General features: G+C 72.3%; 34 protein-coding genes. 17 read left to right on the top strand and 17 right to left on the bottom strand.

Features of this window, described 5'->3' with window-relative positions; translation table 11 throughout:
* Positions 1-97 precede the first annotated feature (97 nt).
* The 4 genes from recF to dnaA all read right to left on the bottom strand — a co-directional run bounded on the left by recF (position 98) and on the right by dnaA (position 6181).
* Positions 98-1231 (bottom strand): DNA replication/repair protein RecF, encoded by a 1134-nt coding sequence (recF, locus tag AWW66_RS16210; RefSeq protein ID WP_067366611.1) that lies wholly within the window; start codon positions 1229-1231, stop codon positions 98-100.
* Positions 1232-1247: 16 nt separating this feature from the next.
* Positions 1248-2120, bottom strand: coding sequence for a phosphogluconate dehydrogenase (NAD(+)-dependent, decarboxylating) (gene gnd / locus AWW66_RS16205; protein ID WP_067366608.1), 873 nt, complete (start codon positions 2118-2120; stop codon positions 1248-1250).
* Positions 2121-2166: 46 nt separating this feature from the next.
* Entirely contained in the window at positions 2167-3300 is a 1134-nt protein-coding gene (gene dnaN, locus AWW66_RS16200; protein WP_067366605.1) for a DNA polymerase III subunit beta, read from the bottom strand.
* 1006 nt (positions 3301-4306) lie between these two features.
* A complete protein-coding gene (gene dnaA, locus AWW66_RS16195; protein ID WP_067366597.1) occupies positions 4307-6181 on the bottom strand; it encodes a chromosomal replication initiator protein DnaA in 1875 nt (624 codons plus the stop codon).
* A 729-nt stretch (positions 6182-6910) separates the two neighbouring features.
* On the opposite strand from dnaA, the gene rpmH reads away from it, so the two are divergent.
* From rpmH to AWW66_RS16155, 9 genes are all read left to right on the top strand, one after another.
* On the top strand, positions 6911-7048 hold the full coding sequence (gene rpmH / locus AWW66_RS16190) for a 50S ribosomal protein L34 (protein WP_067300964.1): 138 nt from the start codon (positions 6911-6913) through the stop codon (positions 7046-7048).
* 30 nt (positions 7049-7078) lie between these two features.
* A complete protein-coding gene (gene rnpA, locus AWW66_RS16185) occupies positions 7079-7477 on the top strand; it encodes a ribonuclease P protein component (protein ID WP_067366593.1) in 399 nt (132 codons plus the stop codon).
* A gap of 44 nt (positions 7478-7521) precedes the next feature.
* Positions 7522-7761, top strand: a complete 240-nt coding sequence (gene yidD, locus AWW66_RS32745) for a membrane protein insertion efficiency factor YidD (RefSeq protein ID WP_083978535.1) — start codon at positions 7522-7524, stop codon at positions 7759-7761.
* 3 nt (positions 7762-7764) lie between these two features.
* Entirely contained in the window at positions 7765-8754 is a 990-nt protein-coding gene (yidC, locus tag AWW66_RS16180; protein ID WP_067366591.1) for a membrane protein insertase YidC, read from the top strand.
* A gap of 209 nt (positions 8755-8963) precedes the next feature.
* Complete coding sequence (locus tag AWW66_RS16175) at positions 8964-9557, top strand: Jag family protein (protein WP_067366588.1); 594 nt, start codon at positions 8964-8966, stop codon at positions 9555-9557.
* A gap of 229 nt (positions 9558-9786) precedes the next feature.
* Positions 9787-10536, top strand: coding sequence for a 16S rRNA (guanine(527)-N(7))-methyltransferase RsmG (rsmG, locus tag AWW66_RS16170; protein WP_067366585.1), 750 nt, complete (start codon positions 9787-9789; stop codon positions 10534-10536).
* Between the two features lie 477 nt (positions 10537-11013).
* The gene (locus AWW66_RS16165) at positions 11014-12006 is read left to right on the top strand and encodes a ParA family protein (protein WP_396890481.1); all 993 of its coding nucleotides are present in this window, start codon (positions 11014-11016) and stop codon (positions 12004-12006) included.
* A 41-nt stretch (positions 12007-12047) separates the two neighbouring features.
* Positions 12048-13121, top strand: a complete 1074-nt coding sequence (locus tag AWW66_RS16160) for a ParB/RepB/Spo0J family partition protein (RefSeq protein WP_067366579.1) — start codon at positions 12048-12050, stop codon at positions 13119-13121.
* A gap of 1097 nt (positions 13122-14218) precedes the next feature.
* Positions 14219-14875, top strand: a complete 657-nt coding sequence (locus AWW66_RS16155; protein WP_396890452.1) for a hypothetical protein — start codon at positions 14219-14221, stop codon at positions 14873-14875.
* Positions 14876-14962: 87 nt separating this feature from the next.
* Here AWW66_RS16155 and AWW66_RS16150 read toward each other — a convergent pair whose 3' ends face one another.
* The gene (locus tag AWW66_RS16150) at positions 14963-15982 is read right to left on the bottom strand and encodes a D-alanine--D-alanine ligase family protein (RefSeq protein WP_067366576.1); all 1020 of its coding nucleotides are present in this window, start codon (positions 15980-15982) and stop codon (positions 14963-14965) included.
* Between the two features lie 7 nt (positions 15983-15989).
* A complete protein-coding gene (locus AWW66_RS16145; protein ID WP_067366573.1) occupies positions 15990-17303 on the bottom strand; it encodes an aminotransferase-like domain-containing protein in 1314 nt (437 codons plus the stop codon).
* A gap of 390 nt (positions 17304-17693) precedes the next feature.
* Here AWW66_RS16145 and AWW66_RS16140 point away from each other — a divergent pair, with 390 nt between their 5' ends.
* Positions 17694-18359, top strand: a complete 666-nt coding sequence (locus AWW66_RS16140) for a GNAT family N-acetyltransferase (RefSeq protein ID WP_067366570.1) — start codon at positions 17694-17696, stop codon at positions 18357-18359.
* Between the two features lie 41 nt (positions 18360-18400).
* Here AWW66_RS16140 and AWW66_RS16135 read toward each other — a convergent pair whose 3' ends face one another.
* The 7 genes from AWW66_RS16135 to murJ form a co-directional block, all read right to left on the bottom strand.
* Complete coding sequence (locus tag AWW66_RS16135) at positions 18401-19570, bottom strand: N-acetylmuramoyl-L-alanine amidase (protein ID WP_067366566.1); 1170 nt, start codon at positions 19568-19570, stop codon at positions 18401-18403.
* 296 nt (positions 19571-19866) lie between these two features.
* Positions 19867-20190 (bottom strand): thioredoxin, encoded by a 324-nt coding sequence (gene trxA / locus AWW66_RS16130; RefSeq protein ID WP_067366564.1) that lies wholly within the window; start codon positions 20188-20190, stop codon positions 19867-19869.
* Positions 20191-20222: 32 nt separating this feature from the next.
* A complete protein-coding gene (trxB, locus tag AWW66_RS16125) occupies positions 20223-21173 on the bottom strand; it encodes a thioredoxin-disulfide reductase (protein WP_067366561.1) in 951 nt (316 codons plus the stop codon).
* Between the two features lie 192 nt (positions 21174-21365).
* Positions 21366-22370 carry a hypothetical protein gene (locus AWW66_RS16120; RefSeq protein WP_067366558.1) on the bottom strand — a complete coding sequence of 335 codons (1005 nt, stop codon included), beginning with the start codon at positions 22368-22370 and terminating at the stop codon, positions 21366-21368.
* Positions 22367-23161: an RNA polymerase sigma factor SigM gene (gene sigM, locus AWW66_RS16115; protein ID WP_083978534.1), complete on the bottom strand. Its 795-nt coding sequence runs from the start codon at positions 23159-23161 to the stop codon at positions 22367-22369. The genes AWW66_RS16120 and sigM overlap by 4 nt, the downstream gene beginning before the upstream one ends.
* A gap of 34 nt (positions 23162-23195) precedes the next feature.
* Positions 23196-24812 carry a protein kinase family protein gene (locus AWW66_RS16110; RefSeq protein ID WP_067366555.1) on the bottom strand — a complete coding sequence of 539 codons (1617 nt, stop codon included), beginning with the start codon at positions 24810-24812 and terminating at the stop codon, positions 23196-23198.
* A 448-nt stretch (positions 24813-25260) separates the two neighbouring features.
* The gene (murJ, locus tag AWW66_RS16105; RefSeq protein WP_067366552.1) at positions 25261-27003 is read right to left on the bottom strand and encodes a murein biosynthesis integral membrane protein MurJ; all 1743 of its coding nucleotides are present in this window, start codon (positions 27001-27003) and stop codon (positions 25261-25263) included.
* 126 nt (positions 27004-27129) lie between these two features.
* On the opposite strand from murJ, the gene AWW66_RS16100 reads away from it, so the two are divergent.
* The 6 genes from AWW66_RS16100 (at position 27130) to AWW66_RS16075 (ending at position 36731) form a co-directional block, all read left to right on the top strand.
* Positions 27130-28590 carry a CCA tRNA nucleotidyltransferase gene (locus AWW66_RS16100; protein WP_067366549.1) on the top strand — a complete coding sequence of 487 codons (1461 nt, stop codon included), beginning with the start codon at positions 27130-27132 and terminating at the stop codon, positions 28588-28590.
* Between the two features lie 263 nt (positions 28591-28853).
* A complete protein-coding gene (locus AWW66_RS16095) occupies positions 28854-30896 on the top strand; it encodes a S8 family serine peptidase (protein ID WP_067366546.1) in 2043 nt (680 codons plus the stop codon).
* Between the two features lie 524 nt (positions 30897-31420).
* Positions 31421-32176: a hypothetical protein gene (locus tag AWW66_RS16090; protein ID WP_067366543.1), complete on the top strand. Its 756-nt coding sequence runs from the start codon at positions 31421-31423 to the stop codon at positions 32174-32176.
* Positions 32169-34295, top strand: a complete 2127-nt coding sequence (locus AWW66_RS16085) for a hypothetical protein (protein ID WP_157527503.1) — start codon at positions 32169-32171, stop codon at positions 34293-34295. The genes AWW66_RS16090 and AWW66_RS16085 overlap by 8 nt, the downstream gene beginning before the upstream one ends.
* A gap of 35 nt (positions 34296-34330) precedes the next feature.
* Positions 34331-35305: a hypothetical protein gene (locus tag AWW66_RS16080; protein ID WP_157527501.1), complete on the top strand. Its 975-nt coding sequence runs from the start codon at positions 34331-34333 to the stop codon at positions 35303-35305.
* On the top strand, positions 35298-36731 hold the full coding sequence (locus AWW66_RS16075) for a DUF4407 domain-containing protein (protein WP_169807119.1): 1434 nt from the start codon (positions 35298-35300) through the stop codon (positions 36729-36731). The genes AWW66_RS16080 and AWW66_RS16075 overlap by 8 nt, the downstream gene beginning before the upstream one ends.
* A 60-nt stretch (positions 36732-36791) precedes the next feature.
* Here the strand turns inward: AWW66_RS16075 and AWW66_RS16070 are convergent, their stop codons facing one another.
* From AWW66_RS16070 to AWW66_RS16055, 4 genes are all read right to left on the bottom strand, one after another.
* Positions 36792-38312, bottom strand: a complete 1521-nt coding sequence (locus tag AWW66_RS16070) for a flotillin family protein (RefSeq protein ID WP_067366532.1) — start codon at positions 38310-38312, stop codon at positions 36792-36794.
* A 21-nt stretch (positions 38313-38333) separates the two neighbouring features.
* Complete coding sequence (locus AWW66_RS16065; protein ID WP_211271959.1) at positions 38334-38855, bottom strand: hypothetical protein; 522 nt, start codon at positions 38853-38855, stop codon at positions 38334-38336.
* Between the two features lie 76 nt (positions 38856-38931).
* The gene (locus tag AWW66_RS16060) at positions 38932-40035 is read right to left on the bottom strand and encodes a WD40 repeat domain-containing protein (RefSeq protein ID WP_067366526.1); all 1104 of its coding nucleotides are present in this window, start codon (positions 40033-40035) and stop codon (positions 38932-38934) included.
* Positions 40032-40553: a SigE family RNA polymerase sigma factor gene (locus AWW66_RS16055; protein WP_067366523.1), complete on the bottom strand. Its 522-nt coding sequence runs from the start codon at positions 40551-40553 to the stop codon at positions 40032-40034. Before AWW66_RS16055 ends, AWW66_RS16060 begins: the two co-directional genes overlap by 4 nt.
* Positions 40554-40651: 98 nt before the next feature.
* Here AWW66_RS16055 and AWW66_RS16050 point away from each other — a divergent pair, with 98 nt between their 5' ends.
* The gene (locus tag AWW66_RS16050; RefSeq protein ID WP_067366520.1) at positions 40652-41131 is read left to right on the top strand and encodes a methylated-DNA--[protein]-cysteine S-methyltransferase; all 480 of its coding nucleotides are present in this window, start codon (positions 40652-40654) and stop codon (positions 41129-41131) included.
* Positions 41132-41412: the final 281 nt, after the last annotated feature.

Below are 41412 nucleotides of genomic sequence, written 5' to 3'. Positions count from 1 at the left end.
GTCCGCGCGACCGCCGGGCGGGACGGGGGTACCGGAAGCGTCGCGGCGGGGCCTCCCCCGCCCGCCGGGCGTCCCGGTGGCGGGTGTGCGGGGCAGGTCATCCGACACGGCGTACCGTCCCCTCGCCGACCTCGTACCGGGTGCCGCGCAGGGCCGCCGGCACGTCCTCGGGTACCGCGCAGGTCACGATCAGTTGGCTGGCGCCGCCGACCAGTTCGGCCAGGCGTTCCCGGCGGCCGGCGTCGAGTTCGGCGAAGACGTCGTCGAGCGCCAGCACCGGCTCGATGCCGTCGGCGCGCAGCAGGTCGTACCCGGCCAGCCGCAGCGCCAGCGCGTACGACCAGGACTCGCCGTGGCTGGCGTACCCCTTGGCGGGCAGCGGGCCGAGGGTGAGCGACAGGTCGTCGCGGTGCGGGCCGACCAGGGTGGTGCCCCGCTCGACCTCGGCGCTGCGGGACTCGGCGAGCGCGGCGGTGAGCGCCTCGGCCAGGGCGGCCCGGTCGGCGGTGGGGTCGGCCAGCTCCACCGAGGGCCGGTACGCGATCCCGGCCGCCCCGCGACCGGCCGCCACCGCGTCGTACGCCTTGGTGACGTGCGGGGCGAGCGCGGCGACCAGTTCCAGCCGGCCGGCGAGCAGTTCCGCGCCGTGCCGGGCCAGGTGGGTGTCCCAGACGGCCAGCGTGGAGAGGTCACCGCCCCGGGTGCCGCCGGTCTTGCGGGCCAGGTACGCGGTGCGCAGCAGGGCGTTGCGCTGCTTGACCACCCGGTCGTAGTCGGCCCGCACCCCGGCGTACCGGGGCTGGCGCAGCACCAGCAGGTCGTCGAGGTACCGGCGGCGTTCGGCCGGGTCACCCCGGACGAGTTCCAGGTCCTCCGGGGCGAAGAGCACCAGGCGCAGCGCACCGAGCACGTCGCGCGCCCGGCGGGCCGGCGAGCGGCCCAGTCGCGCCCGGTTCGCCTTGCCGGGGACGATCTCCAACTCGACCAGGAGCTCCCGGCCGTCGTGCAGCACCGCGCAGCGGATCACCGCTGCGGTGGCGCCCATCCGGACCAGCGGAGCGTCGGTGGCGACCCGGTGCGAGTCCAGGGTCGCCACGTAGCCGAGCGCCTCGACGAGGTTGGTCTTGCCGACGCCGTTCGCGCCGACCAGGACGTTCGGGCCCGGCTCCAGGTCCACGCCGACCCGCTCGTACGAGCGGAAGTCGACGAGTTCGAGCCGGCGGACGTGCACGGGTGGGCTATGCCGCTCAGGGCTTACGGACGGCGTGCCCGCCGAACTGCTGACGCAGCGCGGAGACGGCCTTCATCGCCGGGGAGTCGTCCTGCCGGGAGGCGAACCGGGCGAAGAGGGACGCGGTGATGACGTTCAGCGGCACGCCGAGCCGGACCGCCTCGTCGACGGTCCACCGGCCCTCGCCGGTGTCCTCGGTCCAGCCGCTCAGCTCGGCCAGCTCCGGGTCCTCGTCGAGGGCCCGGTCCAGCAGGTCCAGCAGCCAGGACTGCACCACCGTGCCCTCGCGCCAGGACTTGATCACGCCGGGCACGTTGGTCACCAGTTCGGCGGCGGAGAGCAGCTCGAACCCCTCGGCGTAGGCGTGCATCAGGCCGTACTCGATGCCGTTGTGCACCATTTTCGCGTAGTGCCCGGCGCCGACCGGGCCGGCGTGCACGAAGCCGTACTCGCCGGCCGGCTTGAGCGCCTCGAAGACCGGCATCAGCCGCTCGACGTGCTCGTCGGCACCGCCGACCATCAGGCCGTACCCGTTCTGCCGGCCCCAGACGCCGCCGGAGACCCCGACGTCGACGTAGCCGATGCCCCGCCCGGCGAGGCGCTCGGCCCGGGGGGCGTCGTCGCTGAACCGGGAGTTGCCGCCGTCGATCACGATGTCGCCCGCGGCGAGCACGGCGGCGAGGTCGTCGATGGTGGCGTCGGTGACCTTGGCAGGGACCATGACCCACACCGCCCGCGGGGCCTGGAGCTTGTCAGCCAGCTCGGCCAGGCTCGCGACGTCGCTCAGCGCGGGATCGCGGTCGTAGCCGACGACCTCGTGCCCGGCGGCCCGCAGCCGCTCGCGCATGTTGCCGCCCATCCGGCCGAGTCCTACCAGGCCGAGCTGCATGGGTTCCTACCTCCGGTGGGTCGAGGTCGAGGGGTACGGCGCGCGATCAGCGGGACACGCGGATCGGCATGATGAGGTAGCGGTACCCGGGAACGACCTCGCCATCCTCGCCTGCGGGGGAGATCACCGCCGGCTTGAAGGCGTCGACGAACTGGAAGACGGCGGTCTGGGCGCCCAGGTTGGACAGGCCGTCGATGAGGTACTGCGGGTTGAAGCCGATGGTGAGGTCGTCACCGGTGAAGGTGGCGTCCATCGCCTCGCTGGCCCGCGCCTCCTCGGTGCCGCCGGCCTCGACCACCAGCCCGTCGGCGCTGAAGCTGAGCAGCACCGGGGTGGTCCGCTCGGCGACCAGCGCGACCCGCTTGACGACCTCGATCAGCGTGCTGACCGAGAGCCGGGCCTCGGCGTTGTGGCTGGCCGGGAAGAGCGAACGCACCGGCGGGTAGTTGGCGCCGTCGAGCAGTCGGCTGGTGGTGCGCCGGGTGCCACCGGCGAACCCGATCATGCCCTCGCCGGCCGCACCCTGGGAAAGCGCCATGGTCACCTGGCCACCGAGCGGGCCGAGGGCCTTCGCGGTGTCGTTCAGCGTCCGGGCCGGGACCAGGGCGTTGATGCTGACCTCGGCGTCGTCCGGGTTCCACTCCATCTCGCGCAGGGCGAGCCGGTACCGGTCGGTGGCGAGCATGGCCAGGGTGCTGCCGGAGAGCTCGATCCGGACGCCGGTCATCATCGGCAGGGTCTCGTCCCGGCCGGCGGCCACGGCGACCTGGGCGACGGCGGCGGCGAACGCGGCGGCGTCCACGGTGCCGGCGCTCTCCGGCATGTCCGGCAGGCTCGGGTAGTCCTCCACCGGCATGGTGGGCAGGGTGAACCGGGCACTGCCGCAGACCAGCTCCAGGTGCGCGCCGACGGCGGCGATGTCCACCGGCTTGGCCGGCAGCGCCTTGGTGATCTCGGCGAGCAGCCGCCCGGAGACGAGCGCGGCGCCGTCGGAGTCACCCTGCACCTCGACGGTGACCTGGCTGGAGACCTCGTAGTCGAACCCGGAGACCTGCAGGTTGCCGTCGGTGACCCGCAGCAGCACACCGGCGAGCACGGGTACGGACGGCCGGTTGGGCAGGCTCTTCGCGGTCCACGCCACAGCCTCGGCGAGCGCGTCGCGCTCCACTCGGAACTTCATCAATGCCTCCGCGTCGACGTCGACGACAACTCTCTCATGCCGACCGCTGCCTACCGACCCGCCTGACCGTGCGGGTACCCATCGCACCTTAGGGCGCGGGGGCATCGGCTGTGCGCCCGACCCCGGGCTTCCTGCTGATGCGGTCCGACGGTCCACGGCCCGTTCGGGCTGCGATCCACAGGAAGCTCAACGGTGATGATTGGTTTTTGTTGTCTTAGAAGATCTAACTCATCGTCTTCATCGCACCTGTGCAAACTGGGGATAACCCGCGTTTGGGCAGCTCAGCACCGTTATCCACCGGTGGTTTTGCTGTGGAGAACCCGGGGTACAACTCGCGTTCGTGTCCACAGGCCTCGCAGGATGGCTGGTTTTCCACCGTCGTCCACTGGTTATCCACCGGTAATCCACCGACTTTCTCCCCAGTGCTGTGGATGACGGCGGACGATCCACACCCCGTTTTCCCCAGAACCTTCAACAGCTCATGCACAGGCGGGTGCGGACCGGTGGACAACGGGAGCCGTCGTCCCCAGCCGTCCACAGCTCGTCCCCAGGGTTTCTCCACAGGCTGTGGGTAACCGAGGTGGGACGGAGCGTGGTTTTCCACCGACCGTGGACAACCGGCTGTGGACAACCTGTGGACGCTGTGGACAAGCACTCGACGATCGTGGGGCCTGAACCTGGTGGAGACACAAGCCTGGGGACAACGGAAGCCGTCTCCGGAGTGGCCGAGAACTCGGCGGAGCGACCGTGCGGGCGGGTCCCGACCGGGAAAATCCGACGCGGGCCGGGCGGTGGAGACCTCGACGTGGGCCGGGGCAGCCGACCCGGGCCGGTGCAGTCGACGTGGGCCGGAGAGCCAGGCGCGAGGCTCGGGCTCAGACGACGTGAGCCCGGCCTTGGGCGGCCGGGCTCAGACGTGTCACGACTCGGTGGTGGTCGCAGGAAAACCCAGCGGGCCGGAAAGGGCTCAGCGCGCCGCCCCGGCGAGGTCGGGCCGGGGTACGGCTCAGGTGGTCTGCTTGATCCGGTTGGTCAGCTCGGCGATCTGGTTGTAGAGCGACCGGCGTTCGGCCATCTGCTGCCGGATCTTGCGGTCGGCGTGCATGACCGTGGTGTGGTCCCGGCCGCCGAACGCCTGCCCGATCCGGGGCAGTGACAGGTCCGTCAGCTCCCGGCACAGGTACATGGCCACCTGGCGGGCGTTGACCAGCACCCGGGAGCGGGAGTGGCCGCGTAGGTCCTCCAGGCTGACCCCGAAGTAGTCGGCGGTGGCGACCATGATCTGGTCGGCGGTGATCTCCGGGCCGGCGCCGTCCGGGATGAAGTCCCGCAGCACCTCCTCGGCCAGCGCCAGCTCGACGGTGGAGCGGGTCAGGCTGGCGAACGCGGTGACCCGGATCAGCGCCCCCTCCAGTTCCCGGATCGAGTTCGACACCCGGGAGGCGATGAACTCCAGCACGTCCGGCGGGGCGTAGAGGCGTTCCTGCGCCGCCTTCTTCTGCAGGATCGCGATCCGGGTCTCCAGGTCCGGCGGCTGGATGTCGGCGAGCAGCCCCCACTCGAACCGGGTCCGCAGCCGGTCCTCCAGGGTGGCGAGCTGCTTCGGCGACCGGTCGGAGGTGATCACGATCTGCTTGTTGGCGTTGTGCAGCGTGTTGAAGGTGTGGAAGAACTCCTCCTGGGTCCGCTCGCGGTTCTCCAGGAACTGGATGTCGTCGATCAGCAGGATGTCGACGTCGCGGTAGCGGCGCTGGAAGGCGCTGGTCTTGTCGTCCCGCAGCGAGTTGATGAAGTCGTTGGTGAACTCCTCGGTCGAGACGTACCGGACCGAGCGGGCGTTGCCCAGCGTGGTGGCGTAGTGCCCGATGGCGTGCAACAGGTGGGTCTTGCCCAGCCCCGAGCTGCCGTAGATGAACAGCGGGTTGTACGCCTTGGCCGGCGACTCGGCGACCGCGACGGACGCGGCGTGCGCGAACCGGTTGGACGAGCCGATGACGAACGTCTCGAACATGTACTTCGGGTTGAGCCGGTTCCCGCCGGTGTCGGCGCCGCCGGGGAGCCGCCGGTCGTCCCGTACGCCCGGGCGGTGATCTGCGCCACTACGCCCCGGTCCGTTGTCCGTGGCCCCGCCCAGTCCCCGCAGGTGGTCGGCCCGGCCGGCGGTGGCGTCCTGCCGGTACCGGGGCTCGAAGCCCCGCATGTCGTCGGCCGGGTCGAGGCCGCCGCGCTCCCCGAACCCGGGCCGGTCCGGGCCGGCCCGGTCGAGCCGGAGCTGCTCGCCGAAGGCCGTACCGAACAGCGGCTCCTGACCGTCCCGGCTGGCCGGGATCGAGCCGGACCGGTGACCGTCCGGGGTCGGGCCCGGGTGGGTGCCGTCCGGCGGCTGCCCGGCGTCGGGGCGGAGTCGGTGCTCGTCGGCGTTCCGACGCTGGCCGGGATCGTCGGGCTGGTCGGCCCGGGTGCCGTGGTCGGCGCGGTCGTGGTGCCCGGGGCTCGGGAACAGCGGGGTCTCCGCCAGCGGTCGCCGGGCGTCGGGGCCGAGCCGCCCGTCGGGTACGGCGTCGAAGTCCCCGGTGTCGGCGCTGCGGTAGACGGTGCCGGCCGGACGCGTGGCGGGCTCCTCGGCGATCCGGACGGTGACCGCCACCTGGATCTGTCGGCCGAGCCGGCGGCTCAGCGCCTCGGTGATGGCCGGCCGGAGCCGGGACTCGATGACGTCCCGGGTGAAGGCGTCCGGGACGGAGAGCAGGACGGTGTCCTCGACGATCGCGCGGAGCCGGGTGAGTCGCAGGTAGGCGCGCTGCTGGGCGGAAATGATCTCGTCGGCGAGTTCGTCGGTCGTCGCCGTCCACACCGCGGCAAGGTCGGTCGTTCCGGCCACCGTCGTGCCACCCCCTCGCCTCTGCTACCGACCACCGCCGCCACCCGGGTCGACCGCCGTCGGCTCGGGACCACCCTGAGCTGGCGGAACGTCAACCGACCGACCGTCGTCCACAAGTTATCCACACCCTGTGTACCGACTGATTGTGGCCGTCCGCCGGATGCGGGTCGAACCTGACCCCCCACATCCGCCACGGCTGCTGAAGCGGACCCACCGTGCCGAACGATCCACTACCTTGTCCGGTCTTGCCCTCCGGCGACAAGCCGGACGCATCCTCTCCGCCGGCTCCCGTCGTCCGGCGCGGCACCGGACCCCGAAGACACTGACCGCAAACGGGCACGCTAACAGCGTGGTCCACAGGCCTACAACCGACCCGGCCCCGGCATCGTTGTCGGTATGAGTGAAAACCGCCGCATCGGTCGTGGTCAGCGCCGGGATCGTGGAGTCGATCTTGTTTGACGGTCGTTGCCTGCCTGCGTAGGCTGGAGCGGCTGCTCTGTCGCCCTCTGCTAGGGTGATGGGTGCTTGCTGTCCGCGGTCGCAGCCTCGCACCGCTGGGGGTCGTCGACCGCAGCCCTGCGCCGCCGGGTCGTCGGTCACGGCCCGCCCAGCCCGGGGTCCGTGATGTCGGGCAGCATTGATCGGAGGCCACCCGCCGTGGTGGCCTGGACCACCACACGACCCCGTGGCCCTCGTGCCCCGGGGCGCACGGAAGACGGAGAGCCTGACGTGAGCAAGCGCACCTACCAGCCGAACAACCGCCGGCGCGCGAAGACCCACGGCTTCCGGCTGCGCATGCGCACCCGGGCCGGCCGCGCCATCCTCTCGACCCGCCGCGCCAAGGGCCGCACCCGCCTGTCGGCCTGAGGCTGACCGGTCCGGGGGACGTGGGCAGTCGTGCTGTCGGCCGCGCAACGACTGCGGCGCAGCACAGACTTCGCCGCAGCGGTCCGCGCTGGCCGTAGGGCCGGCCGGGGAGCCGTCGTCGTCCACCTGGCCACGCCGGTGATCACCACGTCGAAGCCGGCGCGGGAGATCGGTACCGAGGACTCCTCGACACCGACCCGCGCCGGCTTCGTGGTGTCCAAGGCCGTCGGTCCGGCGGTGGTCCGCAACCGGGTCCGCCGTCGGCTGCGGCACCTGGTCCGCGAGCGCCTCGCCGGGCTGCCCCCCGGCAGCACCCTCGTCGTCCGCGCGCTGCCACCGGCGGCCGAGGCGTCGTACCACCGGCTCGGCGCGGACCTCGACGCCGCGATCGACGCCGCGCGGACGGCCCGGGGCCGGCGGTCGCGGTGACCGGCGGGTCGGCTACTCCCCGGTACCCCTCGGCGGGTGCCAGGGTGCTGAGCGGCCCGATCGTCGCGTACCGTCGGTGGATAAGCCCGGCGTTGCCGGCCCGCTGTCGGTTCTACCCGTCGTGCAGCGCGTACGCCCTTGAGGCGATCGCCCGGCACGGCGCGATCCGGGGAGCCTGGCTGACGGTCCGGCGACTCCTTCGCTGCCACCCATTTCACCCAGGTGGGCACGACCCGGTTCCGGAGCCGGGCGCCCGCCGCCGTGCCGATGTGACTGGAGCCTGAGAATTGAGTCTCGACTGGATCTACTACGCGATCTCGTGGATCCTGCTGGCCTGGCACTCGGCCTGGGACGCCATCGGGGTGCCGGTCGGCGAGGTCATCGGCACGAACTGGGCCTGGATCCTGGCCATCGTCTTCCTGGTGGTCACCGTCCGGGTGATCCTCTTCCCGGTCTTCGTCAAGCAGATCAAGTCGCAGCGTGCCATGCAGGCGCTTCAGCCGCAGGTCAAGGCGCTGCAGGAGAAGCACAAGGGTGACCGGGAGACGCTCCAGAAGGAGATGATGGAGCTCTACCGGAAGGAGAAGGCCAATCCGTTGATGGGCTGCCTTCCGATGTTCCTCCAGATCCCGGTGTTCCTCGGCCTCTTCCACGTGCTCCGCCGGCTCAACCCGGACAAGAGCGAGGCCGGCAAGACGCTCTACGGCTGGACGGTGGGGCAGTTCGACAGCGCCTCCCACGCGACGCTCTTCACCGCCCCGATCGCCGGCAAGTTCGGCTCGACCGCCGAGGAGCTCGCGAACCTCAACGCGAACGGCACCACGGTCAAGGTCATCGCCGGTGTGCTGGTGCTGATCATGATGCTGACCACCTACCTGACCAGCCGTCAGATGATCCTCAAGACCGGCTGGGCCGAGGACCCGCAGCAGAAGATGATCCAGCGGCTGATGCTCTACGGCATCCCGGCCTCGCTGCTGGTCTCCGGCGCGATCTTCCCGATCGGTGTGATCATCTACTGGGTCACGAACAACCTCGTCACGCTGGGCCAGCAGCAGTGGGTGCTGCGCAAGTTCCCGCCGCCGCCCACCGCCGGCGGCGCGACGAAGTCGACCTCGGCCGGCAAGCCGGCGCAGCCGGCCAAGACCGGTGGCCTGTTCAACCGGAGCAAGCCGGTCGAGGCGCCGGTCAAGCCGGCCGCGCCGAAGGTCGCCGGCCCGAAGCCGGGCGCCAAGCCGACCACCGCGAAGAAGAACCGCCCCGCCAAGCGGCGCGGTTGACCCCCACCGGCCGTCGCCCCCTCGGGCGGCGGCCGGTTCCGACCCGTGCAGCCGCCGCAAGGCCGGCGCCGGTCGGAAGGCACCGCGCGGAGCGCGGCCACGGGCGGGATCGCCCGGAAGACGTGCCCGTGGGCATCGGCGACCTCCTGCCGAACCCCGGGAGATCAACGGACCCGACGGTCCGGCCGAGCGAGTACGGAGATGAGACCGTGACCGACACCAGCATCCCCCACGCCGAGCAGTCCCCGGAGACCGAGTCCGGGCCGATCGTGGCGAAGGGTGCCGACGGACCCGACGAGACCGAGGTCGAGGCGGGGCCGCGGGAGAAGAAGGCCCCGGCGGAGAGCGAGCTGTTCCGGCAGAGCGAGATCGCCGCCGACTACGTCGAGGGACTGCTCGACATCCTCGACTACGACGGCGACATCGACGAGTTGGTCTCGGGCGGCCGACCGGTGGTCGAGGTGGTCGGCGGCCGGTTGCAGAACCTGGTCGGGCAGCGTGGCGCCACCCTGGAGGCACTGCAGGAGCTGACCCGCCTGGCGGTCTTCCGGCAGACGGGTACGCCCAGCCGGCTGCTGCTCGACGTGGGTGGCTACCGGGCGAACCGCCGCAAGGAACTCGCCGCGGTGGCGAAGAACGCCGTGGAGAAGGTCAAGGAGTACGGCGAGCCGATCCGCCTGGAGCCGATGTCCGCGTTCGAGCGTAAGTGCGTGCACGACGTGGTGAACGCGGCGGCCGGTGTGGAGAGCGAGTCCGAGGGCGTCGAGCCGAATCGGCGCATCGTCGTCCGGCCGGCGGACTGACCGGGTGGTCCGCGACGATCGGACGGTCGACACCGTCTCCGGCCCGGGTGGCACGCCGCCCGGGCCGTTCCGTGTCACCCCTGCCGTCCCACCCGGAGCCCCCGACGCCGCCGCACCCGGTGCCGGCGCTGAACCATCTGGTGTCGAGCCCTCTGGCCCTGAGTCTCCTGGCCCTGAGTCGCCGGGTGGTGAGCCGGCGGGTGGGGCACCGGTCCAGCCGGGCGGCGCGGTGCCGGGGCGGCACCCGTCGACGGCGGACGCGGTGCTGCCGCCGTCGCTGGCCGGATCCGCCGCGACGCTCTTCGCCGACCGGCTCGACCTGGCCGCCGCGTACGCGGAGCTGCTCGTCACCGACGGCGTGGTGCGGGGGCTGATCGGCCCCCGGGAGGCACCCCGGATCTGGGACCGGCACCTGCTCAACTGCGCCGTCGTGGCGGAGCGGATCCCGGCGGAGGCGGTCGTGCTCGACGTCGGCTCCGGAGCCGGGCTGCCCGGTCTGGTCCTGGCGATCGCCCGTCCCGACCTCACGGTGACCCTGATCGAGCCGCTGGCGCGTCGTACCGCCTTCCTCATCGAGGCCGTACAGCACCTGGGGTTGGCCCGGCAGGTACGGGTGTTCCGGGGACGGGCGGAGGAGGCGGCAGCCGGTGCTGCCGGTACCGAGCCGCTGCGCGGCGACGTCGTCACCGCGCGGGCGGTGGCACCCTTGGACCGGCTCTCCGCGTGGTGTCTGCCGCTGGTCGGTCAGGGCGGCCGGCTGGTCGCGATGAAGGGCGCCTCGGCGGCGGAGGAGATCGCCGAGCACGCCGAGGCGGTGCAACGGCTCGGCGGTGGCGTACCCGAACTGCACCGGTGCGGGGTCGGGCTGATCGATCCACCGACGACGGTGGTGGAGATCGTCCAGGAGCGGGCACGGGCGGTGCGCCCCGCCCGGCGGGCTCGGACCGGTCGGGGCGGTGGCCGGGCGGCGCGACGCTGACCCGGGTACCGCCCTTTCCGAGCGGGTCGGGCGGTCGTTGAACCAGTGCGACGGGTCTGTCCAGCCAAACCGGCATGGACCCGCCGCGCCCGTCCGCCGTAGGCTGACCGCGCGTCGATAGTGTGGAGCGGACGGTGTCGGATGCCTCGGATCCCGGCCGCTCCCGCCGGGCCTGTGCTCCGTGATGTGTACGCGCGAGGCCAATTGACGGGATGCGGACCGACCATCCGAAGCGGGTAGGGATGACAGGTGCATGACGACGGCAGGTACGACGATCCACAGGTGACCGGTTTCGGGGGACGTCGCTCTGCGGGCGGCGACGTTTCACGTGAAACTGACCACCCGGACTGGTCCGGAGGCAGTTCCTACCCGTCGCCCGTGGTCGGCCAGGCGCCTGCGGTGCGAGGTGCGGCGGCAGCGGCACCCGGCGTGGGGCCCCGTGGCGACGCGGGGCGCGCGGCTCCGCACGCCGACGGCGTGTCGCCGCCCCCGGGCGGCGGGGGCGCAGGAACGACCGACCCGACAGCGACACCCGCCGGAGAGTACGGGGCGACGGAAGTCGCCGAGACCGCGTACGTTTCACGTGAAACCCCGACGCGCGAAGAGGATGATCCACCGTTGGCTATGGAGGCGATGCGCGCCGTGCAGATCCTGAATCCGAGTGGCGAGGTGACGATGCCCCGCCCGGAACGGACCCGGGTGATGTGCGTCGCGAACCAGAAGGGCGGCGTGGGCAAGACCACGACCACGGTGAACCTCGCGGTGGCCTTGGCCCTGCACGGTAACCGGGTACTGGTCATCGACCTCGACCCGCAGGGCAATGCGTCGACCGGGCTGAACGTCCCCCACCACACCGGGGTTCCGGACGTCTACGACTGCCTGATCGACAGCGTCCCCCTGGCCGAGGTGGCCCAGGGGGTGGAGGGCATCCCGAACCTGTGGTGCGTGCCGGCCACCATAGACCTGGCCGGTGCCGAGATCGAGTTGGTCTCGGTGGTCGCCCGGGAGTCCCGGCTGGCGCGGGCCATCGCCGCGTACCCCGGTCACTTCGACTACGTCTTCATCGACTGCCCGCCCTCGCTCGGACTGCTCACGGTGAACGCGCTCGTGGCGGCCCAGGAGGTGCTCATCCCGATTCAGTGCGAGTACTACGCGCTGGAGGGGCTGAACCAGCTCATCAACAACATCAACCTGGTACGGCAGCACCTGAACCCCTCGCTCGACGTCTCCACGATCCTGCTCACCATGTACGACCGTCGTACCCGGCTCGCCGACGCGGTGGAGCAGGACGTCCGGAACCACTTCGGCGACAAGGTGCTCCAGGCGGTCATCCCCCGCAACGTGCGCGTCTCCGAGGCACCCAGCTACGGCCAGTCGGTGATGACCTACGATCCCGGATCACGAGGGGCGACGAGTTACTTCGAAGCCGCTCAGGAGATCGCCGAGCGAGGGGTCAAGGAGAGCCGGTGAGCCGGAATGTGTAGTGCGGACAGGTCGCTGGGAGGCGTCGTATGAAGAATCGTCCTCGTGGCGGGTTGGGCCGTGGGCTCGGGGCGCTGATCCCCACCGGGCCGGCGCAGACCACTGCGGTCGTACCGTCGGAGGCGGACCCTGCCCCGGCCACCGGCCCGGTCGACAGCGCCGCCCCGGCCGAGCCGGCCGTACCGGTCAACGGCGCCGCCGCGCCGGCGGAGGCCGTACCGCCCGCCGTCGTGACGAGCCCGGTGCCGCCGGCCGAACCCGAGCTGGCGCTCAGCCCGGTGCCCGGGGCACGGTTCGCGGAGATCCCGGTCGACTCGATCCTGCCGAACCCCAAGCAGCCGCGGCAGGTCTTCGACGAGGAGGCCCTGGAGGAGCTGAAGACCTCGATCGAGGAGGTCGGCTTCCTCCAGCCCATCGTCGTGCGGCAGCTCGACGAGGAGAAGTTCGAACTCGTCATGGGCGAGCGGCGGTGGCGCGCGGCGCAGGCCGTGGGCCGGGAGAACATCCCCGCCATCGTCCGGGACACCCGGGACGACGCGATGCTCCGGGACGCGCTGCTGGAGAACATCCACCGGGCGAACCTGAATCCGCTGGAAGAGGCCGCCGCCTACCAGCAACTGCTGGAAGAGTTCGGCGCCACGCACGAGGAGCTTGCCCGGCGGATCGGCCGGAGCCGTCCGCAGATCTCCAACACCATCCGCCTGCTGAACCTGCCCGCCCAGGTCCAGCGCCGGGTGGCGGCCGGGGTGCTCTCGGCGGGACACGCCCGTGCCCTGCTGAGCCTCGACGAGCCGGAGGCACAGGAACAGTTGGCCCTGCGGATCGTGGCGGAAGGGCTCTCCGTGCGGGCGACCGAGGAGATCGTGGCCCTGGCGCTCAGCGACGGCACCGCGCAGAGTGCCACCCCGAAGCGCCGTTCCAAGGCACACGCGCCGGCACTGACCGACCTGGCCGATCGGCTCTCGGATCGTTTCGACACCCGGGTGAAGGTCGACATCGGCCGGAGCAAGGGGAAGATCACCATCGAGTTCGCCACGGTGGACGACCTGGAAAGGATCGTCGGCATCATCGGGGTCGAGCCGGAGGAGAGCCAGGAGAACTGAACTACACCAGTCCCGTCGGGGCGTGCGATTCCAGACCGGATCGCACGCCCCATTTGCTTTCGGGGCGGGCCCTTCCCCCACCGTCGGCGGGACTCTCCCCGTCAGGGTCTCGCCGACGGTCTTCGGTCTCGGCACCCTTGCAGCGACCGGTTGACGGCCAGACGGTGCTGCGGGTGTGACGGGTGGCGGCCCGGCGGCGACGGTCGTTCCGCCAAGCGGGCGCCACCACCACCTATGGAAGACGCGGCGCTGCGGTGCCGGGCGACGGCCCAGGGCAGCGTGAGGCGGGCAAGAGTAGCGAAGGCACGGTCCGGCGCAGGCCGGCCGTGGCGAGCGGGGACGGCGAGCGGGCTGTCGTGGTCTACGGGCGGAGAACTGACGACGCCCACCCCTGGGTCGGCGTTTCACGTGAAACCGAGCCCAGGGCGCCGCTGGGCCCGCACCCCGACCACTCAAGCCGCTGTACGGCCCCGCCGCTCCGGTGGTAACTGCGGCACACCACGGCGGGCAAGCACACCCCGCCCACGCAGGCCGGGGCGCACGGCGAGGGCGTGACGGTCAGCCGCCGTGAGCGAACCAGCTTGGGAGGAAGCCTGTGGATAACCGTGGACGCCTCGTGCGCGGCTGGCCGCCCGTGCCGGACACGAACGACGTCCACCAGGCCGGCCGCTCGCGAAGCCGAGAGGCCGCTGCGGACATCAGGAGTGGCGGCTCGACGGTCGCTGGCCGGGCGCTGGGCGTCACCGCCCTTTTCGCCGCCGGGTCGGGGAGGAGTGGGGCCGGGGGCGACCGACCGATCCGGCGGGCCGCCGCGCGGCCATCCCCGCGATCAGTAAGGGGGTCGGTTGTCCACAGTCGTTGCTCTCGCCTCGAAGTTATCCACAGCGGTTTTCCACAGGCTCACTCGTTTCACGTGAAACAGCGCGTCAATCGGGGTGCGAGCCTGTGGATGACGGCGTGTGTCGGAGGATCACCATGCTGTGGACAACGCCCGGACGGCCGTCCCCGGTGCCCGGATGAAGATCCGGTTGCCGGGGGTAGGGACAGCGCCCCCGGACTCGGTTAGGGTCAGCGTCGTGCACGAAACCCCTCCCGCGGTGCCGGATTTCACTCAGTGGCCGTCCTTCCCCTTCGAGGGGGAACTGCGGGTCAAGCAGCTCGAAGACCCCGTCCCGGTGGAACCTCCCCGCAAGGGTGAAGGGCAGCGGGAGTGCACCGCGTGCAGCGCGCCGGACGACGCGTACATCTGGGTGGGTGAGCGGTGGCGGGTGCGGGCCATGGACCGCCCGACCGGCCTGCCGATGGTGCTCATCCTGGAGTCCCGGTCCCACCTCGATCTCGGGGACCTGCCGAACCTGCTCGCCGCCGAGTTGGGTGTGATGACGGTACGGCTGGAGCGGGCCATCCGGTCGCTGGACGGGGTGGCCCGGGTTCACGTGAACCGGTGGGGTGACGGTTCGTCGCACTTCCACATGTGGTTCCTCGCCCGCCCGTACGGGCAGCTCCAGCTACGCGGGACCTTCCTCTCCCTCTGGGACTCGATCCTGCCCCCCATCTCCGAGGCGCAGTGGCGGGAGAACCTCGCCATGGTGGCCGCCTGGCTCGCCGAGTTCGAGGGGCGGCCACTGGCCGAGCCGCCCCGGATCCAGTGGCAGGCGCCGTCGAGTCTGGGGGCCGCAGCCGCCACCGACACCGGTGCCAAGGAGGAAGACGAAGGCTCCTCGGTTATCGAGGCGGCCGACGAACTGCCCTGACCGGCGCCCGTCCGCACCGGACCCGCTCAGGAGACGAACGGAACGGCGGACCGCAGCACCAGCCGGCAGCGGTGGCGGGGGCCGACCTCAGGGGCGGCGGGCGGCGGCCCGCGCGACCAGCGACCCGAGGACCCGACCGAAGTCCAGCCCGGCCGCCTGCACCGCCAGCGGCAGCAGCGAGGTCTCGGTCATCCCCGGTGAGACGCTGACCTCCAGCACGTTCGGCCGACCGTCGGCGTCAACGATCAGGTCCACCCGGGAGAGGTCGCGCAGCCCGAGGGCGGCGTGGGCGGCCAGCGCCACCTCGGTGACATCCCGGGTCACCGCCGGGTCGAGCCGGGCCGGCGCGTGCCAGGTGGTCCGGCCGGCGGTGTACCGGGCCGCATAGTCGTACACCCCGTTGCGGGGGACGATCTCGACCGGCGGCAGCGCCTGCGGGCCGTCGCCCAGGTCGACCACGGACACCGCCACGTCCATTCCGGTGACGTACCGCTCGACCAGCGCCGTGGAGTCGTACGCGAAACAACCGACCATCGCGGCCGGCAGCGACGCGGAGTCGCGGACCACCGCGGCACCGAGCCCGGAGCCGCCCTGCGCGGGCTTGACCATCAGCGGCAGGCCGAGCCGGTCCACGATCCGGTCGAGCACCGCCACCGCGCCCAGCTCGGAGAAGCGGTCGTGCGGCAGCGCCACCCAGTCCGGGGTGGGGATGCCGGCCTCGCGCAGCACCGCCTTCGCCGAGGGCTTGTCCCAGGCCAGTCGGGCGGCCCGGGCGTCGCACCCGACGTAGGGGATGCCGCAGAGGTCGAGGACGCCGCGCAGCGAGCCGTCCTCACCGGTGGCCCCGTGCAGCGCGATGACCACCGCGTCCGGCGGGTCGGCGGTCACCGCCGGCAGGAGCGCGACGTCGGCGTCCCGCAGCTCCGCCTCCAGTCCGGCGGCGCGCAGCGCGTCCAGGACCCGGCGGCCGGAGCGCAGCGACACGTCCCGTTCGTAGGAGAGACCCCCGGCCAGGACCAGCACGTGCAGGTCGGTGGCGTCGGCACGGTCGTCCGAGCTGATGGCGGAACCGGTCACGACGGATCGTTCGGCAGCGGTGGCACCCATGCCGGAATCATGCCAAGTCAGGTCCGGGGGTGTCCGCACCGGTCTGCCTGCGGCGCGGGCCGGGGTCGCCGACGGCGCCGAAGACCCGGCGCATCGCGATGTCCTGCTCCATCACCGAGGCCAGCCGACGGACCCCCTCCCGGATCCGCTCCGGGGACGGGAAGGAGAAGTTCAGTCGCATGTTTCCGGCGCCGGTGCCGTCGGCGAAGAAGCCGGTACCCGGGACGTACGCGACCCGGGCGGCGATCGCCCGGGGCATCATCGCCTTGGCGTCGAGGCCCTCGGGCAGGGTCGCCCAGACGAAGAGCCCGCCGGCCGGCCGGGTCCAGGTGGTGCCGGCCGGCATCAGGTCCATCAGCGCGCCCAGCAGCGCGTCCCGGCGTTCCCGGTAGACCTCCCGGTAGACCTTGAGCTGCTCCCGCCACGGCATGGTGCCCAGGTAGGTGGCGACGGCGCTCTGCGCGTACGCGCTGGGGCAGAGGATCTGCGCCTCACTGGCGATGACCAGCTTGTCGCGGACCGCGTGCGGGGCGAGGATCCAACCCACCCGCAGGCCCGGGGCGAAGGTCTTGGAGAAGGTGCTGAGGTAGAAGACGCCGTCCCGGCGGCGGGCCCGCAGCGGTCGCGGCGCGTCCCCCTCGAAGCCGAGCTGGCCGTACGGGTCGTCCTCGACCACCAGCAGGCCGGCCCGCTCGCAGATGTCGAGCACCCGCTCCCGGCGCTCCTCGCTCAGCGTCACGCCGGCCGGGTTCTGATACGTCGGGATGGTGTAGAGGAACTTCGCCCGGCGGCCGGAGCGGGCCACGTCGGCGATGGCCACCTCCAGGGCCTCGGGCACCAGCCCCTGGTCGTCCATGGGCACGTGAACGACCTGGGCCTGGGCGGCCTGGAACACCCCGAGTGCGCCGACGTAGGTCGGCCCCTCGGCGAGCACCACGTCACCCGGGTCCAGGAAGAGCCGGGCCACCAGGTCGAGCGCCTGCTGACCGCCGACGGTCACCACCACGTCCTCCGGGGAGGCGCCGCAGGCGGCGTCGATGCCGGAGAGCGACATCACCTCGCATATCCGTTCCCGCAGCTCCAGGGTGCCCTGGCCGATGCCGTACTGGAGGGTGGTGGTGCCGTGCTCCGCGCCGAGCTTGCCGAGCATCTCGCCGACCGCGTCCAGCGGCAGGGCGGCGATGTAGGGGGCGCCACCGGCGAGGGAGACCACCTCGGGGCGGCTGGCGACGGCGAAGAGTGCCCGGATCTCCGAGGCGGTCATGCCTCGGACCCGCCGGGCGTACCGGTCGGTGTAGTCGTCGAGCGTCGTGCCGGTCATGACATCACCTCGATCGCGTCTCGGGAGGCTCCCCGCCCCGGGTACCCGGGGGACCGGCGGCCATGGCGGCGCGGACACCGGTTGGTCGATCCTAGTCCCGTCCGACCAGGTCCGTCGGCACGGCGGACAGATCGTCCACATCCCGGACCCCTGGGTGGGGCCGGCGCGACCTGCCCGTCCGGGCCGGGCCGGCGGGCGGGGTGCCGACGGCGGGTTTGCGCGTCGGCTCCCGTACGGGCCGGGGACGGCGTACCATCGCCTGTCGGAGGCAGACGAATGCGGCGGCGTCCCGTCGTCGCCGGGCGGGGGTCCGTTGCCGCCGGGCGGGGCGATGCCGGCTTGGTCGTTCCGTGCCGGACCCACCTCCGAGCCTACTGTGGGGATGCGCCAATGTCGCGACGCCTGGTCAGCCTGACTCTCGACACCCTGGAGGACCTGCCCACCCGGTGCCGGCAGTGCGTCCACTGGGAGCTGGACCCGGTCTCCGCCGAGCGGGCCTGCGCGGCCGGCGATCCCGGGCTGGAGAAGGAGGCCTGGGTCTCGCAGACCCTCCTGGAGTGGGGCTCCTGCGGCAAGCTCGTCTACGTCGACGGGATGCCGGCCGGTTTCGTCATGTACGCCCCACCGGCGTACGTCCCGCGTTCGATGGCCTTCCCCACCTCCCCGGTCTCCGCCGACGCGGCGCTGCTGACCATGGCGCACGTGGTCCCCACCTTCGCCGGTGGCGGGTTGGGCCGGATGCTGGTGCAGGGCGTCGCCCGGGACCTGACCAAGCGGGGCATCAAGGCGATCGAGGCGTTCGGGGACGCCAAGTTCGGCGACTCCGACGACCGGACGGGCGGCTGCCTGGCCCCGGCGGACTTCTTCCTCTCCGTGGGCTTCAAGACGGTCCGGCCGCACCCGCGCTACCCCCGCCTGCGGCTGGAGCTGCGGACGGCGCTGAGCTGGAAGTCCGACGTCGAGTACGCGCTGGAGAAGCTGCTCGGCTCGATGAGCCCGGAGACGCTGCTGCGCCCGGTCCGCCCGGCGCCGGCCACCCGCTCCACCCCGGGCTGACCGGCGGCCCGGGTCGGGCCGCCCGCCCGGCGGCACCCCGGTCAGTCCGGCACCCGGCCGGCGGCCACCGCCGCCCGCAGCTCGCTGACGTCGATCGAGCCGGTCGGCACGTCGCGCTCGATGGGCAGGTACATCCGCTGGACCGCGGCGACGATCGCCTCGGCCACCCGGTCCCGGAACCGGGGGTCGACCAGCCGCCCCCGGTCCGCCGGCGAGGTGAGGTACCCGACCTCCACCCGGACCGCCGGCATCCGGGTCAGTCGCAGCAGGTCCCACGCCTTGGCGTGGGAGCGGCAGTCCCGGAGCCCGGTGCGGGCGACGATCTCCCGCTGCACCAGGCCGGCGAGGCGTTCCCCGGTGGCCGAGGTGACCCCGTTGTCGGTGCCGTAGTGGTAGGTGGCGACCCCCTCGGCGGCCGGGTTGGCGTGCCGGTCGGCGTGCAGCGAGATGAACACGTCCGCGCCGAGGGAGTTGGCGAGCTGCGCCCGGTCGGTGTCCGGCAGGCAGGTACGCGGGGCGGGCCCCCGGGTGAGCTGGACCCGTACCCCGGCGGCGGCGAGCCGGCCCTCCAGCCGGCTGGCCAGGTCGTGCACCAGGTCCGCCTCGGTCCAGCGGAGCAGGCCGTCCGGTACCACCACGCCGGGGTCGGTGCCGCCGTGCCCGGGGTCGACGACCACGGTCCGGCCGACCAGGGTGGGACCGGACTGGCGGATGGCGTCGGACTCGCGCAGCCACTGGGGGCGTCCGCCGACCACCTTGCGACCGAGCCGGCGCAGCGCGCCCATGGTGTGCGGCCCGCACGAGCCGTCCGGTTTCAGCCCCACCTCCCGCTGGAACTGGGCCACCGCGCGGGAGGTGCGGATGCCGTAGATGGCGTCCGCCCGGCCCACGTCGTACCCCATTTCCAGCAGCCGTTCCTGCAACGAGCGGACGTCCTCGCCGATGAGCGGCTCGGGTACGGCGTGGTAGAGGGTCCGGGCACCGAACCGCCAGCGCGCCGCGTCCAGCGCCCGCCAGGTCTCCTCCCCGACCCGGCCGTCCGCGCTGAGCCCCCGGGACTGCTGGAAGGCCCGGACCGCCCGTTCGGTGTCGGCGTCGAACTCGTCGCAGGAGGTGCGCCCGTCGGCGGGGGCGAGCAGGTCCAGGCCGGTCAGGACGGCGCGGATCTCCCGTACCGCGGTGCCCTGGTCGCCGGGTCGGATCGGACGCACGCACGACCCCCTCTTCGCGGATGCTGGCTGGCCGGACGTCGTGGCCGAACGGACCGGAGGCAGCCGAAATGCCCTGGTTTCGACTGCCTAGGGAGCGTATCCCGGCGGCTGGCGACGCGCGGTGCGTTGCCACGATGCGTCGGTCGCCGGAATCTTCCCGCCCGGCCGCCCCCGGAAACCTCCCCGCCCCGGCGGACTGCCCCGGCCGGGGGCCGGAGCGGCGGAGGCAAGCGCCGGAGAAGACCAGAGACCCCCGCCGCCCGGAGTGGGCGACGGGGGTCTCTGGGTGTGGCGGGTCAGAGCGCGGACTGGATCAGCTTGACCAGGTCGCCCTTGGGCTTGGCGCCGGCGATCGACTGCACCGGCTCGCCGTCCTTGAACACGGTGAGGGTCGGCACCGACATCACCCGGTACGCCCGCGCCGTCTCCGGGTTCTCGTCGATGTTGAGCTTGACGATGGTGACCTGGTCCCCCATCTCGCCCGCGATCTCCTCCAGCAGTGGCGAGACCTTGCGGCACGGCGCGCACCACTCGGCCCAGAAGTCCACCAGCACCGGCTTGTCGGACTTCAGCACGTCACTGGCGAAACTGGCGTCGGTGACCGCTCTCGTTGCTCCCACTATGCCCCTCCTCCGGGTGTGTGTCGGTTTGGTCAGCCCAGGGTGGCGATGAACCGCTCGGCGTCGAGCGCGGCGGCGCAGCCGGTCCCGGCGGCGGTGATCGCCTGTCGGTAGGTGTGGTCGACCAGGTCGCCGGCGGCGAAGACACCGGGCACGCTGGTCCGGGTGCTCGGCGAGTCGACCTTGACGTACCCCTCGTCGTCGAGGTCGACCTGACCCCGGAAGAGTTCGCTGCGCGGGTCGTGGCCGATGGCGACGAAGACGCCGGTCACGTCGAGGACCTTGCTCTCGCCGGTGTGCACGTTGCGCACCCGGGCGCCGGTGACCTTGCCGTCGGCGCCGAGGATCTCCTCGACCACGGTGTTCCACTCGACCTTGATCTTCTCGTTGCCGAGCGCCCGCTCGGCCATGATCTTGCTGGCCCGGAACGAGTCCCGGCGGTGCACGATGGTCACCGACTCGGCGAACCGGGTCAGGAAGCTGGCCTCCTCCATCGCCGAGTCGCCCCCACCGACCACGATGATGTGCTGGTTGCGGAAGAAGAAGCCGTCGCAGGTGGCGCAGGACGACACACCGTGTCCGAGGTACTCCTGCTCGCCCGGCACGCCCAGCGGACGCCAGGCGGAGCCGGTGGCCAGGATGACGGCGCGGGCCCGGTACGCGGTCTCGCCCACCCAGACGGTGCTGACGGCGTCGGAGCCGGTCGCGCCGGTGTCCACCAGCTCGACCCGGGTCACGTCGTCGGTGAGGAACTCCGCGCCGAAGCGCTCGGCCTGCTTGCGCATGTTGTCCATCAGCTCGGGGCCGAGGATGCCGTCGGCGAAGCCGGGGAAGTTCTCCACCTCGGTGGTCGTCATCAGCGCACCGCCGGACTGCACGCCCTCGATGACCAGGGGCTTCAGGTTGGCGCGGGCGGCGTAGACCGCCGCCGTGTAACCCGTCGGCCCGGAGCCGATGATGATGAGGTTACGGACGTCTTCCACTGCCGTCTCCCGATGTGTGTCGTCGCCACCGCCTCCGACGGGGGGACGCCGGGTGAGGTGCCGATCCGTGTGCCGACGGTTCAGCGACGCCGGCGGCTGACTTGCAGAACGTCATGGTAAGAGCGGGGATTCCCGAACCGGTCAGCCGGTGGGTCACGTCACGTGGACGGTCACCGCCGGATGACCGCGATCTCACCCTACCCGCGTCCGGTGGCGGGTGTCCGCGCCGGAGCCGTCGAGGCCACACCGCGGACCGCTGGCCCAGGCCCACCGGGCACCGGTGGCGTCCACGAACTCGACGACCAGCGCCGGCCGTCCCTCGAAGGTGGCGTAGTCGAGCACCTCGACGGTGACCGGGGCCCCGCCGTGCTCGGCGACGATCCCGGCGAGGCACCGCTCCAGCGCGGGCCGCCCGGTGAGCCGGTCCAGCGCGTCGGGCAGCGCCCTCGACGGCTCCCCGGCCGTGGTGTCGTCCGGCGTCGTCGCGGACGCCGCCGACCCCTTCGGCGCGACGACGCCCTCGCCGGCCAGGACCGCCGGGGTGTAGTCGCGCCCGCTGCCCTGGCCCGGCACGGCCGCCAGGACGAACGGCAGGGCGGACATCGGGGCGGCGGCCTCCGGGGCACCGGGTGCCGCCTCGGTCATCGCCGTGTCGGCCACCTGGCTGTCCTGGCTCTGCGGCCACCACTGGTGCACGCCGAGCCCGACGGCCGCGAGCGACACCGCCGCGACCGCGACCGGACCGGCGCTGCGCAGCCAGCGGCGTCGCCGCCGGCCCGGACCGGTCTGCCCGCCCGGGCCCTCCGCCGGCCGCCGGGTGCCCGGCCGGGCGGCGGGGACCGCAGTGGTGGGCCCGGCCGCAGCCGGATCGTCGGCCGTGGTGGGCCGGTCCGCGCCGGCCACCACCGGATCGCGGCGGTGCTGCTCGACGGTGGGGGCGGACGGCTGCGCGGCGAGGGCGGCGGTGATCCGGTCGACCACGGCGGGCGGGGTCACGGGCGGGGGCGTACCCCAGTCGGCCAGGTCGGCCCGGACCGCCGCGAACGCGGGCACCAGCGCCGCGTGGGCGTCGGCCCAGGCGGGGTCGTCGGCGACCAGGCGCGCGACGACGGCCTCCTCCGGCGTGCCGTCCAGCGCTCCGCCCAGGTAGTCGGCGAGCAGGTCGAGGTCGACCTCCCGGAACTCCCCGGCCGTCACGGTTCCTCCCCGATGGCGTCCTGCCGGGAAAGCCCCGACGCTGATCCGACGCCCTCCGCCGGCTGTGGGTTCCCACCGGTGACCGCCGGCACGTCCGGCGCGGCGGGCCGGCCCGCGCCGGTGGTCGGCCGGAGGTGCCCGAGCATGATCGCCAGCCGGGCCCGTCCCCGGGCGCACCGGCTTTTGACCGTGCCCTCGGCGACGCCCAGGATCCGGGCCACCTCGGCGACGGGGTACCCCTGCACGTCGACCAGGACGAGGGCGGCCCGCTGCTCCACCGGCAGCTCGGCCAGGGCCTGCCGGACGACCAGGGCGGTGTCGTGGTCCCGGGCGGGGGCCACCGGCTCGACGCCGCCGGTCGCCCGGTCGCCGTCCTCGGCGCGTCCGCCGTCGGGCAGCGGCACCGTCGGGTGGGCCTGCCGGCGTCGGATCCGGTCCAGGCAGGCGTTCACCACGATCCGGTGCAGCCAGGTCGTCACGGCCGCGTCACCCCGGAACCGGGCGGCGGCCCGGTGGGCCGACAGCATGGCGTCCTGGAGCGCGTCGGCGGCCTCCTCGCGGTCGCCGACGGTCCGCAGCGCCACCGCCCAGAGCCGGTCCCGGTGACGCTGGAACAGCTCGGCGAAGGCGCCCCGGTCCCCGGCGGCGTGCGCGCGGAGCAGGTCGAGATCCGACGCCTCGGGCGTCAGGCCGGGCTGGGCCGGCACGGACGACCCGGTGCCGGCGTACGAGGTCGCGCCGGCCGGCGACCCGTTCGCCACCGGGCCGGGAGTACGGTCACCGCCGGTCATCACCATGCCCGGCCGGTGCCGCGACGAGCCCCACTCACGACCCCTGGACCGTGATCTCCTGGACGCCGACCTTGTACCCGCCGTCGCTCGGCGGCAGCTCGATCAGCCAGAACAGCAGGTAGCGGTACTTCTTGTCGGCGTCGAAGCCGTTGAAGGTCATGGTGGTGCCGTCGTGTTCCTCGAACGGCTGGCCGATCGGGTTCTTCTCGTACGACGTCAGCAACTGGTCGTCGGCCTGGTTCGAGGAGCCGCTGACCGGCGTGGTGCCGGCGTAGAGCGCGGCGGAGGCGCCGACGGCGGAGAGGTTCACCTGCACCGACTTGACGGTCCGCTCGGCACCGAGGTCGATCCAGACCCCCATGCCCCGCTTGTAGTTGCCGAACTGCCCGGAGCCCCGGTACGTCTGGGTGGCCCAGCCCTCGTCCTGGTCGCCGTCGTACACCTTCTCGGCGCCGTCGAGGCCGACCCGGTCCCGGCTGTCCGGGTCGATGATCTGGGCGCGGGCGATGTCGAGCTTGCGGACCTGCGGCGCGGGCGCGGTGGTGTCCTCGGCGGCCGGCACGCTGGCCGACGGCGCGGCGGCGGGGACGTTCTGCGTCGGCGTGTCCTCGCCCCCACCCAGCACGCTGATCCCGACGAGGAGCGCGACCAGGGCGACCGCGAGCACGCCGGCGATGCCGAGGGCGACCTTCCGGCCGCCGGCGGCGGCCAGCGGCGAGGGCTCGTCACCGGTGTCGGCGGTGAACCGCAGCGGCCCGGTCGGCTCCAGGAACTGGTCCTCGCCGGGGATGTCCAGGCGGGCCAGCTCGGCCGTGAGCACGTCCGCCGAGGTCGGCGTGATCGCCGGGTCGAGCAGGTCCATGGTCAGGTCGTCGAGGTACGCCGGGATCCCGGCGCGGATCTGGCGGGGCGCGGCGAGGACGCCGCTGGTGTCGCGCAGCGCGTCCGGGATGGCGGCCCGGCCGTGCCCGGCGGTGGCTCCGCGCAGCGGCACTTCGGTGTGCGGCCAGTGCCCGGCCATGGCGAAGTAGAGGATGCCGCCGATCGCCCGGATGTCGCTCTCCTGGCTGTCCGCGCCGTCGGTCCGCGCGTCGGCCAGCACCACCCGGCCGTCGTCGCTGATCATGACGGTGCCCGGGTGCACGTTGCCGTGCACCATGCCGGTGGCGTGGACGGCGGCCAGGGCGCTGGCCACGGCGTTGCCGACCGCGGTGGCGCGGGCCGGGTCGAGCGGGCCGTCGGCGACCATCTCCCGCAGCGACACCCCGTCCACCCACTCGCGGACCACGTACGCCCGGTCCGCCTCGTCGATCGCGTCGTAGACGCCGACCAGGTTGGGGTGGATGACCCGGCTCGCGGCGACGGCGGCCTGGAGCATCTCGGTGGCGGAGTCGCCACCCGGGTAGCGCAGCACGACCGCGACGGGACGGCGCAGGATGACGTCGACCCCGCGCCAGACCTGCCGGCCCGCGCTGTCGTTGTTGACGTGCTCGACCAGCTCGTACCGTTCGGCGAGGATCTCACCGACTGTGGGAGCACCGAAGGTGGCGACCGGCGGCGCGCTCTCCGCCGTCTCCTGACCCTCGCCGACCTGGGTCACCCGTCCTCCCTTGGTGATCGTGTCGATCGATGGACCCGCGCTGCTGGGCATGTGGCTGTCCGCTCTGCCTTGCTGGAACCGGCCGCCCGGTCGACGCGGGGCGTCGGCGGTGCCGTATCCGTCGACAGCGACCTTACCCGGACGGGTCGTCCCACCGACATGTCATCTTTCCGCCGTACCCGGCGGGGTGTCAGAACTCAGGCATTCTGTCCGGTTCCGACCGTTGTCAGCCGCGTTGCTGGCACATGTACTGGCCAATCTAGAGGTTCCCCGCACGTCGCCGGTGCGCGCCCCGCCCCGACCACGCCGACCGGATTCCCACCGCCCGACCCCCCAACCTCAGCCGTACGGCTGGTTATCCACAGGCCGAAATGGTGGGCCACCCGCGAAACGCTGGGTTATCCACAGGCTCATCCCCAGGCTGGTGATCGTCGCTCACGTTCCGTGTGCGGCCGGCGGTCACCGTCCGTGAGGTCGACGGTCACCCTCGCCGGACCGCTCAGCGGCCGAGCTTGCGGCGGACCATGCCGACCACCTCGGTGATCTCGCCGATCCGCAGCACCATGGCCAGGCCCAGGTAGGTCCCGCCGATCGCCGCGCCGCCGACCACGAGCTGCACCGCCGCCGCCGCCCAGCCCAGGCTGTCCCGGTCGCCGGGGAGCAGGCTGACCACCAGCAGACCGACCAGCGCCGCGCCCAGGGCGGCGACGACCACCTTGCCCATCGTCCGGGTGATCGCGCCGAGCCCGATCCGCCCCACCCGGGGCCGGAGCAGCATGGCCGAGAAGATCGCCGCGGCCACGTACGAGACCGCGTTGCCGAGCATCATGCCGGCCGCCGCGAAGGTGGCCGAGAAGGCGAGGTAGAGCCCGACCTGGAGGAGCACCCGCAGCGCCACCACGGGAATGTTCACCAGCGCCGGGGTACGGGTGTCCGGCAGCGCGTAGAAGGCGAAGATGAAGAGCTGGCTGATCGCGAAGGGCACCAGGCCGATCGCCGCCACCAGCAGCACGGTCGAGGTGGCGACCGCGTTCTCGCCGGTGAACGCGCCGTACCGGAAGACCACCACGGAGATCGGGGCGGCCAGCACCGCGTAGCAGACCGCGATCGGGGCGAGGACGGCGGTGACCATCCGGGTGCCCCGGGACAGGTCGGCGGTGAGGTCGTGGAACCGGCCGTCGGCGGCGGCGGCGCTCATCCGGGGCATCAGCGCGGTGATGATCGACACGGCGATGATGCCGTGCGCCATCATCAGCAGCAGGAAGACGTTGTTGTAGATCAGCAGGCCGGCGCTGTCCTCGCCGGCCGCCCGGGTGAGCAGGTTGACCACCACGAAGAGGCCGAGCTGGTTGACCGCGACGTAGCAGAACATCCAGCCGCCGAGCCGGGCCAGCTCGGCGAGCCCCAGCTTGCCGAAGTCGAACCGGGGCTTCCACCGGAAACCCACCTTGCGCAGCGCCGGCAGCAGGCCGATCGCCTGCACGGCGACCCCGGCCAGGGTGCCGCCGCCGACCAGCAGGATCTGCCCCCAGCCCAGGTCGCCCGGGGTGAGCGCCTCCGCGCCGAAGATCACGATGTAGAGGCCGAAGACGCCGATGACCACCAGGTTGTTCAGGATCGGCGCCCACATCGGCGCGGCGAAGTGCCCCCGGGTGTTCAGCACCGCGGCGATCAGCGCGCTCAGGCCGGTGAAGAACAGCATCGGCAGCATCAGCCAGGAGAGCTTGGTGACCAGGCCGGTGTAGTCGTCGTCGTTGCCGCCGGCGTAGAGGGTGGTCAGCACCGGTGCCGCGATCACGGCGATCGCCACGGCGGCGGCGAGCGCGAGCACCGCCAGGGTGAGCAGGCGCTGGGCGTACGCCTGACCCCGGTCCGGGTCGGACTTGCTGCGCCGGACCAGCACCGGGATCAGCACGCTGGTGAGCACCCCGCCGAGGAGGAACTCGTACACCTGGTTGGGCAGGAACTGCGCGGTGGTGTAGACGTTGCCGACGAGGTTGCCCAGCGCCGCGCCGATCATCAGGTTGCGGATGAAGCCGGTACCCCGGCTGACCAGGCTGCCCAGCGCCATGATCGCGCTGTTCGCCGCCGCGCTGGACTCGGCGACCTGCTCCTGCGGCGGGGCGGTGGCCTCGACGGCGGGCTGGTTGAGCGGCTCGGCGGAGATGAAGGTGGCCCCGTCGTCCGGCGGCGGCCAGCCACCCTGCGCGGCGTTCGCGCTGCGGTAGAGCCCGCCGCTCATCTGTCGCCTCCCGGAGGTAGGTCGGGCCGGGTCGCGGCCTGCACGCCACAGACCTTAGTCAACCCCCGCCGCTTACCCACGCCCGGCGGACATCAGCGCGGAACCGCCCGATAGGCTGGCGATCCGATGTCCGAAGCCTCCGTACCCCCTGTCGCCGACCGCCGCGAACTCACCGCCGCGCAGCGCAACGCCGTCGCCGAACTGCTCCGGGTCTCGCCGGTCGCCGACGAGCTGGGCCGCCGGTTCGCGCACGCCGGCCACGAGCTGCACCTGGTCGGCGGGTCGGTCCGCGACGCCCTGCTCGGTCGCCTCGGCGACGACCTCGACTTCTGCACCGACGCCCACCCCGACCAGACGCTGCGGATCATCCGGGGCTGGGCCGAGTCGGTCTGGGAGACCGGGCGGGAGTTCGGCACCATCGGCTGCCAGCGCGACGGGCTGCGGCTGGAGATCACCACCTTCCGGGCCGAGGCGTACGACCAGGTCAGCCGGAACCCGGTGGTGCGGTACGGCAGCAGCCTCGTGGAGGATCTCAAGCGGCGGGACTTCACCGTCAACGCGATGGCGGTGAGCCTGCCGGAGCACCGCTTCACCGACCCGTACGGCGGGCTGGACGACCTGGCCGCCAAGATCATTCGTACCCCCGGTACGCCCGCCGAGTCCTTCGGCGACGACCCGCTGCGGATGCTGCGCGCGGCCCGGTTCGCCGCGCAGCTCCGCTTCGCCGTCCACCCGGACGTCCGGGCGGCGATGACCCGGATGGCCGCCGACCTGGACCGGATCACCGCCGAGCGGATCCGGGACGAGTTCACCAAGCTGCTCTGCGGGGCCGACCCGGTGACCGGGCTGCGGCTGCTGGTCGACACCGGGCTGGCCGACCGGTTCCTGCCGGAGCTGACCGGGCTCAAGCTGGAGATCGACGAGCACGCCCAGCACAAGGACGTCTACGAGCACACCCTCACCGTGGTCGACAACGCGGTCGCCCTGGAGGACGACGGCTGCGACGTCGTCCTGCGGCTGGCCGCGCTGCTGCACGACGTGGGCAAACCGGCGACCAAGGCGGTCGGGTCGGACGGCCGGGTCAGCTTCCACCACCACGAGGTGGTCGGCGCCCGGCTGACCAAGGCCCGGATGAAGGCGCTGCGCTACCCGAAGGACGTCACCGCGCAGGTGGTCAAGCTGGTCGGACTGCACCTGCGCTTCTACGGGTACGGCCGGGGCGAGTGGACCGACTCGGCGGTGCGCCGGTACGTCACCGACGCCGGGGACCTGCTGCCCCGGCTGCACAAGCTGACCCGCTCGGACTGCACCACCCGCAACCGGCGCAAGGCGGCCCAGCTCGCCAGCGACTACGACGCGCTGGAGGAGCGGATCGCCCGGATCGCGGCCGAGGAGGACCTCGCCCGGGTCCGCCCCGACCTCGACGGCAACGCCATCATGGAGCTGCTCGGCGTACCGCCCGGTCCGATCGTCGGGCGGGCCTGGAAGCACCTCAAGGAACTGCGCCTGGAGCGGGGCCCGCTGGACCGCGACGCCGCCGAGGCGGAGCTGCTGCGCTGGGCCCGCGAGCAGGGCGTACGCGACTGATCCCCGGCGGTCGGCCCGGCCGGCCGACCCGCTCGCCGTGGCCCCGGACCGGGGCCGCTGCCGGTGGTGGGCGCAGGGTGCGCCGTCAGTCGGGAACCTGACGACGAAACGCCGGCGTATCGACCGATCGGATGAGGGAAATTCCGTCGACCACCATCCATGATGGTGCAGGATCTACTCGGCCCGCCGGAGTCGCCGCGCGGCCGGTGGACCCATCTCCCGCCGTCCAGTCAGGACGGCGATGACCAACGGGGAGTCACTGAGTGATAAATCGTGGCGTGCTGCGCCGCTCCGCGGTGGCCGGGCTGGCGCTCGTCTCCGCAACCTCCTTCGCCTGTGTCGCCACCGGCGGTGCCGCGCTGGCCGATCCGGCGGCCGGCCCGAAGCGGGCACCGGTGCGCGGCGCGGAGAACCCGGGCGCCGTGCCCGACCGGTACATCGTCGTCCTCAAGGACAAGGCGAGTGCCAGCGCGACCCGCGCCACCGCGTCCGCGCTGACCAAGGCCCACGGCGGCAAGGTCCGCCAGGTCTACACCAAGGCCCTCAACGGCTACTCGGCCGCCATGACCCGGGCCCAGGCGCAGCGGCTGGCCGCCGACCCGTCGGTGGCCTACGTCGAGCAGGTCCAGAAGGCCACCGCCAGCGCCACCCAGACCAGCCCGCCCTGGGGGCTCGACCGGGTCGACCAGGTCAGCCCGAAGACCAACAACACCTACACGTACCCGAACACCGCCAGCAACGTGACGGTGTACGTCCTGGACAGCGGCATCGACGTCAACCACACCGACTTCGGTGGCCGGGCCGTCGACGGCTGGGACTTCATCGACAACGACCCGGTCGCCGAGGACTGCGACGGCCACGGTACCCACGTCGCCGGCACCGTCGGCGGCACCAAGTACGGCGTGGCCAAGGGCGTCAAGCTGGTCGGGGTCCGGGTGCTCGACTGCTACGGCGGCGGCACCAGCGAGCAGATCCTCGCCGGCATCGACTGGGTGACCGCGAACGCGGCCAAGCCGTCGGTGGCGAACATGAGCCTCGGCTTCGGCGGCATCAACCAGGCGGTCGACGACGCGGTCAAGCGCTCCATCGCGGCCGGCATCACCTACGTGCTGGCGGCCGGCAACAGCCTGCAGGACGCCTGCCAGATCTCCCCGGCGAACGTGCCGGCGGCGATCACCGTCGGGGCGACGGACAAGATCGACTTCCGGGCCTGGTTCTCCAACTACGGCCGCTGCCTCGACATCTTCGCCCCGGGCGTGAGCATCGTCTCGGCGAAGGCGGGCACCACCTCCGGGTCGGTGGCCTTCAACGGCACCTCGATGGCCGCCCCGCACGTGGCGGGCGCGGCGGCGCTGCTGCTGCAGAGCAACCCGGGCTGGACCCCGAAGCAGGTCCGCGACTCGATCGTCACCAACGGGTCCGCCGGTGCCGTGCACGACACCCTCGGCTCGGTCGACCGGATGCTGCGGGTCGGCAAGAACTCCGTGGCGCGGAGCTCCTTCGCGTTCAAGGCCCGCTCCAACGGCCTGTACGTCACCGCGCAGAACGCGGGCAAGGACGCGCTGCTCGCCAAGGGCGCCGCCATCGGTGGCTGGGAGAAGTTCGACATCGTCGACGCCGGCTCCGGCCTGGTCGCCCTGCGCGCCAAGGCCAACGGCAAGTACGTGTCCGCGCAGAGCTCGGGCACCAAGCCGCTGCTGGCCCGGGCGACTGCGATCGGTGGCTGGGAGAGGTTCCAGCTCGTGCACAACATCGACGGTACGGTCAGCCTGAAGGCCCAGGTCAACGGCAAGTACGTGACCACCCCGAGCACCGGCAAGTCCGCGCTGATCGCCAGCAAGACCACCATCAGCACCTGGGAGAAGTTCGACCTGGACGCCCCGGCGCCGGTGGTCAGCATCAAGTCGAAGGCGAGCAACAAGTTCGTCACGACGCCCAGCACCGGCAAGTCCCCGCTGATCGCGACCAAGACGAGCGTCGGCACCTGGGAGAAGTTCGAGGTGGTCAACCTCGACGGCGGCTTCTTCGCCCTCAAGGCCCTCTCGAACGGCAAGTACGTCACCGCGGAGAGCGCGGGCACCAAGCCGCTGATCGCCCGCAGCGCCTCGGTCGGTAGCTGGCAGGTGTTCGACTTCCTGGAGTACAACCAGGACGGCACGGTCTACCTGCGGGCCCTGATCGACGACCAGGCCGTCACCGCCGGCAGCGCCGGCACCAGCCAGTTGATCTCCAGCAAGAACATCAACTGGGGCAGCGAGACCCTCGGCCTCGGCAACGGCGAGAAGTTCTTCGTCGCCGCCGTCTGAGCCACCCGTAACACCGGCGCCCGCCGGTACCGCCCCTCGCGGGGGTGGTACCGGCGGGCGCCGCCGTTTTCCGCTCCGGGCCCGGGGCCCGGCGGCCACCGTCCGTGGATTCCGGGCGTCGCCATCCACCACGGTCAAATGATCATTACCCGTACTGCTTTGTCGTTCTCCTTACACAAGAAGGCCCTCAATCGACGTTGTTGGCCCAATCCTTCTGGCTTACCGTAGGTGTCTCCCGCGGGAAGGTTCGATTCGGCGCGGAGTGGGAGTTTTCGACGGCGCTCCCCTGGCGAAGGCGATCCTCTGCCTCGACCGAGACGAACGACCGGTCGGGTATCTCGACGAATGGTGTGTCGGCCAGCTTCAGCGGACACCTCAGGCGGTGAGAAGGCCGGATCCCGTACAAGTACGGATTCTTTGTCGGGCCCTTGTTGCACGGTGTTCCGTGACAGCGATGTCGCTTGTAGGAGAGGCCGATTTCGGTGGCTGTTGCTGATTCTTTCGAACGCAGGTTGTGCCTCTCGGTGGACGCCGAGAGCTATGGCAGACGCAGTGACTGGGCGCAGGGCGAACTGCAGGCGCGCCTGGTCGCCCTGCTCGATGGCGCGGCGGTCGCCGCCGGCCTGGATCGGTCGGGCTGGGTGACCCAGGGTTCGGGCGACGGGGAACTGGCGTTCGCGCCGGTGGGGGGCAGCGAGCCCAGGATCGTCGACGACTTCGTCCGGCACCTCGACGCGGAGTTGAGCCGACTCAACCGTCTCCGGGTCGACACCGAGCGCCTGCGGTTGCGGCTGGCCGTCCATCAGGGTGCCGTGCGGCCAGGGCCAAACGGACACGTCGGGAAGGCGGTGGTGACGGTGAGCCGCCTGGTGAACTCGACTCCGCTCCGTCGGGCGCTCGCGGCCTTTCCCGGCGCGAACCTGGCGATGATCCTCTCCGACGACGTCTTTCAGTCGCTCGTGGTCGGCGAACACACCACGTACCAGGCCGACGCGTTTCGCGAGGTCGCCGTGGTCGAGAAGGAGTACCGGGCGAGCGCGTGGCTGCGGGTGCCCGGTGCCGATGTGCACCAGCTCGACCTCACCGGTACCGGCGGGACGGTGGCGAGCCCGGACGGCGGCACCACGAGCGGCTTCACCGGAAACCGCGCCGCCCCGGCGGGTGCCATCACGGCCGACGGGCCCACCCACCGCCACGAGGCCAAGGTCATGAACGTCTTCCACGGCACGGTGGACGCCTGCCACGCGAACTTCGGTGTCGCCGGCGGTCTCGGTGGCTGATCCGGACCCGCTCGGCGCCGCGCCGCCCACCGGGCAGCCGGACCCGTCAGCCACCGACCCGGCCGCGACACCGGAGCCGTCCGACCCCACCCCCTCCGCCGCTCCCGCCGAGGAGCCGGACGCCGACGACATCGACGCCACGGCCCAACGGCACGACGTCCGGGTGATCAACAAATTCTACGGGCACGTGCACGCAAGCCAGGCGAGCTTCGGCGTCTCCGGTGGCCTGCGGGTCGGCCACGCCTCGGTGGGCTCGATCCCGACGCCCGACGTCGACCACGCCCTGCGGTACTTCACCCGGCCGGCCGGACACGACCAGGCGGCGCGGACGGTGGGCGACAAGCGGCTCGTCCTCCTCGTCGGTGACAGCGGGGTGGGCCGGCGGACCGGGGCGTTGGCGCTGCTGCGGGAGCTGACCGGCGCCGGTTCCCGGATCGTCGGCCTCTCGCCGGCCATGACCCTGACCCAGCTCAACGAGTACGAGTTCGGCCGGGGGCGCGGGTACGTGCTGCTCGACTGGCTCGGGGACCGACGGGACGCGGCGGTCCTGGCCTTCGACGTGGAGCGGCTCGGGGAGCGGTTGCGACGGGCCGGCGCGTATCTGGTGCTCACCGTGCAGCAGCGCGCCCTGAACGGGGCTGACCTCGGTCAGAGCGCGGTGCGGTGGTCGCCACCGACCTCCTTGGCGGTCCTGGACGCCTACCTCGCCGCTGGTAACTCCCTCGACGACGCGGCGGGAGACCGGGTCCGGAGCCGGGTGGCCGAACTCCGCCTGCCAGCGGAGGTGGTCCGGCTGCTGGACCGCCTGCCACACGGGGTGGACGCGGCGCTGGCCGAGGCGGAGCAGACCGAACGGAAGCGGGTGGCCGCGTGGTTCGCCGCCACCTCGTCCTGGGAGGAACTGTTACGGGTGGCGGCGTTGGCCTTCGCCCACGAGCTGCCCGAGCGGACGTTCGAGGAGGTGCACGCCCGGCTCCGGGAGATCGACGCGGGCGAGCTCACCGTCGTCACCCCCCAGCCGCCGCAGCCGGAGGCCGTCGAGACGCTCCAGGGGCGGCGGAGTCTCTACCGGGACGGGGGCCTGGTGGCCCGCCGGTACAGCGACGACCCGGGCGTCGACGGGGGCTGGGAGGAGCGGCGGATCGTGTTCGCCGCCGACGCCATGCGTGAACACGTGCTCGGTGAGCTCTACGAGTGCGGCTACCGGCTGTGGCGTCCGTTGCGGGCCTGGATCGACGAACTGGCGGCCACCGGTGACCTGGAGGTACGGCTCCAGCTGGCCTACGCGATGACCCTGCTCGCCCGGCACCGGGACGCCGCGCCGCAGGTGCGGGACACGGTCGTGCGGTGGGCGGCCGGACGGGCGGCGGAGCGGTTCACCGCGATGTCGGTGCTGTCGTTCATGGCGGCCGAGGACCAGCTCGCTCCGGCGGCGCTGCGGCTGGTCCTCGACTGGACCGACGGGCGGGGCCAGAACCGGGCGGTGACCGCCGCGATGGCGCTCGGCGGGCCGCTGGGCATCCGCTACCACACCGAGGCGGAACCCTGGCTGTGGCACCTCTCCACCCGGGGGAAGCCGATCCGTACCGTGGCCGTGCGCTCGTTCGGCCTGCTGTTCTGCACCGCCGCCATCGAGCCGGACGCGGCGACGCGGCTGCTCAAGCGCCTGGTGGTACGCCTCGACCGTACCCTCGGCCACCGCCCGGAGCCGCGTCGCGCGGGGTACGCGATCGAGACCGTCCTGGAGGTGCTCTCGGTGGAGCACCTCGAACACGCCGAGCCGGTGGTGGCCTACCTGATGCGGTTGCGGCCGGCCGCGACGTCACCGGTCGGCGTGCTCTGGGCCGAGTCCCTGCGCAGCCTGCCGCACCGCGCGGCGGCCATCGAGGCGCTGCGGTTGACGTTACAGGCGCTCTCCCGGCACGAGGACGCCGAGCACGCGGTACGCGCACTGGGCGACGTGCTGCGTGGGCAGTTGACCGAGGCGGAGTGCGGACGGTTGCGCCGCGAACTGGCCTGGGCCCTCCGGACGCCGGGTGACCCTGCCCAGCACCGACCGGTGATTGCCGTGCTGCTGACGGCGCTCGCCGCCGGGGCACCCCGGCCCGCCCTGCGCTGACAACGCAGCCGCACGAGACCCGAGAGAAGGACCCCATGAGATACCCCGTACTGACGGAGCAGCTCCTGCCGCCCGCCCCGCGTCGCCTCCTCGGCCCGCGCCGACGTCTGGTCACCGACCTGCCGGCGCGGCCACCAGGAGCGGTGTACGTGTTCAAGGTCAACGGGCAGCAGCGGCTCTACGGCGACCGGCACCTCGACCTCGGTGACGACACCGTTGTCGAGGCGGTGGCGGTCAGCGTGGTGCAACAGCGGTCGACCACGCTGAACTGCGAGCTGTCGCTCTCGTCGAGCGACGCGGCCGACGCCTTCGCCGTGGTCGTCAACTTCCGCTGCCAGGTACTCGCCCCGGAGCTGGTCGCCGAGGCAGGGTTGGCGGATCTCCATGAGGTGCTGACCAACCACCTCTGGCAGGACCGGGAGTTCAAGAACCTGGGCCTGCGCCACCGGATCGAGGACATCAACGAGGTCCGCCGCCAGGTGGACGCCCGGGTGACCGCCTACTGCCACCTGGTGCCGCCGTCGGTGCCGGGGATGGCCGTCGACCTCTGCGCCGTGGTGGTGCACCCCTCGGCCGCGCTGCGTGACCAGCACCGGCGCATCCGGGACAAGCGGTGGGAGCAGGAGGTCGGCCGCCTCGACGTTAGCTGGCAGAACGAGGAGATCGAGCGGTACGCGACCATCCTCTCCGCCGGGCCGACCTACGCCGACGCGTTGGGGGTCAGCCGGCACGAAATCAACGTCGGGCAGATCGCAGAGCGGATGCACGAGGCCGAGGCCGAGCGCAAGCGCGTCGCCGCGAGCGTGTTGCAGGACATGCTCAACCGTGGCTACCTGGACCGGGCGAACTTCGATCCGCTCCAGTTGATCGAAGAGCTGACGGGGCGGACGTACACCGCCGGGACCGAGCCGTCCCTGGGCCCGGCGGACGAGCCTGCGTCGCTGCCGCCGGGACGCCGGCCGACCGACGACACGCCCGACTTCATCCCGAACGAGGCGGACATTGACTGAGTACGCCCGCCGGGCGGGCAGTCGACCCGAACAGGCCGGATCGTCCCGCCGCCGACTCGGCCCGGCACGCCTGCTGCGCGGACTGGCCGGGGTGGACGAGACTGTGCTGCGGCGGGTGTGGCACGAGCGGGCCCGGCACACGGCCCTGGGCGGGACCATTCTCGGCACCGCGCTGATCGCCGCGTTCTCCATGTGGTTCGCCGTCAACCAGGTCATCGGCCGGCAGTCACCGTGGAGTCTGGTCCCCGCAGCGGTGTGGTTCCTGTTCATCCTCAACTTCGACCGGCAGATCGTCACCAGCATGGCGGGGAACATGCAGCGCGCCGGCGCGATGCTGGCCCGGTTGGCCCTGTCGCTGATGATCGGCTTCGTGGTCGCCGAACCGCTGATCATGCGAATCTTCGAGACCGCGATCGAGGAACACATCAAGGAACAACGGAGTACGCAGCTCGACACGTTGCGGACCTCGTTGCTGTCGTGCAACGGGGAGAAGGCGGCCACCGCCGAGGACACCTCGACCATCGAGGAGTGCCGGGGGTACCTGCTGTCCTTCGCGCAGACCCCGGGCTCGATCCGGCGGGAGTTGACCGGTACCCGCGCCGAGGCCAAGGAGTTCCAGGGCGTCGTCGACCGGGAGAGCGGTCAGCTCCGCACCCTGCGGGACGCGGCGGCCAAGGAGTGCGCGGGCGGGCGCGGCACCGGCTTCACCGGGCGGCCGGGCGACGGACCCCGGTGCCGCCAGCGCACCGCCGACGCCGACGAGTACGCCCGGACCCACCCCATCGAGGAGAACACCCGCAAGCTCGCCGATCTGCGTGGGCGGATCGTGGACCTGGAGGAGCAACTCGCCGGCGCGGTGACGACCTTCGAGAAGACCCGCGACGACCAGATCGCCGAACGGGTCGAGCAGGAACGCCGACACCAGGGCCCGATCGGCTTCCTCGAACGGTTGGACGCGCTGCACGACCTCAGCACGTCCAGCGCCGCCCTCTTCGTGAGCACCTGGGCGGTCCGGCTCTTCTTCGTCGCCGTCGACTGCCTTCCGATGATGGCCAAGTTCCTGTCGGGTGCGAGCGGGTACGACCGCCTCTACCGGGTGCGGAGTGAGAGCCGCGAGCGGATCTTCACCGAGGAGGCCGCCACCGAGGAGCGGCGCTTCGTCGACCAGTACTCGGCGGAGCGGGAAGAGATCGACAACCAGGCGCGGATGCGCCGTGCGGAGCACGAGCTGACCCTCCAGGAGCACCAGGTGCTCCTGCGGTCCCGCCGCGACCGGGCGGTCAACGACCTGGCCGACAAGCTGCTGCGGGAACCCCGCCGCCAACCGACCGACCCGACCGACCCGGCGAGTCCGGCGACCAGGCGACCGGCCCCGGACCGGAACGGACAGCCCGAGCGCGACGTCAACGCGCACGTGGCGTTCTGACGACGCCACGACACCACCCTCCGCGACCAGGGGCCCCGGCACGCCGGGGCCCCTGGGTCGTCAGCGGATGCCGGTGGGCTCGGAAGTCGTCTCGGCGGGGGCCGCGCCGAGCGCTTCGGACCGCGACGCACCGAGCTTGGCGAGCAGGTTCGTCAGGTCGATACCGGTCAGGTCGCTGCCGAGCTGGAGGCCCTGGGCGACGTTGCCGGCGACCGACTTGGTCAGCGAGGAGGCGCCGTCGGTGGAGATGACGGTCATCTTGTCGATCGCGCCGATCGGTGCGCTGGCCGCCTCGACCACCTGCGGCAGCACCTTGACCAGCAGGTCCAGCACGGCTGCCTCGCCGTACGCGCCGAACGCCTCGGCCTTGCGGGCCATCGCCTCGGCCTCGGCCTGACCCTTGGCCAGGATCGCGGCGGCCTCGGCCTGACCCTCCCGCTCGATCGCCTCGGCGATCGCGGTCCGGCGCCGCTGCTCGGCCTCACCCTCCTTGGCACCCTCGATCGCGTTCGCCTCGGCCAGCGCCGCCCGGCGGGCCCGCTCACCCTCACCGGTGAGCCGGGACTGCTCGGCGGAGGCCTGCGCGGCGGCGATGGTGGCCTGCCGCTGCGCGTCGGCGTTGAGCACCGCCGCGTTGCGGGCCGCCTCGGCCTCCTGCTCGACCTTGTACCGGGCCGCGTCGGCCGGCTTGCGGACCTCGGTGTCGAGCTGGCGTTCCTTCAGCTCGGCGTTGCGCTCGGCCACCTTCTGCTGCTCGGTGAGGATCGCCTGGTCCCGCTCGGCCTGGGCCAGCGGGCCGGCGGCGGCCGACTTGGCCTTCGCGGCGTCGATCTCGGACTGGATCGCGGCCTGCTTCAACGAGAGGTTCCGGTTCGCCTCGGCGATCGCCTCCTCGGCGAGCAGGCGCTCCTGCTCGGCGTGCTGGCGGGCGCGGGCCTCGGCGATCGCCGCGTCCTTGAGCACCCGGGCCGCCTCCGGCCGCCCGAGGTCCTGCAGGTACGACCCCTCGGCCAGGATGTCCTGGAGCTGGAAGGTGTCCAGCACCAGACCCTGGTTGGTCATCGAGTGCTCGGCCTCCTCGGCGACGGCGCTGGCGAACGCCGCCCGGTCCCGGATGACCTCCTCGACGGTGAGCCGGCCGACGATCGAGCGGAGCGCACCGGCCAGCACCTCGCGGGTGAAGTCCTCGATCTCGTCCTGCTGGTGCAGGAACCGCTGGGCGGCGGCGCGGATGGCGTCCTCGGTGCCGCCGACCTTGACGATCGCCACGCCCTGGAGGTCGGCCCGGATGCCCTGCTTGCTGACCGCGCCCTTGATGCTGACGTCGATCCGGCGGCTGGACAGGTCGAGCGTCTGGATCTTCTGTACCACGGGCAGGACGAAGACCGAGGCGCCGAGCACGACCTTCTGCCCGGAGTTGTCGGTGGACCGGCTACCGTCGGCACCCTGGGTGGTCCGACCCTTGCGGCCGGTGACGATGAACGCCTCGTTCGGGCCGGCGACCTTGATCCGGGAGAGGACGAACAGGACCAGGATGAGGACGAGGAGGACCGCTCCCCCGATGGCGATGAGTAGTGGCATGGGGCTCCCTATCTATGTTTTTCAGTAGGTCTCGACGTGCACACTCGTCTCGCTGAGCGTCTGCACCACGAAGATCTGCGTGCCGACCGGGATGGGTCGGTCGGCGCGGGCGTTGAGCTTGACCGGCTGGCCGGCGACCCGGACCCGCACCTCGCCGTACCCGTCGGCGGGAACCGGCGTGACCACCAGCCCGAGCGCGCCGACCAGGTGGTCGCGGGTGGGGGTGGGGTCGGTCCGCATGTTCCGCGCCGCCCGGCTGAGCCGGGACGCGAGCCACGCGGTGGGGATGGCCGCGACCGCCCCGCCGCCCGCCGCCGCGGCGATCAGCGTCGGACTGCCCGCGCCGAGCAACTCGTTGACGATCGCCCCGCCGAAGCCGAAGGCGCCGGTGAAGCCGGCGACCACCTCGACGGAGACCGGCCCGTCGACGTCGCCGCCGAGCGCGTCGAACAACTCGGTGCCGAGCAGCGCGAGCGCCAGCACCACGACGCCGACCGCGCCGATGATGAGGAAGATCAGAGTCCCGGTCGCCACGCCCCGCAGGGTATCGACGCTGCGCAAACGTGCGGCAGTGTGAGGTGCGCCGCTGCCGGTGGACACCGGTGACGAAGGGGTCGGGTCAGGGCGGAGCCAGGTGGAAGGTCAGGTCCCAGATCTTTTCCGGAACGGGTTGGCGCTGCAGCTCCCGTCCGGTGCTCACCTCGGCGAGGACGAAGTCCTGTCGGCCCGAGTCCCGCCGGTACAGCAGCCGACCGTCCGTGACCAGGGCGGCCTCGGGGTCCGGCAGGGTCCGCAGCACCTGACCGGTGTCGGTACGGACCAGCAAGGGCTCGGTCTGCCCCTGCACCACCACCAGCCGGTCGTCCGGGGACCAGGACCAGGGCCCGGCCGGGTCCCCGGGAATCGGGAGGAACCGGGTCGGCCGCCCGTCCTCGGCGGAGAAGAGCTGCACCCCCCGGCGGGGGTGGCGGGCCGACTCCGAGCGGGGGGCGAAGGCCTCGGTCTGCGGCAGCACCACCTCCCGACCGTTGCGAGCCCAGGTGAGGCCGCATTGGTCGGTACAGAAGTACCGGGTGTGGTCCAGGGGGAAGGAGCGCAGCCGTCCGGAGGTCTCCAACACCCCGATCCGGGTGGTGCCCGCCTCCTTGTCGAAGAGGGTGAGCACCAAACGCCGCCCGTCCGGCGACCACTGAAGGCCCGGCGCTCCCTGGCCGGTGTCGATCCAGGTAATGCGCTCCCGGGCCAGGTCCACCAGGCCGACCTGTCCGGGGCGGCGGTCGTGGTCGACCACGGCGCTGAAGCCGCCCCGAGGGGCCGGCCACACCGCGTCGTACCCCTCGGCGGGCAGGTAGCGACTGCGGGCTCGGTCCAGGACCCAGCCGGTACCCCCCCGGAGCGCCCCGGTGACCACCCAGTCCCCGGGCAGGGCGAGGGGGGACCCGGTCCAGTCCGCGTCGGGGGCGGGCAGCAGCTCCGGGGTGGTGGTGGGGGTCGGCTCGGGGCCGGCCGGGGGGAGGGGACGTTCCGGGCGGAGCAGGGCCGCCGGCAGCAGCACGGCGAGCACCGCCAGCACGGCGGCCCCGGCCACCGCCACTCGGCGGCGGGTCCGCCGTCGGCGCCCCCGCTGCAGGGCCCCGGCAGCCAGCTCGGGGTTCAGCCGGGGGGCCTGGTCCGCGAGGTCGCGGACCGCCGCCCGCAGGGCCTCCTCCAGCGGGGAGTTCATCGGGTCACCCCCGGTCGGTCAGGTCGGTCGACGGAGTCGGGCACCAGGTGCCGCAGCTTGGCCAAAGCCTTCGCGGTCTGGCTGGCCACCGTGCCGGGACGGCAGCCCAGCAGGGTGGCGGTCTGGTCCACGCTCAGATCCTCCAGGTACCGCAGGATCAACACCGCCCGCTGCCGGGGCGGCAGGGCCCGCAGCGCGTCGCGGAGCAACATCCGCAGCTCGGTCTCCTGACCGCTGTCCCGGTCCGGCGAGGGCTCGGGCAGCACCTCCACCGGTACCTCGGCCCGCCGCGAGCGCCGCCGCCAACCGGAGACCTGGTCGTGGTACAGGATCTTCCGGACGTACGGCTCGGCGTCCCCCCGGATCCGGGGCCAGCGGACGTACGCCTTGGCCAGCGCATTCTGGAGCAGGTCCTCCGCACCGTGCTGGTTGCCCGTCAGTGCGTACGCGACCCGCAGCAGGGCCGGCCCTCGCTCGTTGACGAACGTGGTGAACTCCCCGTCGACCACCTCAGTCACCCCGCACCTCCGAGGGATAGACGCCCGGAGCGGTCGGAAGTTTGCCCACCGTCGCGGGGCGGTCGGGATTCCGTCATCACGATGGGGAGAATGGCGGCATGCGTTGGACCGTGCTCGACACGCCGATCGGCGAGTTCTCGGTGGCCACCGACGAGGTGGGGGTCTGCGGAGCGTACTTCGGCCGCACGGAGTCGGCCGTCGAGGACCCCGCCGGTGAGCTGGACCGGCGGGTCCTCGCCGAGCTGCGGGGATACTTCGCGGGGAAGCTGACCGAGTTCACCGTGCCGGTGGTGGCCCGCCGGGGCTCCGACTTCGAGCGGGCCGTCTGGCACCAGATGACCCTGATCCCGTACGGGCAGACCCGTACCTACGGCGAGGTGGCGAAGGCCGTGGGGGACCCGGGGGCGGCCCGGGCGGTCGGGGTGGCCTGCAACCGCAACCCGATCCCGGTGATCGTGCCCTGCCACCGGATCGTGGGGGCGGGGGGCAAGCTGGTCGGCTTCGGTGGCGGGCTGCCCCGCAAGGTCACCCTGCTGGAGCTGGAGGCCGGAGTCGCCCTGCACCGGGCCTGGAGCTGACCACCCTTCCCCCGTACGCCCGAGTCTGACGTGAGTGGTTGAGCGGCTTGATGCCTTCGGGGGCAGGTGTGGGACCGCTGTCGAGCTGACTCGTCTGCGTCATCGCCGGCCGCGGCGGTCTTTGCGCAACAGCCGCCGGGGAAAGACGGCCACATCGCCACAATTCACTCCCGGTCTGCCGGCATGGAAAGCCCGAGCGAAAGATCTTGGAAGATTTCGGCCCCCAGACTTGGGCTCAACCGGTGGTTGCAACACCGATGTCGATCACCTTCGTTGGCCCG

The organism is Micromonospora rosaria (assembly GCF_001567585.1).
Classification (GTDB): Bacteria; Actinomycetota; Actinomycetes; order Mycobacteriales; family Micromonosporaceae; genus Micromonospora; species Micromonospora rosaria.
Note: the sequence above shows the minus strand (reverse complement) of the source record. Positions and strands in the feature narration are given on the sequence as shown.

Coding starts and splice junctions, on each gene's coding strand:
- sigM (WP_083978534.1), bottom strand. CDS start 23,161: ATGACCGGCGGTGACCGTACTCCCGGCCCGGTGGCGAACGGGTCGCCG.
- AWW66_RS16070 (WP_067366532.1), bottom strand. CDS start 38,312: ATGCCACTACTCATCGCCATCGGGGGAGCGGTCCTCCTCGTCCTCATC.
- AWW66_RS16050 (WP_067366520.1), top strand. CDS start 40,652: ATGCGTTGGACCGTGCTCGACACGCCGATCGGCGAGTTCTCGGTGGCC.
- AWW66_RS16145 (WP_067366573.1), bottom strand. CDS start 17,303: ATGACCGGCACGACGCTCGACGACTACACCGACCGGTACGCCCGGCGG.
- dnaN (WP_067366605.1), bottom strand. CDS start 3,300: ATGAAGTTCCGAGTGGAGCGCGACGCGCTCGCCGAGGCTGTGGCGTGG.
- AWW66_RS16110 (WP_067366555.1), bottom strand. CDS start 24,812: ATGCCCAGCAGCGCGGGTCCATCGATCGACACGATCACCAAGGGAGGA.
- murJ (WP_067366552.1), bottom strand. CDS start 27,003: ATGAGCGGCGGGCTCTACCGCAGCGCGAACGCCGCGCAGGGTGGCTGG.
- AWW66_RS16150 (WP_067366576.1), bottom strand. CDS start 15,982: ATGGGTGCCACCGCTGCCGAACGATCCGTCGTGACCGGTTCCGCCATC.
- gnd (WP_067366608.1), bottom strand. CDS start 2,120: ATGCAGCTCGGCCTGGTAGGACTCGGCCGGATGGGCGGCAACATGCGC.
- AWW66_RS16140 (WP_067366570.1), top strand. CDS start 17,694: ATGTCGCGACGCCTGGTCAGCCTGACTCTCGACACCCTGGAGGACCTG.
- AWW66_RS16160 (WP_067366579.1), top strand. CDS start 12,048: ATGAAGAATCGTCCTCGTGGCGGGTTGGGCCGTGGGCTCGGGGCGCTG.
- AWW66_RS16100 (WP_067366549.1), top strand. CDS start 27,130: ATGTCCGAAGCCTCCGTACCCCCTGTCGCCGACCGCCGCGAACTCACC.
- AWW66_RS16080 (WP_157527501.1), top strand. CDS start 34,331: ATGAGATACCCCGTACTGACGGAGCAGCTCCTGCCGCCCGCCCCGCGT.
- AWW66_RS16060 (WP_067366526.1), bottom strand. CDS start 40,035: ATGAACTCCCCGCTGGAGGAGGCCCTGCGGGCGGCGGTCCGCGACCTC.